Raw genomic sequence first — 47,228 nt, forward strand, 5'->3', positions numbered from 1 at the left:
GCGCGTGGTCGGGCAGCAGACCGTCGGCCAGGGCCTGCGCGAGCGTCGGTGCGGCGGTGTCCTTGTCCGAGAGCACCGGCTCGATCCCGGACGGCCACGGCAGGGCCAGCTCCGGGTCCAGCGGGGTGATCCCGTGCTCGGCCGCGGGGTTGTAGGGCGTCGAGCAGAGATAGGCGACGACCGTGTCGTCGGCCAGCGCCATGAACGCGTGCCCGAGGCCCTCGGACAGGTACACCGCGCGCATCGAGCCGCCGTCGAGCTCGACGGCCTCGGAGCGCCCGAACGTCGGCGACCCCACCCGCAGGTCGGTGACCACGTCGAGGATCGAACCGCTCGCGCAGTAGAGGTACTTGGCCTGCCCCGGCGGGGTGTCGGCGAAGTGCACGCCGCGGATCACCCCGCGGGCGGACACGCTGTGGTTGGTCTGGGCGACGGTGAGGTCGAACCCGAGTGCGTCGCGGAACGGCGCCCCCTGGAACGGCGCCACGAACACCCCACGCGGGTCCGGGAACACGGCCGGCTCGAACAGCCACGCCCCGGCGATCGAGAGCTCGGTCGCCCTCACCGGCCGGCTCCGGCCCGCGCCTTGAGCGGCTCCCACCACGCCCGGTGCTCGCGGTACCAGTCCACGGTGGCCGCCAGCCCGTCGTCGAACGAGGTGGCGGGGGCGTAGCCCAGCTCGTCGCGGATCTTCGTCCAGTCCACCGCGTAGCGGCGGTCGTGCCCGAGCCGGTCCGGCACCCGCTCGATCATCGACGCGGCGTCCGCGCCGACGGCGGCGAGCAGCCGGTGGGTCAGGTCGACGTTGGTCAGCTCGGTCCCGCCGCCGATGTTGTAGACCTCCCCCGCGCGCCCACCCGCGGCGACCAGCGCGATCGCGCGGCAGTGGTCGTCGACGTGCAGCCAGTCCCGGACGTTGAGCCCGTCGCCGTAGAGCGGGACCGACTTCCCGTCGAGCAGGTTGGTCACGAACAGCGGGACGACCTTCTCCGGGAACTGGTGCGGCCCGTAGTTGTTCGAGCACCGGGTGACGCAGACGTGCATGCCGTACGTGCGGTGGTAGGAGCGCGCCAGCAGGTCCGACCCGGCCTTGGACGCCGAGTAGGGCGAGTTCGGCTCGAGGACGTGGTCCTCGGTCCAGGACCCCTCGGCGATCGAGCCGTAGACCTCGTCGGTGGACACGTGCACGAACCGCGCGACGCCTGCGTCCAGCGCGGCCTGCAGCAGGACCTGGGTGCCCCCGACGTTGGTGGAGACGAAGTCCGCGGCACCGGTGATCGAGCGGTCCACGTGCGACTCGGCGGCGAAGTGCACGACCAGGTCCACCCCGGACATCACCCCGGCCACCCGGTGCGGGTCGCGGATGTCCCCGCGCTCGACGACGAGACGTTCCGACCCCGCCACCGGCTCCAGGTTGGTCATGGTGCCCGCATAGGTGAAGGCGTCCAGCACGACTACGTCCGCGCCGGCCAGCGACGGGTAGGCGTCGCCCACCACCGAGCGCACGAAGTGCGAACCGATGAACCCGGCTCCGCCGGTCACGAGTACCCGCATCGTCCTCCCTCTGCAGTGCACAGCGCCCTCGGAGCCCCTGGCTGACCGGCCCGGCGACCAGCGTGTCAGAGTCCGCCCGAGCCATGACGGCGCGGGCCGTCGCCGGCACGGAGCCGGCGGTCACGAGAGGAGCGGGTGTGCGAGCGATCGTTCTCGGTGCGGGTGGGCAGCTCGGACGGGCCCTCGTCGCCGCCCTGCCCGGTGCCCTCGCCGTCACCCGGGGGCAGCTCGACATCGGCGACGCGGCCGCGGTCGACGCGTTCGACTGGACCCGGTTCGACACCGTGTTCAACGCCGCCGCCTACACCGCCGTCGACCGGGCCGAGACCGACCGCGCGGCCGCGTGGAGGGCCAACGCGACCGGCCCGGCGAACCTCTCGCGCGCCGCCGTGCGGCACGGGCTGGCCCTCGTGCAGGTCTCCACCGAGTACGTCTTCGACGGCACCACCGCCGGCCCGATCCCGGAGGACACCCCGGTGTCCCCGGCCGGCGTCTACGGCGCGTCGAAGGCGGCGGGCGAGGTCGCGGTGGCCGCGGTCCCGCGCCACGTCGTGGCCCGCACCAGCTGGCTCGTCGGCGACGGGCACAACTTCGTCGCCACGATGCTCGGGCTGGCCGGGCGCGGGGTGTCCCCGGCCGTCGTCGACGACCAGATAGGGCGCCCGACGTTCACCGCCGACCTCGCGTCCGCGCTGGTCGCCCTGGCCGGCGCCGAGCCGGGCGTCTACCACGTGACCGGCGACGGCGAGCCGGTGAGCTGGGCCGGTCTCGCCCGGGAGGTGTTCGCCCACGCCGGGCGCGATCCCGGCGACGTCCGCCCGGTGAGCACCGCCGAGTACACCGCCGACCGCCCGGGAACCGCACCCCGACCGGCGAACAGCGTGCTCGACCTGAGCCGCCTGACCCGCGCCGGGATCACCGTCCCGGCCTGGCGCGACTCGCTCGCGGCCCACCTGGGCGGAGCGCAGCGGTGACCAAGGGGATCATCCTGGCCGGCGGCACCGGGAGCCGGCTGCACCCGCTCACCCGCGCGGTGTCCAAGCAGCTGCTCCCGGTCTACGACAAGCCGATGATCTACCACCCGCTGAGCACGCTGATGCTCGCCGGGATCCGGGAGATCCTGCTCATCTCCACCCCGCACGACCTCCCCGGCTTCCAGCGCCTGCTCGGCGACGGCCACGAGATCGGCCTCGAGATCACCTACGCCGAGCAGCCGCAGCCCAACGGCCTGGCCGAGGCGTTCCTGATCGGCGCCGAGCACGTCGCCGGCGGGCCGTCGGTACTGGTGCTGGGGGACAACATCTTCCACGGCCCGTCGTTCTCCGCGCGACTCAAGACCGCCGTCGACGACGTCGGGTCCGGCCGCAGCGGTTGCGTGCTGTTCGGCTACCCGGTCCGTGACCCGCGGCGCTACGGCGTCGGCGAGGCGGACGCGGACGGGCGGCTGATCTCGATCGAGGAGAAGCCGGAGCACCCGCGCTCGGACCGCGCGATCACCGGCCTCTACGTCTACGACGCCGGAGTCGTCGACATCGCCCGCTCGATCTCCCCGTCCGCGCGCGGCGAGCTGGAGATCACCGACGTCAACCGGGTGTACCTGGAGCAGGGCCGCGCGCGGCTGACCGACCTGGGCCGCGGCTTCGCCTGGCTCGATACCGGCACGCACGAGTCGCTGATCGAGGCCGGGCAGTACGTGCGCGTGCTGGAGAACCGGCAGGGCGTGCGGATCGCCTGCATCGAGGAGGTCGCGCTGCGGATGGAGTTCATCGACGCGCAGCAGTGCATGGCCCTGGGGCTGGCCCAGTCCGGTTCGGGCTACGGCGAGTACGTCGTCGAGGTGGCGCGGTCGTTCGGGGCCAGCGGCTGAGCGGTGTCCGGAAGGACGGAGACTGCCCTACCGTCCCGCCGCATGGGGGCCGACCTCGACGACGTCCACCAGCCGATCGATCCCGACGAAGTCCCCGACGTTCACGGTGAGCAGCGGGATACGGGCCGCCGCAGCCGTCGCCGCGATCTGAAGATCCAGACGGCGGGGGCGCGGATTCCGGCCGGCAGCCCGCACGAGGGTGGCCAGCACCCCGTAGAGCTTGGCCTCCTCCACACCGAAGGGAATGACCTCGTAGTTCTGCACGACATCCTGAAGACGCGCGGCACGCGCTTCCTGCTCTGCGGGATCGCCGGTGTCCAGCCCGTAGGCCATTTCGGCGACCGTCACGGCGCTGACCGCGAGCTGCTCGTCCTCCTCGATCAGACCGTGCTCGAACCGCTCGATGTCGATGATGACGCAGGTGTCGAGGAGAACTGTCATTCGTCGATGTCATCCGATCCGAAGATCAGATCGGCTGCTGCCCTGTCGCGGTACCATTGATCGACATCAATGGGCGGAAGGCGGGCGGCGCGTTCACGGGCCTCCCGCAACGTGGTCACCTTCCTACGCGCAGGGGCATGCGGCAGGAGGTCGGCGACCGGACGCCCGTTGCGAGTCACCACGAAGCTCTCTCCCGCCTCGACCCGGCGCATGATGTCCGCGTTGTCGTTGCGCAGCTGCCGCTGCCCGATGGTTTCCGCCACCTCGACAGCATAGCCTGCTGTAGCACAATTGCGCTACAGCTCGCTCGCGCCCGTCGTGCGCTACGCGCTCATTCGACCGTCACCGACTTGGCGAGGTTGCGTGGCCGGTCGACGTCGTGTCCGAGGTGGCGGGTCGTCTCGCGGGCGAAATGCTGCAGGGCGATGACGGACTCGAGGGGGCCCCACGGGGGTTCGTGGTCGGCGGCGGCGACCGGCACGTCGGCGTCCTCGCCAGGCCCGATGATGATCAGCCGGGCGCCGCGGGCGGCCATCTCGCGGCCGTTGACGGCCAGCCGATCGAGGGGGCGGGCCTGCACCAGGATCACCGGCGTGCCGGCCTGGATCAGCGCGAGGGGGCCGTGCTTGAGTTCGCCGGCAGGCAGTGCCTCCACCCATCGGTAGGCGAGTTCCTTGAGCTTGAGCGCGCCCTCGAAGGCATACGGCACCCCGGCGCCGCGAGAGGTGTAGATGAACGCCGGGTGCATCGCGAGGCGCCGGGCCAGGTCCCGGGCCGGGCCGGCCGAGAGCCGGTGAGTGGCTGCCATGCGGGCCGGGACCTGGGCGAGCTGGTCCTCGAACCCGACGAGCTCCCCCACGCTCAGGCGCCCGAGCGCCGAGGCCAGGCTCAGCGCCAGGGCGGATCCGGCCAGCACCTGGTTGGTGAACGACTTGGTCGCGGCGACCCCGAACTCCGGGCCGCACCCGAGCCCGAGCACGGCGTCGGAGCGCCGCGCCAGGGTGGACTGCGGGTTGTTGGTGACGGCGAGCAGCGGGTCGTGCCAGTGATCGAGTGCGGCCAGGACGTCGGCGGTCTCGCCGGACTGGGAGAACGCGATGGTGAGCGTGTCGGGTTCGGCAGCGTCGGCGGTGGCTTCGCTGGCGATCACGACCGTGGCGGGGATGCCGGCGACGGTGGCGAGCACGCGGGCGGTGACCCGGGCGGCATAGGCCGAGCTGCCGCATGCAACCAGCCGGATCCGCTCACCGGTGGGGAGGCCGAGATCGTGGAGCAGTGCGCCGCGCGCGAGGCGTCCGGCCACGGTCGCGATGAGGTGCTCGGCGGCGGCGGGCTGGTCGTCGATCTCCTTGGCGGTGAAGTCGTCGGCTCCGCCACGGTCGGCGGGCGCCGCCGGCGGCTCGGCCGGCCGGCCGGGGCGCGGGGTGGTGACCGCGCGGCCCGTGTGGTCGAACCAGCCGTGCCGGTCGCCGAGGACCACGATGTCGCCCTCGGCGAGTTCACGCACGGTGTGCACCTCGGTGGCGAACCCGAGCTGGTCCGAGGAGGCCATCGTGAAATCGTCCCCCTCGCCGACCAGCAACGGGCTGCGGTGGCGTGCGAGCACCACGGCGTCGAGCCCCCGCACGGTCACTGCCAGCGCCCACGAGCCCCGCAGCCGGGCCGTGGCGGCTCCGACCGCCGCGACGACGGCCGCCGCGGTCGGCCCGGCGCCGGTGGTGATCGGCGAGAGGTGGCTCTCGACCAGGTGGGCGACGAGTTCGGTGTCGACATCCGATGACAGCAGGTGGCCGGCGGCGGTCAGCTCGGCGGCGAGTTCGGCGGCGTCGTCGAGAGTCCCGTTGTGGACGACCGCCACAGTCCCGGTGCAGTCGACGTGCGGGTGGGCGTTGGCCACCGTCGGTGCCCCGTGGGTGGCCCAGCGGGTGTGGGCGATGCCGGTGCAGCTGACCTGCCCGGCCGCGGGCAGGACCGCGGCGAGCTCGGGGAGTCGTCCGGCCGCGCGGTAGACCTCGACCGGGTGGCCGTCGCCCGGATTGAGCGCGACCCCGGTCGAGTCGTAGCCGCGATACTCGAGCCGGGACAGGCCCTGCAGCAGGGCCGGCAGGGCCGGGCGCAGCCCTCGGTAGGCCACGATTCCACACATGAGGCGCTCCACTTCGATCGAACGGGTGGGACGACACCCACGCAGGTGGCGGGATGCCGAGGGACACCTCACCCGAGGTGGCGCACCTCGGAGTTGCCGTACCGGGGCCCCTCGGCGGGTGGGAACACGCCTGCCCGCACGGCCGCGACGACGGCGTTGAGCGACTCCTTCACCGTGTGCTCGGGTGCGAACCGCAACCGGTCGGCGATCTTGTCGAAGCAGACGCGGTAGTTGCGGGGATCGGTGTCGCCGGCGCGGTACTCGACGGCGGCCTCGGGCAGCTGCGCCCGGAGCTCCTCGACGATCATCCGTTTGGTGAACTGTTGGGAGTTGCCCCCCACGTTGAACACCTCCCCGTCGACGTCCTGGCGCGGCGCGAGGAGCACCTGCATGATCGCTCGGGAGATGTCGCGGACATGGCAGTACGGGCGCCAGGTGTCGGCGTCGTAGACCAGCAGCGACTCGTCGGAGGCCAGCGCCCGGGCGAACTGTGACACGGTGAGGTCGAAGCGCATCCGGGGCGACATCCCGTACGCCGTCGCCAGCCGCAGTACGGTGCCGGCCACGTCGCCGGTGCCGGCGAGCACGTGCTCCTCCACGTCGATCTTCGTTCGGGCGTAGAGCGACTGCGGGTTGAGCACGCTGTTCTCGGTGGCGGGTGTGTCCGGATCGTGGACGCCGTAGTTGCTGCACGTGGACGTGAACACGAACCGGGCGACCCCCAGCGGCCCGAGGCTGTCGATGGCCCGGATCGTCGCGTCTCTGTTCACCTGAGCGGCGAGCTCCCGGTACGCCCGGCACACCGGGTCACCGACGAGCGAGGCCAGCAGCACGACGTCGTCGGCGCCGGCGGCGGTCCGGCCGAGTTCCTCGGTGTCGCGCAGGTCGCCGCGCACCACCGTGAGCCGGTCGTGGTCGAGCAGGTGGTGCAGCGCGAAGCCGTTGTCGTAGACGAGCTGGTCGAACACGGTGACGTGCGCGCCGGCATCGAGCAGCCGGCCGACGAGGACCGAACCGATGTATCCCGCGCCGCCCACCACCACGACGCGGTGGCCGGTCATGTCGGACGTTGTCATGAAGCGACCTCTCGGCTCGGTCGTCCGGTGGTGCGGCCGAGCGCCTCGGCCAGCGTCGCGACGACTCGGCTCACGTCCGCTTCGGTGAGCCGTGGGTGCAGGGGCAGGGTCAGCTCACCGTCGGCGAACCGCTCGGTGCGCGGGAGCGACAGCGCCCCGAACCGGCGCCGGTAGAAGTCGAACCGGTGGATGGGTGCGTAATGGACACTGGTCTGCACCCTGCTCCCGGTCATGGCCGCGACCACCGACCGGCGGTCCGCGCCGGGCGGCAGCAGGACCGGGAAGAGGTGCGCCACGGTGGGGTCGGGCCGGTCGAAGGGCACGAGCACCTCCGGGAGCATCTCGGCGAGCAGCTCCCGATAACGGGTGCTCAGCCCGCGACGGCACTCGTTCCACTCCGGCAGCCGCTGCAGCTGCACCAGACCCAGCGCTCCGCGCAGCTCGTCCATCCGGCAGTTGGTGCCGCACTCCACGACGTCGTAGGCGGTGGTGCGACCGTGGACCCTGTCGAGCGTCCCGGTCGTCATCCCGTGCGCGCGCATCAGCCGCATCCGTGCGCGCGGTGCGTCCCCACGAACGAGGACCATCCCACCCTCGCCCGTGGTGAGGTTCTTGTTCGCGAAGAAGCTGAAGGCCGCCGCGTCGCTGTACACACCGACCGCGCCGGTCGCCCCGGCCGCGTGGGCCGCGTCCTCGAACAGGAACAGCCCGTACTCGTCCGCCAACCGGCGCCACGCCGGAACATCCATCGTGTAGCCGGCGTAGTGCATGATCAGGATCGCGCGCGTGCTCGAGGTGATCCGGGCGCGTGCCTCCTCGATCGACATGTGCGGCCGCTCGGGGGCCTCGATGTCGACGAAGACCGGCGTCGCGCCGGCCGCCACGACGACGTTGGCGGTGGCCACGAAGCTCAGCGACGGTACGAGCACCTCGTCACCGGGACCGATCCCGAACGTCGCCAGCACGACCTGCAGGGCGGCGGTCGCCGAACTCACGGCCACGGCGTCCTCGACGCCGTGCATCCGGGCGAATGCCTGCTCGAACGAACGGACCCGCTCCCCCATGGCCAGCCACCCGCTGTCCACCACCTCGGCGAGCGCCCGCTTCTCCGGCTCACCCAGCACCGGTGCGCCGAGCTCGATCAGCGGGGGTGTCGCGAGCGTCGTCACTGCGGGCCCGGGAGCGCGCTCGCCGCCTGCTCCTGCGCCCGTCGCAGGTCCTCGATCCGGCCGATGTCGATCCAGGTGCCCTCGTGCTCGTACACGTTCACCGGGGTGCCGGTGCCGAGCATCGCGAACATCAGCTGGTCGAAACCGAACGGGCCGGAATCCGGAACATGGTCGAGGACCTCCGGTTCCATGAGATAGATGCCGGTGCTGACCGAGTACTCCTGGGTCGGCTTCTCCCGGAACGTGCTCACCCGGCCTCCGGCGTGCTCGAGCACGCCGTAGGCGATGCTCACCCGCTGCCGGGTCACGACCACGGTCATCGGGGCCGGGTGTTCCCCATGGGAGTCCACGACGTGCTGCAGCGACAGGTCGATGAACACGTCGGAGTTGGACACGAAGAACGGCCCGTCCAGCCGGTCGCGCATCCGGCTCAGCGGCCCGATGGTGCCCAGCGGCTCGGACTCCTCGACGTACTCGATGTCGAGCCCCCACCGCCTGCCGTCGGCGCAGTAGCTCCTGATCAACGGGCCGAACTTGCTGACCGTGATCATCACTCGCTTGACCCCGACGTCGCTGAACTGCCGGAGCAGATTGTCGATCACGGTGTCCTCGCCCACCGGCATGAGCGCCTTGGGCAGGACGGTGGAATAGGGCGCCAGCCGGGTTCCTTGCCCACCGGCTTGGATCACAGCTTTGAGATCGTCCATCGCCGAACCTCCGGAGCGTCGAACTGCTAAGCGTGACGGTCGTCATGCCCAGTAGTTCCGTTACACCGGGCACAGCAGACTTCGGGGAACCGCTTTACGTATCCGACCGGCAAGACCCGCACCCGGTAGCCATTACGACGCGCACGAGGCGACGAATCTCGTGGTCACGCGGCGGCCGGACAGTCGAATCGATCATCCTCCCACCCGCCGTGATCCATAACTCGTCGATTCCGGCGCGCTCGGGTAACGAAGTTCCGCGATCACACGAGTAGGCCGTCACATCGACGTCGCTGTGAGGTCTCAATGGAACGAGGCGCGGATCTCGCGCAAGGGTTCATTCGTATCGATCAACGCCGGTCCGACCACTCGGGGAACTCCGACGAAGCCACGTTCCCGGTTCCCGAGATCAAGCCCCCCGGGCGCCGACAGGACACCCGTCGGCCCAGGGCCGGCTGGCTCATGGCCGCGGACGTCGCCGCGTGGGCCTGTGCCGTCACGGTCGCCGTCATCCTCCGGCTCGAGCTCGACGTCAGCCGGATCGAGCCTGGCGCCCTGGTCCGGATCGGGCTCGTCGCCGCCGCGGCCCAGCTCGTCGTCGGCGGCGTGTCGTCGGTCTACAACGGGCGGTTCGTCACCGGCTCCTTCGAGGACACGACCCGCGTCGCGGGGTCGGCCGTCGTCGCCGGGCTGATCACCTTCGCGCTCAACACCCTGGCCGATCCGCAACTGATCTTCCTGTCGGTGCCGCTCGGAGCCCTTCCCGTCGGGCTCGCGCTCACCGTCGGTGGGCGGGTGGCGCTGCGGGTCCACCGGGAGCGGCGCGCCCGGTGCACCCGTGCCGGGACACGACGGGTCATCGTGTTCGGCTCCGGTCACGACGGTCGGCACCTGGTCCGCGCCATGCTCGACGACCCCTCGGCCGGATGTGTGCCGGTCGCGCTGCTCGACGACGACGTCCGGCTGGGCGGGACGCGGATCCACGGAGTGCCCGTCCGCGGCACCCGATGGGACATGTGGACCGCGGGGCAGGTGCTCGACGCCGACCTGCTCGTCGTCACCGGCCGTCCGGCGGACGGGTCGGCGGCGACGCAGCTCAGCCGCCTCGCGGCCGAGGCCGGGATGGCTGTGGCGGTGGTACCGCCCCTGGTCGAGCTGGTCCGGCTCCGGTCCGCCGTCGCACCCGTCGATGCAGCTGTACAGCCCGGTCCGACCGACGGGGAGCCGGCCGGCAGCGGGACATCGAGATCGAGGGGGCCCGGACGGGCCAAGAGGCTGCTCGACGTCCTGGTCTGCTCTGTCCTGCTCCTGGCCGCGGTCCCGGTGATGGCCGTGATCGCCCTGGTCCTGCGCGTGACCGGGGACGGCCAGGTCCTGTACCGGGCGTCGCGGGTGGGGCGGAACATGCGCCCGTTCACGATGTACAAGTTCTCCGGCATGGTGCCCGGCGACGACGGGCCACGGGTGACGACGTCCGACGACATCCGGATCACGCCGGTCGGCCGCCGGCTGCGGGCGAGCAAGCTCGACGAGCTCCCCCAGCTGTTCAACGTGCTGCGCGGCGACATGAGCCTGGTCGGGCCCCGTCCGGAGGATCCCCGCTACGTCTCCCACTACACGCCCGAGCAGCAGCGCGTGCTGACCGTCCGCCCGGGCATGACCGGCCTGGCGTTCCTCCGCTTCGGGCACGAGCAGCTGTTCATCGCGCGGGCGAAACCGGCCGACGTCGAGCGGTACTACGTCTGCGAGATCCTGCCGCGCAAGCTCCGGATCGAGCTCGAGTACCTCGAGAACTGGAGCTTCGTCGGCGACCTGCGGATCCTCGCCCGGACCCTGATCGGAATCGTCACATGAGCGGCGACACGCTGCCGGCCGTTCGGATCTCGACGTCGGCCGACGTCTCGGACTCGGCGGAGATCGGCCCGGGGACGATGATCTGGGAGCTCGCCCAGGTCCGCGAGCACGCCGTGATCGGGCGTGCCTGCGTCCTCGGCCGGGGTGCCTACGTCGGTCCGGGCGTCGCGGTCGGGGACCACACGAAAATCCAGAACCAGGCGCTCGTGTACGAGCCGGCGCGCCTGGGCACCGGGGTGTTCGTCGGTCCGGCCGCGGTCCTGACCAACGACCAGTACCCGCGCTCGACCGACCCGGACGGGCGGCCGAAGTCCGCCGCCGACTGGACCCCGGTGGCGGTGCACGTCGGGGACGGCGCCTCACTCGGCGCCCGCTGTGTCTGCGTCGCACCCGTGACCATCGGCCGCTGGGCGATGGTCGCCGCGGGCGCCGTCGTGGTCGCTGACGTCGCGGACTTCGCCCTCGTCGCCGGTGTGCCAGCGCGGCGGATCGGGTGGGTGGGGCCGGCCGGGACGCCGCTCGTCGAAGGGCCCGAGGGCACCTGGTCCTGCACACGAACCGGGCAACGATTTCGCGAAGAGGAGGGACGCCTGCATGAGCTCCACACTTGATCGGGCCGAGATCGAGGCGATACCGAGGACCGGACTGGCGATCGGGCCGGAGGAGCGCGCCGCCGTGCTGCGCGTCATGGCCTCCGGGATGATCGCCCAGGGCCCAGAGGTCGCGGCGTTCGAGACCGAGTTCGCGTCCACCGTGGACGGACGTCCCTCGGTCGCGGTGAACTCCGGGACGAGCGCCCTGCTGCTGGGGCTGCTCGCCCTGGGTATCGGGCCCGGGGACGAGGTCGTCGTTCCGTCGTTCACGTTCGCGGCGACCGCCAACGCCGTGGTCCTCACCGGAGCCGAACCGGTGTTCGTCGACATCGAGCCGCAGCACTTCGGCGTCGCCCCCGACGCGGTGTCCGCGGCCATCGGCAGTCGCACGGCGGCCATCGTGGCCGTACACCTCTACGGGCACCCGGTCGCCGACGAGCTCGCGCGGATCGCCGGCGCGCACGGCCTGGCGTTCGTCGAGGACGCCGCACAGGCTCACCTGGCCACGGCAGGAGGGCGTCCGGTCGGGACGTTCGGGGACCTCGCGGCGTTCAGCTTCTACCCCACCAAGAACATGACCAGCGGGGAGGGCGGCATGGTCGTGTGCGCGGACGAGGCGACGGCGCGACGTGTCCGGTTGCTGCGCAACCAGGGCATGGAGCAGCGGTACGCGAACGAGATCGTCGGCTACAACGCCCGGATGACCGACCTGCACGCCGCGATCGGCCGGGTGCAGCTCCGGCGGCTGCCCGGCTGGACCGCGGAACGGCGCCGCAACGCGAAGTACCTGACCGACACGCTCGCCTGCCTCACCACGCCCGACGAGCTGGGGCTGCCCCGCGTCGCCGACGGCGTCGCGCCTGCCTGGCACCAGTACACGGTGCGCGTCCCGGGCCGGGACGGTGTCCTCCGGTCCCTCGACGAACGTGGCGTTCCGACAGGTGTCTACTACCCGACGCCCTGCCATCGGCTACCCGCCTACGACCTGCACCTCGACCTGCCCGAGACCGCCGCAGCCGCGGCACAGGTGCTGTCGGTGCCGGTGCATCAGGCGCTGACCGGCTCGCAGCTCGAACGGGTCGCGCTCGGACTCGCCGGGGCGGTGCGGGCATGACCAGGACACTTCGGGCCGGCCTGATCGGGCTCGGCGCCATGGGCCGTAACCACGCGCGGGTCCTCCAGTCGCTGCCCGACATCGAGTTCGTGGGTGCGGTGGACCCGCTCGATCCGCCGCAGCCGCGTGCCCTGCGGGTCGAGGTCCTGTCCGGCATCCGCGAGCTCGTGGAACGCGGCACCGACCTGTGCGTCGTGGCCACGCCGACGCACACCCACGAGGCCATCGCCCTGGAGCTGGCCGAGGTCGGCATCGCCACGCTCGTGGAGAAGCCGGTCGCGCACGACGAGAAGGCGGCGCAGCGGATGGTCGACGCCTTCGACGCCGCCGGCGTGGTCGGCTGTGTCGGGCACATCGAACGCTACAACCCCGCCCTGCAGGACATGCGTCGCAGGCTGGCGCGCAACGAGCTCGGCGAGGTCTTCCAGGTCGTCACCCGGCGGCAGGGCCCGTTCCCGGCACGCATCGCGGACGCCGGCGTCATCCTCGATCTGGCCACGCACGACATCGACCTCACCGCGTGGGTCACCGGCTCGCCCTACCGGTCGGTCTCCGCCCGGGTGGCGCACCGCAGTGGACGCATCCATGAGGACCTGGTCAGCACGGTCGGCGAGCTGGCCGACGGCACGGTGGTGACCCACCTGGTCAACTGGCTCTCCCCGCTCAAGGAGCGCGTCACGACGGTCACCGGTGAGTACGGCTGCTTCGTCGCCGACACCCTGACGGCGGACCTGACGTTCTTCCAGAACGGCTCGGAGTCCACCGAGTGGGAGCGCGTCGCCGTGTTCCGGGGGGTCTCCGAGGGCAACGTGACCCGCTTCGCGATCCCGAAACCGGAGCCGCTGGTCACGGAGCTGTCGAACTTCGCCGACGCGGTCCGGGGCGAGCCCGCCGACGTCGTCACGATGGCCGACGGCCTCTGCACCGTCCAGGTGGCCGAGGCGTTGCGCTCCTCGGCCATGACCGGGAGGACGACGGAGGTGATCCGATGAAGGTCACCGTGGTCGGCCTCGGAAAGATCGGGCTCCCGCTCGCGGTGCAGTTCGCGCTCGGTGGCCATCATGTCGTCGGCGCCGACGTCGACGACGGCGTGGTCTCCACCGTGCGGGCCGCCCGCCCGCCGTTCCCGGGGGAGGCCGAGCTGGTCGAGCGGCTCGGGCAGGTCGTCGGTGAGGGCCGGCTGGAGGCCACCGCCGACACCACCTCGGCGGTGGCGGTGAGCGACGTGGTGGTGACCGTCGTCCCGCTCTACGTCGACGCCGACGGGCGACCCGACTTCCGCGCGCTGGACGCGGCGACCGCGAGCATCGGCGCCGGCTTGCGGCCCGGGACGCTGGTCAGCTTCGAGACCACCCTTCCGGTGGGCACCACGCGGGACCGCCTGGCACCGCTGCTCGAACGCACCAGCGGGCTCACCGCGGGCGCGGACTTCTTCCTCGCCTTCAGTCCCGAGCGGGTGTCGTCCGGACGGGTCTTCGCCGACCTCGCGCGCTACCCGAAGCTGGTCGGCGGGGTGGACCCGGAGAGCGGGCAGCGTGCCACCGCGTTCTACGCCGACGCGCTGACCTTTGACGAGCGGCCGGACCTCGCCCGTCCGAACGGCGTGTGGGATCTGGGATCCGCCGAGGCCGCGGAACTGGCCAAGCTCGCGGAGACGACCTACCGCGACGTCAACATCGGGTTGGCCAACCAGTTCGCGTCCTATGCGGACTCGATCGGGGTCGACTTCGGCGCCGTGGCGCGGGCCTGCAACTCGCAGCCGTTCAGCCATCTCCACCAGCCGGGTATCGCCGTCGGCGGTCACTGCATCCCGGTCTATCCGTGGTTCTACCTGGCCGGGGACCCGGACGCGACGATCGTCCGGGCCGCCAGGGCCGCGAACGCCGACATGCCGGACCGCTGCGTCGACCGCCTCGCGAAGGCCTGTGGCGGCCTGGGCGGATCGCCGATCGCGGTGCTCGGGGCGTGCTACCGGGGCGGCGTGCGGGAGACGGCGTTCTCCGGCGTGTACCCGGTCGTGCGCGCGCTCGAGCGCCACGGCGCCGAGGCGCTGGTCCACGATCCCCTGTACACGCCCCTGGAGCTCGACGGGCTCGGCCTGCGCGCGTACCGCCGGGGCGACCCGGTCGTGGCGGCGGTGCTGCAGGCCGACCACCGGGAGTACCGGTCCTGGACCCCGGCCGACCTGCCGGGCGTCCGGGTGGTCCTGGACGGCAGGCACGCGCTCGATCCGGCGCGATGGCCCGGGGTCGAGATGCTCTCGCTCGGCGGTGGCCCGATGTAGCCGCCGGCATCACGATCGCGGGCAGGCGGCCGGGCCCTCGTCCCGCGATCACGGGGCTCGCTCGTAGACCCCGATGTCGAACCCGGCGCCCTGAGGTCGCGGCGCTTCCTCGACATCCTCGGCCGGGGCGCCCACCGACGTTCCGGTGTCGACGTTCGGACTGTCCGCGCGCAGGTGGTAGTCCCCCGCGCCGTCGATCCGGAAGTCCCGGAAGCCGGGCTCCGCGGTGACGGTGCCCGTCTCCGCGCCCGCCCGGAGGGAGAAGCCGCCCTCGGCGTTGGCGTGCACGTTGTTGTGCAGGTACCTGTTCGACGCGGCGGTGGCCCCACTCTCCCGGATCCCGTACGCCCCGTTGAACACCGCGATGTTGTTCGACACCACCATGTCCCCGGCCGCCACGTCGCCGTAGTTCGGACCATCACCCTGCCCGATCAGGATCCCGCCCTCATCGTTGTCGAACACCAGGTTGTTCGCGATCACCAGACTGTTGCAGTTGTGCCAGCAATGGATACCGAACCCGGCATTGCCGTAGGAGATGTTGTTCAGGACCCGCCCACCGGGATGACCCGGGTAGATCCCATGATCGAGCGACGAGTCACCACACCCGTGCACGACATTGCCGATGACGTCGATGTCACGCAGCGCGTAATCGACCTTGTACGTGGACAGACACGTCCCCGCCCGAAACCCGTGGACGTGGTTACCCACCATCCGGACGAACGAACCGGTGTCGAGCAACCCGTCGACGTTGGTACCCGAGATGTCGAAACCCCTGATATCGACGTGGTCACCGTCATTGCGCCAGACCTGCTCGTCCTCGCCGTCACCGACCAGCTTCGCCCCCCATCTCACCTCCGACACGTAGGTGACCCGGGCGTCCGGGCGGCCGCTCCTGCCCGTACGGAACGAACCGGCATAAGTACCGGGAGCCACGACGACCGTCGTACCGGGCACTGCGGCCTCGGCCGCCGCCTCGATCGTCCGCAACGGCGCGGCGCTCGTACCGGGGCCGTCGTCGTCGCCGGTCGGGGAGACCGTCAACACGGGTAGGGCGGCCCCCGGATACGGGGGCGGGTTCGCGACCGACGACGCCGCCGCCCGATACGGAGGGTCGACGGGGCCGCTGACCTGCAGCGCGGACAACGCGGCCACCGAGACGATGATCGCCGGCGCCAGCAGGGAACGTCCCCGGCCCGACGCCCGTGGCGTCATCGGCAACCCACCGCGCACGAGACGCCCCCACAGGTCCACTCCGGTTCGGTGAGAGGCACAGTAGGTAGGCGGGACGTGGTCGCCGATGGTTCGTACCCGACCCGGCGACACCCGATCGGGGACGCTCGTCAGGGGCGCTCGTACACGCCGATGTCGTAGTTGCCGCGCTGCGGTCGGGGTGTCCCTGCGATGTCCCTCCCCGGCGCTCCGTCCCGGGTTCCGGCGTCGAGGTTGGGGCTGGAGTCGGCCAGGCGATAGTCACCGGAGCCGTCCCGTTCGAAGTCCAGGAACTCGGGGTCCCTGGCGATCGTGTCGATCTCGGTGCCCGTCTGCAGGTCGAGGGCGCCCTCGGCGTTGCCGTACACGTTGTTGTGCAGGTACCTGTTCGACGCGGCGGTGGCCCCACTCTCCCGGATCCCGTACGCCCCGTTGAACACCGCGATGTTGTTCGACACCACCATGTCCCCGGCCGCCACGTCGCCGTAGTTCGGACCATCACCCTGCCCGATCAGGATCCCGCCCTCATCGTTGTCGAACACCAGGTTGTTCGCGATCACCAGACTGTTGCAGTTGTGCCAGCAATGGATACCGAACCCGGCATTGCCGTAGGAGATGTTGTTCAGGACCCGCCCACCGGGATGACCCGGGTAGATCCCATGATCGAGCGACGAGTCACCACACCCGTGCACGACATTGCCGATGACGTCGATGTCACGCAGCGCGTAATCGACCTTGTACGTGGACAGACACGTCCCCGCCCGAAACCCGTGGACGTGGTTACCCACCATCCGGACGAACGAACCGGTGTCGAGCAACCCGTCGACGTTGGTACCCGAGATGTCGAAACCCCTGATATCGACGTGGTCACCGTCATTGCGCCAGACCTGCTCGTCCTCGCCGTCACCGACCAGCTTCGCCCCCCATCTCACCTCCGACACGTAGGTGACCCGGGCGTCCGGGCGGCCACTCCTGCCCGTACGGAACGAACCCGGGTACGTACCCGGGGAGACGATCACGGTGGTGCCCGGACCGGCCAGCGACGCGGCCCGCTCGATCGTGCGCAACGGGGCCCCCCGGGTCCCGGGGTTACTGTCGTCGCCACCCGGCGAGACGATCAGGCTCGGCCCTGCGGAGGGCCGGTAGGGGGGCGAGCTCGGCACCGTCGGGAACCCGGTCGGTGGTTGCGTCGATACCGGGGCGGACGAACATCCGGCGGCGACGAGCACGACCGCGGCAACCGAGGCCAGGATCGGGCGTAGGCGACCTGCGGAACGGGGTCCGGCCACCCCGCGCCGACCCCGCGGTCCCTCTTTCGCGGCTACCACCTCGCGCACCGTCCCAGAATTGTCAGCGATCGGATTCGCGAGGAACGTGCCCAGCATAGAAGCGATCGGCTGTAGGTTTCCTGTGAGTTCTGGACGTCGCCCACCTCTGCGATGCGACGAACAGGCGGTCGTCCTCTCGTCCTATGAGGCGGCACCCGACGGGTGGACGGCGAGGCGCCGGACCCGGTCCGATGCCCGGGCGGCGCTCATGGACAGGACGTAGAGCAGGGCGTAGCTGATCACGTGGGCGACCGCCAGGACCGTGACGGCGACGGCGATCGACGCCCCGGAGGCCGCCGCGACGGCCGGGCCGCCCACGGTCAGGACGAGCCGCGCCGCGTCCCAGATCAGCTGGCGTCCCTGCAGTTCGAGGAGGAACAGCGTCTGCGAGATCGGGGTGACCGCGAACTCGGCGAGGTAGGCGACGGCCAGCAGCTGTGCCAGGTGTCCGGACTCGACCCACTCCGGCCCGAACACCACGCCGAACACGGCCGGGCTGAACGCCACGAGCAACACCGCGGGACCCACACCGACCGCGAGGAGCCGCAGTACGGATCGTCGGACGAACGCTGCCAGATCGCCCTGCGGACCGCGGAACCGAGCGCTGGCCTCGCCGGTGAACACCTGGTAGACGGCCTGGCCGATGACGCCTGCGGGCCCGCCCACGACGCGCACCGCCAGGCCGAGCAGCCCCGCCCGGGCGTCGCCGTACGCGGCGGCGATCACCAGGAAGGGCACCTGCAGACCCGCCGTGTTCAGCAGCTTCGACCACGACGCGACGAGCGGGAACCGTCGGTACCTGCTGACGGCCGCCACCACCTCGCGCAGCCGCGGCCTGCGCTGCCGGACCAGGCCCCCGCGGGATGCCAGGCCGCCGGTCCCCATGAGCCGGCCGACGGCGAGTCCGAGCAGCAGCCCCAGCGGTCGCACTCCGGCGAGCCCCAGCCCGACCTGGGTCACCACCTGCCCGATGCCCTGGAAGAGGTTCCGCCGGCTCAGTGCCCCGTACGTCCGGCCCCGGATCATCCACTCGGACAGCACGAGATAGCAGCCGATGACCAGCACGGTGAGCGCCACGAGCCACCAGTACGCGGCCAGCGCTGGTGCCCCGAGGAGACCCGCGAGCGAGGGGCCGAGGAACCAGGCCGCCACGGCGGTGGCGGCTGCGGTGACGAGGACCGACACGAGGCTCGCGAACGCCACCGCCGCCGCCTCCTCCTCGGTCTTCGGAATGAGGACGGCCGGCTCCAGTGACGCGGTGGAGAGGACACCGATCATGCTCACCACCGAGGTGAAGACGACCAGCAGCCCGAACTCGGCCGGGTCGTACAACCGCGACAGGAGCGGGTAGGACAGCAGCACGAGGCCCTGCCCCGCGGCACTCCCGGCGAGGATCTTGCTCAGGCCGCTGCGGATCCACCGGGAGCGCCGTAGTGATCCGAGCAGCCCCCGCACGTCAGCCGCCCGCGCTCTCGGGCCGGCACCGGAGAGCCCGGCCCGCGTGGTGCGCCGCGCCGCTCCAGAAACCGGCGCCGTAGGCGATGTGCAGGCAGCCCACCGCCGCAGGCACCCGTACCCGGACGGCGCGCGGGTGCTCCCGCTCGCGCCATGCTGCCACCGCGAGCACGCCCGCCCAGGCCACCACCCCTACCGCCCAGGTGCCGGCGACCGGGCGCATCCGCCCGCCGGCGGCGAGGGCCACCGGCCCCGCCGCGAGACCGGCGACCAGCGCCGCGGGTGCCAGATGCCGCACGGATGCGACGCGCCGGTGTTTGACCGCCGTGGCGGCCCGCCACCTGCCGTAGCCGTGGTACTGGCGCCACAGCCGCCGCAGCGTCGGTCGGGGCCGGTAGTCCGAGCGCAGCCGCGGCTCGAACCACATCCGATGGCCGGCGAGCCGCGCGCGCAGATGGAGGTCGTCGTCCTGGTTGCGCACGAGCGACTCGTCGAAGCCCCCGATCTCGTCGAAGAGGTCGCGCTTGTAGGCCCCCGGGAAAGCGGTGTCCACCCAGCCGGGACGGTCGCTGTAGTGGAACCGGGCGGGTCCGAGCCCGAGCGGCGACGACGTCGCGCGCACGATCGCCTGCGCCATCGGCGTCGCGCCCGCCTCGGCGACGGCGTCCATCCGACCGCCGACGAGTGCGGCACCGGACTCTTCGAACGCCTCGGCCAGGAGGACGGCGTAGGCCGGGTCGGTGACGCTGTGCGCACTGACCAGGCTGACCACGTCGCCGCTGGTCGAGGCGATGCCGATGTTGAAGGCGCTCGCGGCGATCCGGCGCGGGTTGTGCAGGAGCCGCACCCGTCCGTCGGCGGCGGCCAGCGCGGACACGATCTCGGTCGTGCGGTCGGTCGAACCGCCGTCGGCGACCGCCACCTCGATCCGGTCAGCCGGATAGCGTTGCTGGAGCAGGCTCCGGACGCACGCCTCTATCCCGGGCTCCTCGTCCAGAGTGGCGACGACGAAGGCGATGCTGGGCAGCTCGGTCATGGCCTGTCGGCTCCTTCCCATCCGCTTCGGGGTACGAGTGCGCAGACCACGATCGCGGCGACGAGTCCGTGGGTCAGCATCGTGGTGAAGATGCCCGAGTCGGCCAGCGCGAGCACCGGCATGACCAGGATCAGCGAGCTGACCCGGATCGAGATTCCGCGGCAGGCGTCGTCGATGAGCCAGAGGAGCACCAGCAGCACGAGGCACTCGAGGGCCATTCCGGGGTATCCGAAGTTCGCGTAGCCGTCGGCGAACAGGTTCGCGTTGGCGTGCGTGTCGGGGTTGCCGAAGAAGAGCGTGCCGACGAGCTGGGGCGGGTCCTTCCCGTAGGGGTAGGTCGAGAAGCTCGACAGGAACGAGTGCGAGAGCGCCACCTTCTCCAGATCGCCGAAGACGTGCACGTAGGCGGCCGTGAGAAGGCCCGGGGTGATCAGGAACCGCCGCACCATGATCGACGTGTAGTCCGTGGTCGAGGTCAGGTGGTCCATCAGCCACATCGCCGCGGCGAGGGCGGTGGTGCCGATCAGCGCCAGCGCGGCCGCCGGCCGCGGGCTACACCGGAACAGGAGGTAGACCACGAGCAACGCCGCCGGGGACAGCGCCGCGACCTTGTAGCCGGTGAAGGAGTAGATGAACACCTGACCGATCACGCCGCCTGCCAGCCACACCCACCGCCGACCGACCAGCCCCCGGGCCATGGCGAGCGGGTTCAGCACGTTGGCCGCAACCGGGACGACGTAGTTCAGAGCCGCGTGCGAGGTGCCCGTCTCGGCGAACTGCGCGCGCACCCCGTACACGTCCCCCAGAGAGGGCAGATCCCACCGCAGCCCGACGACGGCGATGAGGTAGGCGTAGATCGCCGCGGAGACGGCGACGAACCCGGTCCAGAACGCGGTGCCGGGCAGCCGCAGGCCCGGCAGCATGCCACGCACTGCCCGGCGTGTCCCGAACAGCGCCACCGGGAGGTAGGTGGCCGCAACCCAGCAGGCGACCTCCAGCGCCTCCCCGCGGTCGAGCACGCTCGCGTACTGCGGCACCACGATGCTCGGGGCGACGGCGACCAGGAACAGCGTCCAGGCGAAGAACTGCGAGGGGCGCGCGATCCGGCTCGGCAGGACCAGCGCAAGACCGACGACCAACGCGAGCGCGAACGTGTAGTCGAACGGGTCGGGAACGCGGTAGTCGTACCGCAGGTAGGTGAACGTCGGGACGATCGCGTGCAGGTAGACCAGGTGCAGCACACCGACGTAGGCGAGGGTCGCGGCGGCGAGCGGGAGCCTTCCGGCGAGAAGGTCGCCCACGGAGCGTGTCCCGGCGCCGACGGCGACGTCCGCCGGGTACGGCCCGCGGCGCGGACGGGTGAGGCTCATGCGGGCCGGCCCACCCGGTCGCCGAGGACCCGCGAGTACGCGGCCAGCAGTCCGCGCTCCTCGACACCCCAGTTGAAGCGGCGCGCCACCTCCGCCCGTCCCCGCTCGCCCATCTCCTGCGCCCGTTCGGGGTGGCGGGCCAGCTCCGCGACCGCCTCGCCGATGGCGCGCGGGTCCGTCGGGTCCACGACGAACCCGCACCCCGCGCTCTGCACGACGTCACGGCACTGCGGGTAGTCGGCGGCCACCACGGGGACCCCGACGGCCATGTACTCGAAGAGCTTGGTGGGCAGCACGTCGACGTACTGTCCGATCGGCTGCAGGAGGGCCAGCCCGATCCGGGCGGTGCCGATCAGGCGGCGGGCCTCCGCGGCGGAGACGGACCCACGGTGGTCGACCCGGTCCCAGCCGCTGCGGATCCGCAGCCGGTCGATCAGGTCGTCCGGGCTGTGCGGGCCCACGAGCAGCAGCCGCCAGTCCGGGGGAAGCTCGGCGTGCGGCAGCGCGTCGACCATCTGCTCGACGCCGCGGGCCCTGGTCAGCCCGCCGGCGTAGACGACGACAGGGTCGCGGTGGCGGTACTCCGGCACCTGCCGCCCTTCCGGGATGTCCTCGGGGTAGTTCCGGACCACGGTGCAGGTCGTCGCCCGGAACTGATCGGCGACCTTCGGCGATGCGGCCAGGACGTGGCTGGAGGTCCTGTCCGCGAACCGGCAGAGGAAGCGCGCGACGGCCGCGACCGCGGGCTTGACCGCCCGCGGGAGGTACTCCTTCTCCAGGACCTGCAGCGGCAGGTCCTCGTGGGCGTCGTAGATCACCTCGGCCCCACGCAGGCGCAGCAGCGGGACCAGCGGGATCAGTTCCGGGTCGTGCAGGTGGTAGAGCGCGGCCCGCATGGACCACGCGCGGACCGCGACCCGGGGGACGTCCACGAGCAGCCTGGCCAGCCGGCCGCGGCCGGACCCGACCGGCACGACCCGGACGTCCCCGACCGTCGTCTCGGCGTCGGCGACGGCCAGCAGGACCACGTCGTAGCCGTGCCGCGCCAGGGACAGACACATCCGGCGGAAGATGCGGGAGTCGTCCCAGAAGTGCACGGTCGACACGTGGACGACGATCGGGCGGATGCCGGGCATGGATCCCTCTCTCGCGTCTCGGGCGGCCGGTCAGCGCCGCGCGGCGGTCGCCGGGAGGGCACCGGCCGCGGCCCAGCGCGCGCGGGTTGCGACAGCGACCTCCGTGGCCGTGGTCCACCGGTCGCCGGCGTCGAGCACGGCCCAGTAGGCCTCGGCGAAGCCGCGACCCAGCGTCGTGCCGGGGACCGCGACGTCGTGCCAGAGGACGGCCGTCCCGCCCCAGCCGTCCGCGCCGGCCCCGCGCAGGACGTCGACGGCGATCCCCGGCCACTCCTCCGGTACGTCGCTCACGCGGCCGAGGGCGCGCTCCATGACCACGAGCGGGATCTCCACGAGCCGGCGCGGACGCTCCCGCTCCAGGTCGTAGGGCAGGAACGGGAACGCAGCACCGTGGCGGTAGCCGACCACGTCGGGATGGCCGCGCGTGGAGTCCCATTCCGCGCCGATCCCCTCGAGCGCGGTGAACAGCTCCGCGCCCCGGTGCCGCAGCCAGTGCTGGCGGCACCCGGTCGCCGGGTGGCCGGCCGCGGCGAGCAGGGCGAACTCATGGGCCAGCTGCCCTGGCCGTTCGAGGCTGCGGTAGCTGCCGTGCACCGCGAGCTCGTGGCCGTCCTCGGCGATGCGACGCAGGGTCTGCCGCACCAGCGGCTCGTCCAGCCGGTAGCCGGGGTCGCGGCGGTGGGTGCTCTCGGCGACGACGGTGTAGGTGGCGCGCACGTTCCGCGCCGCCTCCCCGGCCAGCAGGTCGTCTACCCCGTTGACAACCGGCCGACGGCGTCGGATCCGGTGCGCGGCGGCACCCACGATCTGCAGCCCGGTGCGCGGGCGCCGCTCCTGGACGAGCGCGATGCCGACGTTGCGCGCCACCCGGCGGGTGTTCACCAGACGGTCCGCGGAGAGGTGGTCCATGTCGTGCGAGGCCACGAACGTGCGCCCCGGCCCGAACGGCGACGGTGGCGTGGGCGGGAGCCGGGGCAGCGCGGCGCGCACCGCCGCGTGCAGCCGGGCGAGCCACCGGTTGGCCCACGGGATCGTCCGGTCGATGTCGTGGCTGCCGGCCAGGGTGTGCTCGGGCGGCACGCGCCCCACGTCGTCCAGGGCCGTGCACGCCTGCTCGTGCGGGGCGGCCAGCCACTCGAAGACCTCACCGAGGACGTCCGGTTCCCCGGTCGGGGCGAGATGGAAGCACGGCATGCCGTCCTGCCACGACGGCGCGGGGGCCGGCTGCGACTCCGGCCGGGGCCGGTACCCGGCAGGGAGTACGACGTCCGCGTGCTCGTCGACGTCGCCGTGGGCCACGCACACGTCGGCCGGGTGGTCGTCGACGACGCGGATGCCGTACAGGGCCGCGTACGCGCTGAACGCGTACCGCACCCGGGCATCGGTCCGCGGGTCACCGGGTGCGACGACGAGCCGGGCGGTCGGCGTGGCGGTCATCGGCAGCTCCCTCGCCCTCGGCCGGCCTCCGCGTGTCGCGCCGGATCGGGACGGGCACGAACGCAGGCCGGTGACGCCTTCGACCTCGCCCGCGGTTCGCCGCGCGTTACCGCCGTCCACCGGCGCGGCGCCCCAGCGCGGTCGCCGTGTCGACCATCCGGCGGGCCGGGGACCCCACGTCCGCGTCGTCCGCGCCGGCCGCCCGCCGGGACCGCATCTGCCGCGCGGCCCAGACCGGCCGAAGCCGGGCACTCGTCCGGGTGACCATGAAGTAGGTCTCCTGCCGGCCGCCGAAGTTGCGGAAGTAGCGCTCGACCCCGGGGAGCATGGACCCCTCGAAGTCGAAGCGGTCGACGTGCTTGGCGGCGTCGCGGATCAGCTCCCACATCAGCAGGCTGCCGGCCCCGCTCGAGCGCAGCTCCGGGTCACCGCCGCCGCCCAGGTACCAGGCGCGCCGGTCGTCACGGGCACACAGCAGCGAGGCATGGACCCGGCCGTCGGAGTCCACGGCGGTGAGCACCGTGCCGCGCTCACGGGCGAGCGTCGCGGCGACCACGCGGTCGAGTGCCGCGGGGTCGTAGGGGACGTCGAGCCGCTGCCGGCGGAACGTCGCACCGACCATGGGCCGTAACCGCTCGGCCGACTCGTCCCGCTCGATCGTGAGCTGCTGCCCGGCGCTCTTGATGACGCGCCGGGTACGGCCGGAGAAGCCGCGCCACACGTCGTCCAGGTCGGCCAGCCCGTCGATGACGTAGGAGACCTGCGGCTCGACCTCGAAGCCGCGCCGGTGGAAGGGCAGCCAGCTCTGCAGGTCCGGGTGCAGGGACTGGCGGACGAGGTCGGCCGGGGGCAGCTGGTCGAGCAGCCCGTCGACGAGATGGTCGAACCGACGTAGCCGTGTCTCGGTACGCCCGTCGGCGATCTCGACGAGCGGGCCGAGCCGCGTCGAGAGCGGCGGCGGGAGCAGCAGCCGCAGCCCGTAGCGACGACGGTCGACGTAGGGCAGCCGCGCGACGGCGTGACCGTTCTCCTCGATCCGGGCCTCCGACCAGCCGCTCGGCGCGACCGCGTCCAGCCACCAGGGTTCATGGAACAACGAGGGCATCACGCGGAGAAGGGTGACACAGCTCACCGTCCCCGGTCGCCGATCGACACCGCTCCACCGTCTAGACCGAGCTCATCCGTTCGACGAGTGCGGCGTACCAGCGCTGCTCCCGGACAGTGCGCAGGTGCGAGTCGTTGTGCCAGAGAATGCCCAGCGTGCCGCGGTAGCGGCGGCACTCGTCGGCGATCCGCGAGACCGCGGCGAACGCGGCGTCGGGAGACAACGACATGTAGCCGAAGAGGGTCACGTCCATGACCTGGAGCGGCCGCTCGCGCAGTGTCGAGGGGCGGCGCCCGGCGAGATCGAAGACCGGGAACTCGCGGGAGGTCCCGGTCCGGAAGCCGACGGCATCCGCGTAGGCCACGGTGCTGTCGTACGCGAGGCCGGCGGCCTCCCAGTTCCGCCATGTGGACAGCGTCCACTGAAGATAGTGCTGACGGCCTCCCCACCGGTCCTGGTGGACGCCCTGCCGCTCGGCCACCTCGCGCAGCCCCGCGAACTCCGTGGCGGTCCGTTCCGGGTCGCGGTAGGTGCCGAACCCCGCGTGGTAGCCCACCTCGTGGCCGCGTTCGTGCACGCGCCCGATCAGCTCCCGGATCCACGGATGCCCGAGGGTGTAGAGCGCGCCGGAGGCGACGTCGGTCCGGGTGTGGGACTGGAAGTAGAACGCCGCTCGGAGCCCGTGGCGCTCACTGGTCCGCATCAGGAGGTCGAACGTGTTGTGCGGGTCCCTGCGGTGGTCGGCGCGTCGCGCGAGCAGCGAGTGCGCCCGCCGGCCGGCCAGCCCGGGGCTCCGCCGGAGCACGAGGTCGGCGGCGAACTGGCGCGCGACGTCGGCCGGGCGACGCCCGAGGACGGCAAGTGGGTCGTCGACATCGTGACTCAGCAGCACCTCGTAGGAGCGGTCACGACGGCGCAGCCGGGGCCAGAGCCGCTCGAAGGCGAGCCACAGCACCTCGACGTAGGCGTCCGCGACGGGCGTGACGATCAGGTCGGCGCTCCCCGTCGTCGACGCCGCCGCCGGAAACCGCCCGTAGCGGTCCCGGTCGACGAGCACTGCCTCCTCGTATCTGCTGAGCAGGAAGAACACGCCACCGAAGACGTCGACCCCGAGCGTCATCCCGTCCGGGTCCGGCGTCACGAGCGCCCGCGCCGGCGGCGTCGCGCCGTAGAGCACCGGGATCGGCTGACCCGGCCGCAGGGCCGTGGACCCGGGGTCGTCGACCGCCAGACGGGCGATCGGCGCCGCGGGAAGCGACGCGGGCGCGAGCCAGTCCTCGACGCGGGTGCCGAACAGGGACTCCGGCACGACGACCCGTCGGGCGTTCTCGTCGCCATCGAGCCGGATCCGGACATCGGAGCGGTCGGCCTGCTCCAACCGCCACTCCAGGCCGAGCCAGTCGCCGAGCACGACGTCGAGGACGTAGCGACGCTCGGCGCCGTACCCGCTCGGCGTCTCCACGACCAGCGTCATCGCAGCTCGTCCGGCAGGCCCGGATGAGCCGTCGGATCGGCGGGTCCGTGCATGGCGCGGACCTTATCCCGGGTAACGATCGTGTGCGGCGGTCCGAGTGCGAGGGGCATACGGGCGACGACCTGTTGGAGGGACGCCAGATGTTGCCTGACCGCATGACCATCCTCGTGATCGCTCCGCACACGGACGACGGGGAGCTCGGTGCCGGTGGTTCGATCGCCCGGTGGGTCGAGGAGGGGCACGAGGTCCACTACGTCGCCCTGTCCGCATGCGAGTCCTCGGTCCCGGACCACCTGCCCTCGGACGTACTGCGCACCGAGGTCGCACTGGCCACGAAGGAGCTCGGGATCCAGCCGGGCCGGGTCCGGGTGCTCGACTTCGAGGTACGCCGGTTCCCGCGCGACCGCCAGGAGGTCCTGCAGGTGATGGTCGACCTCAACCGTGATCTCCGCCCCGGCCTGGTGCTGCTGCCGGGCGCCGACGATCTGCACCAGGACCACCAGGTCGTGGGCGCCGAGGGCCTCCGCGCGTTCAAGCACACGTCGGTGCTCGGCTACGAGATCGCGTGGAACAACACGGCCTTCCGCACCGCCTCCTTCGTCGCGCTCGAGGAGCGCCACGTGGAGGCGAAGATCGCCGCGCTCGGCTGCTACGGGTCGCAGGCGCACCGCCCGTACGCCTCCGCCGACTTCCTCCGCTCCCAGGTGCGCTTCCACGGTGTCCGGGCCGGCACGACCTTTGCCGAGACGTTCGAGGTGCACCGATGGATCCTGTGATCACGTCAATCCCGATCAGACGGAGTCGTCGATGACACCGCAGCAGTACCTCGAGCTCTTCCGGGAGCGTTGGATGGTCGTCGTCGCCGGGCTCCTGCTGGGCATCCTGGTGGCACTCGGCGTGGTGGTGGCCGGCCCGACCGTGTACCCCTCGTCGGTGACGATGGTCGTGTCGAGCCGCTCGTCGCCCGACCTGGCCACCGCGATCGAGGGCGACCAGCTCTCGACCCAGCGGATGCAGACCTACATCCAGCTGCTCACCAGCACACGCCTCCTGGGTGAGGTGGCATCGGACCTCCAGCTCGGCGTGACCGGCGACGAGCTCGCCGAGCGCGTGACCGCCTCGGCCGAACCGGAGACGATCCTGCTGACCGCGACCGTCACCGATCCGGCACCCGCCCGGGCTGCGGAGATCGCCAACGCCCTGGCGGCCCGGTTCGTGCAGGACGTCGCTGAGGTGGAACAGCCCGCCGATCCCACTCTGGACCCGCTCGTCACCGTCAAGGTGTACGAGCCCGCCGTGCCCTCGACCGACCCGGCCTCCCCCCGTCCCGCGCTCACCGTGGCACTGGGCGCCGTCATCGGGCTGATCGTCGGCGTCGGGGCGGCGGCCACACGGCAGTGGTTCGACACCCGGGTGCGCACCCGCCGCCGGCTCGGCGAGGTACTGCGGGCGCCGGTCCTGGGGGAGCTCTCCGTCGCCCGCGCTGCCGAGTCCGAACCGTTGCTCATGCTGGCCGACTCGCGGGGGCCCCGCGCAGAGGAGTTCCGACGGCTGCGCACCAACCTGCAGCACGTCGTCCTCGACCGCGGCCACAAGGTCATCATGGTCACGAGCCCGTCGATCGGTGACGGGAAGACCACCGTGGCGTGCAACCTGGCCTGCGCGCTGGCCGGTGCGGGCCGGCGCGTGCTCGTCGTCGAGACGGACCTTCGGTGCCCGCACGCCGCCGACCTCTTCCGGGTCGAGGCGGGGGTCGGCCTGACCGACGTGCTCGCCGGCCGCGCACGGCTGGGCGGCGTCGTTCGGCGCTGGTCGGAGGGCGTCGACGGGGTGGCGAGCGGTCCGCTGCCCACGCATCCCGGCGAGATGCTCGGCTCCCCCAGCCTGCGTCGGATGCTCGCCGATGCCCGCGCCCGCTACGACGTCGTGCTCGTGGATGCCTCACCGATGCTGGCGGTGGCCGACGCCGCGGTCGTGGCCGCCCACGTCGACGGCGTCCTCCTGGTGGTCCGCCACGGCACGGCGGCGCGGTCGGTCGAGGAGACGAAGGATTCCCTGGACATCGTCTCCGGCAGGCTGCTGGGAACGGTCCTGACGATGAGCCCGGCACGCCGTGGGCACGCCGGCGACACCGGCGTCATGCCGGAGCGCGAGCCGTCTCCACGTCCGGCCGGTCCGGCTCGCCCGACGGCCGAACCGGCACCCGTACCGGTACCGGCGCCCCGGCCGGCGGTCGTGGCCATGCCTGCCCGGCAGGAACCTGGGTCCCCCGGCGAGGCCTCGCCCCCGGAGGCTCCGCGAGAGACGGCATCTCCGGACGAGCCCGATGACGGCCCCCACGATGCGGCTCCCCGCACCACGGTCCCCGAGCGCGGAACCGCCGATATGTAGCAGCAGTCCTATCCCGCGCCGGTGCGCCGGTCGCGCAGCAGGCCCAGGGCATCCACCGCCAGTGCCGAGCCCAGTACCGCGACGACCGCGGCGCAGAAGCCGCCGATCGCATCGGTCGGGTAGTGGACGTCTCCGGCGACGAGGAGGAAGGCCATGCTGCCGCCGAGGAGCACGGCCCCGGCGGCGACGAGCAGACCGGCGGCAGCGGGACCGGGCCGCATCACGCTCACCACCACCAGGGCCGCGACCAGGCCGAGCGCGGTGGCGCCGCCGGCGTGGCCGCTCGGATAGGCGAAGTCGCCGTCGAGAGTCCGCCCGATCAGGGGTTTCGACACCGTCGTGAGCAATCCGGCCAGGCCCGGGCCGACGACGGCGACCACGGCGAGCCTGCGCAGCCGCAGCGCCACACAGATCCCGGCCAGCAACAGGGACAGCACGACGACCGACCAGGCGTCGCCCACACCCATCAGCAGGTCCCCGCCTCGGGTGTCCCCCGGGCCGATCGAGTCGATCAGTGACTGTGATCGGTTGTCGAGCCGTCCCGGTGTCGAGTTCCCGGCATAACGCCAGGCCAGCAGGACGAACACGACCCCGGACAACGCCACCGCGACGGCCGCCTGGCGACGCAGGGCGTGGGGCAGGGCGGACGGCGAGGATTGCAGAGTGCCCATACCGTCAGAGTACCGACCGAACGCCTTTCCCTCGCGCACGATTCAGCACGAATCCCGGGAAGATCTACTCCTCCCGAATTCGTGATCCATAAGGATCGGGCGATTCATGCGCCACAGGAATCCGTCAATTCTGATGAACCGATCGGTCCGGTCTGCGCGGATACTCACGATCAGCCGCGACGATTCCGACGAGGGACGGGCCATGCCGACATTGCACACTCACGTGGAGGCCACCTCAGCGCGACGTCGGCGCCGGTCCACCTCTCCCGAGTGGGGCGTCCCCGCCCCGCACGGCTCGACCCGCCGGCGGTCGCCGCGGAAGCGGGCCGGGGAGGAGCCGACGGGCAGGCGGGGGGACCCACCGGCACGCCGCTGCCGGTGCGGACACGGCAGGGACAACCACCTGCACTACCGCCACGGCGACGAGTGCGGCATCTGTGGCGCGACGGTGTGCTCGCGGTACCGCCCGTGCAGGGACTGGCTCCGTGTCCTCAGATGGTTCGGCCGTCTCTACGGTTAGTGGCGACCCGCCGCCACCGACCGCGGAGCCAGTGAACTGCTGTCAGAACGAACCCAACGGATTTCGGACTCTGGCGATCGTGATCGCATCCGGTTCGGACGATGACGTTCTGATCCGCGGGCCTGCCGCGCTCGCCCGGCTCGAACGGCGTCCCGAGTGCGGCTGGCGGCCCGTCGGGTCAGCTGCCGCCCCGCGGCGCCAGCGGCCCGTCCACGGGCGGCTCGCCGGGAAGTGTCCGGCGCCCCTTAGCCGCCAGGCCGTCGAGCATCACGGTCAAGCTGCGCCGCCAGTGCGCCGGAGTACCCATGATCCCCAGCACGTCCACCGGGGACGCGGCGGCCTGGACGAGCACGAGGACGTCGCGCCACGTGACGTCCTCGCGGATCGACCCGACGCGCTGTGCGCGCGCCGTCAGCTCGGCCAGGGCGTCGCGAATCTTTGTCACATGCGGCACGAACACGTCCGAGTGGTACACGTCGGAGCCGGCGATGAACTCCGCAAGCCCGCGGTTCGACACCCACTGCTCGACGAGCGCAGCCAGGAACTCCTCCAGGTCGCGCACCGGCTCCGTGCCGGCAAGAGCCCGGTCCGCCGCGGCGTTCGACTCCAACATCACGTCCAGCAACGTCGCTTCGAGCAACGCTTCCTTCGATCCGAAGCGCCGGTACAGCGTGCCGACACCGACCTCCGCCCGAGCGGCGAGTTCAGCGCTGCTGATATCCAGGCCTTGCTCGGCCACCATCACCTTCGCCGCCGCCAGCAACCGGCGGCGCTTCCGTCGCGAATCGGCGCGCTCGACGACGGCGGGCTCGGACTGCTCGGGACGACCGTTGGGCACGGCCCCAGCATAAGCGATCGGACGACGGTCGTCCGCGCACTTGCGTCGCCCGGACCGATCGCGGCGACCGCCTCGAACGTGCGTGGTGTCACGGTGTCCCCGGCGCCAAGGGTGCCGAACCTCCACGGCCAGGCGCCGAGCCGGACCGGCATCTCCGGCGGACCCGGCGTCGGCGTCTTTGTCGGGAGTGCCCGCGCGCCCGAGAACGGACGACTTGATTTCGTACGGAACGAGCACGTCCGTTTGGGCTAGAGTACGTCCATGGCCGACAACGACGTCATCGAACTCGGTGCGCTGCCCCCGGACACGAGCCACGAGGAGATGCGCCGGATCCTCGGTCTCCCTGGCGCTCGGTGCGAGTACCACATCGAGACCGACCTGGAGACGCCCACCCGCGACGGACACACGTTGCGAGCGGACCACTACGTCCCCGACGTGGACGGGCCCTCGGCGACCGTCCTGGTGCGCTCGCCCTACGGGCGGACCTTCCCGCAGACCCATCTGTTGGCAGCGATCTACGCGGCGAGCGGCTACCACGTGCTGTTCCAGAGCTGCCGGGGGACCGCCGGATCGTCGGATTTGTTCCAGCCGATGGTCCGCGAGACCGAGGACGCCCAGGACACCGTCGCATGGCTGCGCGAGCAGCCTTGGTTCGACGGCAACCTCGCCACGGCCGGCGCCTCCTACCTCGCGTTCACCCAGTTCGCGCTGCTGCAGGACCCGCCGCCGGAACTGCGGGCCAGCGTGCTCGTGATGGGTCCGTACGACTTCGCCCGCGTCGCGATGGAGAACGGAATCTTCCAGCTCGAGACTTGGCTCGGCTGGAGCACGCTCATGGCCGACCTGCGGGAGGCCATCGCCGCGGGAGGTGTCGAGCAGGCATTCGGGCACAAGCAGCTCGACTATCTGAGCCTGCCCCTCGGCGACGCCGCCGACACCGTCATGCACGGCGACGCCCCCTGGTACCGGGACTGGCTGCGACACCCCGACCTGACAAAAGAGTTCTGGGACGGCTACCGGGCCACCGAGGCCCTGCAGCGCGTGCGGACGCCGGTGCTGCTCGTCGGCGGCTGGCAAGACGTGTTCGTCGACCAGACGGTCGAGGCCTTCCGGGTGCTGCGGGAGCGCGGGGTGGACGCCGCCCTGACCGTCGGCCCCTGGAAGCACCTGGAGCTCACGAGCGCCGCCGCACCGACCGTCGCCCAGGAGTCGTTGGCGTGGCTGGACCGCCATCTGTACGACAAGGGGCCCAGTCGCCCGCCATTGCGGCTCTACGTCACCGGGGCCGACGAATGGTCCGAGCCTGCCGAGTTCCCGACCGCGACGAGCACCTGGCGCGTCGTGTTCCCGGCGACGATCGGCGCCGTCCGGGAGGGCCCCGGCGACGACGGGGCCAGCCGGTTCACCTTCGACCCCGCCGACCCCACACCGGTGTACGGCGGGCGTCGCAACGACGTCGCAGCCGGCAGCGTCGACAACACCGAGCTCGAGAAGCGCGAGGACGTCCTGGTCTTCACCGGCGACCGGCACGACACGGACCTGGAGATCGTCGGCGTGCCGGTGGCGGAGGTCCGTCTCACGAGCGACAACCCCCACGGCGATCTTTTCGTGCGGCTCTGCGACGTGGACGAGCACGGCGGCTCGACGAACTTCACCGACGGTATCGCGCGGCTGGATCCGACGGTTCCGGCCGGCACGGCGCAGACAGTACGCGTCACGCTGGACCCCTGTGCCCACCGGATCCGCCCCGGGCACCGGCTCCGCATGCAGATCTCGGGCGGGGCGCACCCGCGGTTCGCGCGCAACCTCGGGACGGGCGAGCCGATCGAGACGGCGACCGCGCTGCGGCCGTCGACCCGGACCGTGCACCACGCGGGGACGGCGGTCACACTACCTGTCCACGGCGGGGAGTGAGCCTTTGCCAACCTGATCAAGCGTTGGCGGTCATGAGGGTCTGAACTGCGGCGATGAGCTTGTCCGCGGTGTTCGGGCTGGAGCGGATCTTCCGCAGGACTCGCCAGTTCTTGAGCTCGGCGTTGGCCCGCTCACCGGGTCCGCGGCGGCGGGCGTGGGCGGTGTTCCCCGTGGGCCTTGTGCTTCCCGGAGTAGAACGCCCGGTCGTACCCCGATGCCATCCCGACCCGGTCGATGCGCAGCAACGTGCCGTCGAGGATCACGAACGCCTTGCGCTTGGCGACCTCGATCGCCTGCTCGAGAGTCGGCGCCTTCGCCGCGAGTAGGTCGAGACCCCCGCGGATGTAGCGGTACGCCGTCGAGGTGCCGACCCTGAACCCGCAGGCAGCTCGGCGTAGGTGTCGTTCTTGCGCAGGTGCGCGACCACGAGCAGGGCCTGACGGCTGGCGGCTGGCGGGAAGCTTCCGCCACCGGGTCCCGCGCTCGTTGCGGCGGCCGCGCAGCAGGTCCGCGAGCAGGTTGAGCGCGCGGCTGGACATGGTCATCCCGGACGGGTAGGACAGCACCTGAAGCTCCTGGTTGGACGTTCTGGTCTCAGCAACCGCCCGTCTACCAGGAGCTTCACCCATTTGTGGCTACGCCACGCCGCGCACGCCCTGACCTGCCCGTCCAGCAGGTTGGCAAAGGCTCAGTACGTCCATCAGCGACCGCACGGCCTCGAACGTCAGTTGCGTGGCACGGCGGAAGTCCTCCGGCGAGCCGCCCATCGGGTCCGGGATGCGGTCGTCGTCCGGGGCGGCCGACGTCCCGCGCAGGCTGGACGTCGCCCCGAGCAGCCGCGGAGCCTACTGAGAGGCGACGGCGGGCGATGCCGGGCCTCTGTTCGGGGGCATCAGCTCGCGTGCAGCTCGTCGGCGATCACCCAGCGGCCGCCGTCGGCCTCGATCTCCGGCAGAGCGCGGCGCACCTCGGGCAGGAGGTCGGCGACGAACAGCAGCACGGTGTCCGGTCTCGCGGCGACCATCTCGTCCGGCGCGGTGATCGGGACACCGCTACCCGGCATCCGTCGACCGTGCTTGGCGCCTCCCCCGTCGGCGATCGACGGCAGCAGCTCCGGTCCCACACCGGCCCGGCAGAGAAGTGCCACCGCGCGGGATGCGGCGCTGTAGCCCCACACCGTGCGGCCGGCCGCACGCTCGGACTCGATGAACTGCCGCAGGCCGTCGGACATGTCGTCGGCGGCGCGTTGCAGGCCGCGCACGATGTCGGCCTTCAGCATCCCGGCCGCATCCTCCGAGGCGATCAGGTCGGACAAGGCCTGGTCGCGCACACCCTCGCGGCGGGCGGCGAGCAGGACGCTGCCGCCGTAGAGCGGGAACCACCAGGCCGTGGTCGGCGTCCAGCCTGCGGATTCCAGCATCCCGGCCAGGGCGGGCGTCGAGTAGTAGGCGAAGTGGCCGTGGCGCAGTGCGTTCCACTGCCCGCCGGCGACGATCGAGGCCAGCGTGTGGAACTGGAACAGCACCACGCCGTCCGGCTTGAGCAGCGACGTCCGGCGTTCCAGCGCGGCGGCCTGGTCGGCGTCGTGCATATAACCGAGGTTGTCCACCACGACGTCGGCGAGCTCGCCCGGTTCCGGCGCCCGCGCGCCGTAGCGGGCGAGGATGTCCCACCAGGACCCGCCGTGCGGGCTGCCGAACTCCACCAGCACCGTGCCCTCGCCGACGATCCCGGCGGCGGCCATCCTCGCGACCGCGTCCTCGGCCTGCTGCACCAGAGCGTCCGGCTCGAGGCCGGGCTCCTCCTCGGTGGTGTCCGGGTCCTCGACCAGCTGGGCGAGGTGGCAGCGCCCGCACATCCACATGCGCAGCGGGTGCAGCGGGTCCTCGGCGGGGTCGCCGGCTTTCGGGAAGACCTTGGCGGTGGGCTGGCGCCCGGCGTCGAGCACGATCTCACCGTGGCCAGATCCGCAGAACCGGCAGCGGATGTCGGTGATCAGGTCGTCGTCGGGCATGGCGCTCCTGGAGAGGTGGGCGGTCAGCGTCGGGCGGGGCCGATGTCGAGCGAGTGGAGGAACTCCGCCCAGCTCGGGGCGTTGCGGTCGCGGTCGCTCAGCTCGGACGGCGGCATCGGCCAGGTGATGCCCAGGTCCGGGTCGTCGTGGCGGACGGCGAGGCCTTCCTCGGCGACGTGCGGGCGGTCGATCGAATAGCACATGTCGGCGACCTCGCCGGTCACCTGGAACCCGACCAGCATCCGGCGCGGCACGTACACCGAGACCATGTCCTCGTCGTCGAGGGTCAGGCTCACGTGCCGGCCCAGCGTCGGCGACTCCGGCCGTGCGTCCACGATCGCCACGAACGCCGAGCCGTGCGCGCAACGGACGATCTTGGCCTCACCACCGCTGGAGCGACCGTGCAGGCCGCGCAGCACGCCGTGGCGGCTACGGGACTGGCTGTCCTGCACGAAGTCGGCCCGCACGATGCCCCAGCGCTCGGCCACGGTGTCGTCGTAGGTGCGACTGAAGAATCCGCGGTCGTCGCGGTGCGGTGCGGGCCGGAACATCAGTACGCCCGTGAGGTCTGTCTCGAGAACGTCCACTGACGGGGTTCGTCCTTTCTCGGTGGATAGTTCGCTACAGCACCTGCGGCCGGGGTACCGGCACGATGAGGCGTCCGCCGGCCTCGGTCCAGGCCTGCTGCCGGCGCCCGATCCCCTCGGCGAAGTTCCAGGCCGGCAGCAGCACGTTGTCGCCGCCGATCCAGCATGGCCTGAGGGTCCATGATGGGTACCCGCGCCCCCGGCATCAACTCGTCCCGCCCGTGGACGTTTCGACCCATCACGAAGCCGGCGCTGTTCGCTCGATCCCGGACCAGTTCAGCGGCGTCGCCGCACGTCTGCGGCAAGGCGGTCGTCACGCCCGCTCAGGAAGGGGTGTCGGCGAGGGACTGCGACGGGTTCGCGTCGACGTACTGCGCCACGCTGCCGTTGCGGATCGATCCCCACAGGCCCTTCGCCTTGTCCTCGTCGAGGTAGACCACCGGCTGCTCGCCCTCCCGCCCCAGGCCCGCGACCGGGCTGGTCACGAAGCTGATCCCGGACGAGCGCAGGTCGCGGTACTGCACGGCCAGGCTCGCCAGGCCGGTGTTGCTCAGGGTGTCGTCGATGCTGACCGTGTTCCCGACACTCTGCGAGAGGTCGTAGAGCGCGAGCGGGTTCGACGACGCCTGCTCCTGAACCCTGCTCAGCAGCGCGCGCAGTGCGTTCTGCTGGCGTTTCGCGCGGTCGATGTCGCCGTTCGGGAGGTCGTAGCGCTGGCGGACGTAGGCCAGCGCCCGGGCACCGTCGAGATGGTTGGGGCCGGCCGCGAAGTCGACGCCGGCGTTGCTGGTCGCCTCGGCGAGGTTCACGTCGATGCCGCCGACGGAGTCCACCAGGGTCTGGAAGCCGGCGAAGTCGATGACGCCGAAGTGGTCCACCCGCACGCCGGTCAGGCCCTCGACGGTCCGGATCAGCAGGCTCGGGCCACCGAACGCATACGCGGCGTTGATCTTGTTCATGCCGCGGCCGGGAACGTCGACCCAGCTGTCACGCGGGATGGAGACGACCGAGCCGGTGGTGCCGTCCGGCTGCACGGTGGCCAGCATGATCACGTCGCTGCGCTGCGAGCCCGCGTCCGCGGGGGCGCCCGAGCCGGTGGTCGCCCCGGTGGCGCGGGTGTCGGTGCCGACGAGCAGGAACGTGCTCCCGCCGAACGTCGCCGGTCGGTTCGCGTCCTGCAGGTCGCGGAACGCGTCCGGGATCCGGGAGATGTCGTTGCCGATGCTCTGGGTCAGGGCGAAGATCGCACCGGCCGCGGCCAGGACGAGGACCAGGACGGCGACGAGCAGCCCGATCAGCACGCGGCGGCCGCGGCGCGGTGCCGTGCGTCCGGACATGCCGGGGCCGTGATCGTCCGAGCGGTCGCGCATTCGGGCACCTCCACGCTGTGGGCCCTTTCGGCCCTCGTCACGCTGTGTTTCTCCGGCCCGGCCGACGGCGTTACGTGACGGGTGCGTGGTCGTCACGGGGACGATCCGGCCGCGACCGGACTTATCCGTCTATTCCCGCGACGAGAAGCGATCATCAATTTTGGGGACCACTTCATGGTCACAACGGGTCACGTGATCTCGACCCGGCAATCGTGAAGATCGAATGAAATCTGCGGCCCACCGCGGTCATTCACTTCCCGTCACGCTCAGTTCCACTCCCGGTCCACACCCGACTCCCCTGCGCCGCATCGCCGCTGGTCGCGAGGATCTGACCGCGTCGACACGCACGGTGACGTGATCACAGCACGCAGTCGGCCGCGAGCCCCCGATTGAGCCGGCAATTCCGAGATCGGGACGAGTACACGTTCTCAGCGTCACCCGAAAGTGTTATCGTCAGCGGCGTTCGGCCACGGAGAGCCACATCTTCGAAGCCCAGGCCGGCCTCCATCTCTCGAGTCGTCGTACGCCGCTGTCGGCGTGGGGCTCAGGTGGTGTGTCCCACGAGAAGGGTCATCGGGGTGCACGAGGCAGACAGCACGGCCTTCCCTGTCGACACGGTCACGGTTCCCGAGTTCCCCGTCCCCTCACTGGTGACGCCTCCGCCCCCGCCGACCGAGCCGACCGGGACACCGGCCCGGCCCTCGATCCGGCTGTTGCGCAGGCTCGACGAGCGCTTCAGCGGGCTGACGGTCCTGCTCGTGCTCGCCGACCTCGCCGCCCTGTCCGCCGCGCTGCTCCTGGTCGGCGCGAACCCGGTGAGCCCGGCCGTCGCCGTGGCCGCGGGCCTGCTGCTGTGCTGCCGGGCGTCGGCGCGGATCTACCGGTCGCGGTTGCGGCTGTCCTGGTTCGACGACCTGCCGCGCGAGCTCGTCGCCGTCACCGCGGCCGTGGGGCTGTTCGTGATGGGTGGCCTGGTCCTCGACCTCGGACGCGGGATGGTCCCCGCACTGCCGGGGGTGCTCGTCGCCGCGCTGCTCGGGCTGCTGCTGCGCGCCGGGGTGTTCCAGATCGCCCGGATCGCGCGCCGCAGCTTCGGCCACGGCGACCGCACCGTGGTGATCGGCACCGGGCGGCTGGCCACCGACCTCACCCAGGCGATGCTCGAGCACCCCGAGTTCGGGCTGCGCCCGGTCGGGCTGGTGCGCACCGGGCGGGGCGACGACCCCGCCGACGTCGACCTGCCGGTGATCACCGAGCCGCTGGTGCCGGCCGTCGTCCGGACCCGCGCCGCGAGCGTGGTGTTCGCCTGCCCGGACGTACCGGACGAGGACACCCTCGACGCCGCGATCCAGGTGCGCCGCGTCGGCGCCACCGTGCTGATCGTGCCCCGGATGTTCGAGCTCTACCACGACGGCGCCGGTGTCGAGCGGCTGCGCAGCTTCCCCCTCGTCCGGCTGGCCTCGGACCCGACCCGGCGTCCGACGTGGTGGATCAAGCGCGGCCTGGACGCGGCAGCCGCGCTGCTCGGCCTCGCACTGGTCTCGCCGCTGCTGCTCGCCGCCGCGGTCGCGATCCTGGTCGAGAGCGGGCGTCCGGTCTTCTTCTCGCAGCTGCGGGTGGGCCTCGACGGCGAGCCGTTCACCCTGTTCAAGCTGCGCAGCCTGCGCCCGGCCGACGACTCCGAGCAGCAGACACTGTGGTCGGTGGCGCGCGACCCGCGGGTCGGGCCGGTCGGTCGGTTCCTGCGCCGCACCTCGCTCGACGAGCTGCCGCAGCTGTGGAACATCGTGCGCGGTGACATGAGCCTGGTCGGGCCGCGCCCGGAGCGCCCGTCGTTCGTGGCGCAGTTCTCCGAGACCCACGACCGCTACGCCGCGCGGCACCGCGTACCCGCGGGACTGACCGGCTTGTCGCAGGTCAACGGCCTGCGCGGGGACACCTCGATCGCCGACCGGGTGCGGCACGACAACTACTACATCGCGAACTGGTCGCTGTGGCTCGACGCCCGCATCCTGCTGCTCACCGCGCGCGAGGTGCTGCGCCGCGGGCAGCACTGAGCCCACAGCACGTGTCAGCCCGTCAACCGCCGCTTCACCGGGCCCAGCACCCGCCGCAGCGGGGCGATGTGCGGCCAGAGCCGGTCCAGCAGGCGCCGGCGGGGGACGTCGACGAACGCCCGGTCGCGGTCGTGCGCGCGCAGCGCCGCGGCCGCGACCCGCTCCGGGGTCTGCCAGCGATCCGCCGGGACGTCGTCGACGGGGGCGCCGTGGCGGTCGTGGAACGGGGTGCGGACGTAGCCGGGCCGCACGCACGTCACGACGACGCCGTGCGGGCCGGCCTCGGCGCGCAGCGTGCGGGTCAGGTGCTCCACGGCGGCCTTCGTCGCGGCGTAGACCGGGTGCTGCGGCGCCGGGTAGTCGACGGCCGAGCTGGAGACCGTGACGATCCCGCCGCTCCCGCGGGCGAGCATGCCGGGCAGCGCCGAGCGCAGCAGGCAGGCCACCGCCGTCAGGTTCACCTCGACGGTCTCGCGCAGGTCCGGCTCACCCACGTCGACCAGGGAGCCGATCGCGCCGGTACCGGCGTTGGCGACCAGCAGCGCGACCGGGGTGCCCGGGTCGGTCAGGAATGCCTGCACCGCGGAGAGGCCCGCCGGGTCGGACAGGTCGGCGGCCAGCGTGCGCGACGACGGCACCCGCGCGGCGACGGCGTCGAGCCGGCCCTGGTCGCGGCCGACCAGCAGCACCTGGTGACCACGGCGTCCCAGCTCGACGGCGAACGCCGCGCCGATCCCGCTCGACGCCCCCGTCACCACGGCCCAGCCCCTACCGTCCGGCACAGCGGCTCCTCCCCGAGCGCCGTCCCCGACACCGCGGCACGAATCTCGACATGATCGGACGTATGGACTCTAGGCGGCGTTCCTCCGTGCTTCGACCCCATGGCCGGATCGTCGTCGCGCTGTCACTCGCGGCGTTCGTGCTGGCCGGGTGCGCAGCGGGCGTCCCGACGAGGCACACCGAGCCGACCGGGCGCGTACCGCAGCCGGACCCGGCCGTGTGCGGGCTGTGGAACGCGATCGGCGCCGTCCCGACCGAGGCCCAGCTCGTCGACGCGGCGCAGCGCTACCAGGTCGTCATCCTCAACGCCTGGGAGGTGGCCGCCCAGAAACGGCTCAAGGCGCTGAACCCCGCGGTCACCGTGCTCGTCTACAAGGACCTGTCCTCGACCCGCAGCTACGAGACGGCCACCGCGCACGGCGGGCTGCTGCCGACCGGCGTCGACTTCACCGCGACCGGGCGCGACCATCCCGAGTGGTTCGCGACCGACACCGCGGGCGCCCGCATCGAGTGGGCGCCCTACCCGCAGCACTGGCAGATGGCCGTCTGGAACCCCGACTACCAGCGGGAATGGGCGTCGTCGGTGACCGCGGAGGCCGTCCGCGACGGGTGGGACGGCGTGTTCGCCGACAACGACTTCGCCAGCCTGGGCTTCTACTCCGACGCCGTGCTGGCCGGGACGTCCTCGCGTGCGGAGACCGACCGGCTGATCCGGGACGGGCTGGACCGGATGATCGGCGTCGCCGGCTCGGCGCTGGCCGGGAGCGGGAAGCTGCTGATCCCGAACCTGTCCGAGGCCCGGCTGCACCCCGGCCGCTGGACCGAGCACGCGCGCTTCGGCGGGGCGATGGAGGAGAACTTCGCGCAGTACGCCGGGGACGAGCTGCTCACCTGGCAGGGACCGCAGTGGGACGAGATGATGCGCACCTCCTCCGACGGTAGGCACCTGACCCTGCTGGTCACGAAGACCGCGGGCGTGCAGGAGTCGTCGGGTGGCGCGGCGGAGCGGGCCGGGTTCGCCGGAGCGGCGCTGCTGGCCGGGGACCGGACGTGCTGGACCGGCCCGGAGGCCGGCGACTACTCCCGTCCGGCGTTCTCGGGGTACCAGTCGCTGGCTCTCGGCGAGCCCCGCGGACCGGCCGAGCAGCAGAGCTCCGGGGTGTGGACGCGGGAGTTCACCGGGGGCTGGGTCGCGCTGAACCCGGGTGCCGAGGATGCGACCGTCACCCCGCCGGCCGGGCTGAGCACCACCGACGGCACCCCGATCACCGGCGACCTGACCGTCTTCGCCTCCGACGGCGAGGTCCTGGTGCGACGCTGACCGGCCTCGGCCGCCGTCGCACGGCCATGAGGCCCGCGCAGGCACCGAACCGCACATGATCAGCAGTTCGGTACCGATTCCGGCCACCGGTGGCCACGATCGGTACCGAAGCACCGATCATCGGCGTCTCGGACCGCGGCGGCACCGGCCGGCCGATGGTCCCCAGGATCCCCGGGCGAGGCCGTCAGCCCACCCGAAGGTGGCGCAGGTCGCGGACCAGGTCGCGGTTGGTCAGGGCCATCACGGCCAGGAACGCGGTCGCGAGCAGGAGCCCGTCCACGATCAGTCCGACGACCGAGGCCGGGTCGGACAGCGGCCCCAGGTGGTCGGTCCCCCACCGCACCAGGAGGCAGGCCCCGGCCGCGAGCACGAGACCGCCGACGGTGCGGAGCACCGGCCCGGCCTGCGGCAGGGCGCCGGCGCGGTGCAGCACCAGCAGCGCCGGCGGCACCACGACCCAGACGGCGACGAGCTGCGCCAGTGCCGCCCCGAGCACGCCGTACGGGGTGAGCACGACCAGCCCGACCACGAGCAGCACCAGGTGCGCGACCTGCAACAGCAGGTAGGCGCCCGGGCGGTCCACCGCGCGCACGACCTCCTGCAGCATGTACTGCAGCGCGAAGCCGATCCCGTACCCGCACAGCACGACCAGCACCGGTGCCGCGGGCGCCCACCGCGCGTCCAGGACGACGACCCGGTCGGCCATCACCGCCGCGATCACGTACGGCGCCCCGGCCAGCACCAGCAGGGCCCGCACGAACCGGCTCACCGCGCCGCGCATCTCCGCGCCCTCGCGGCGCAGCCGGGCGTAGACCGGAAACGACACCGCGCCGAGCACCAGCGCCACCATCACGTACGGCGCCCACGCGATCCGGAACGCCAGCGAGTAGACGCCGACCGCGTCCGGGCCGAGGATCCGGGCCACCGCCGGGTAGTCGACGTTGATCAGCAGGATCGCGATCACCGCGCCGGGCCCGACCACGCGGGTCCAGCGCAGCGCCTCGCCGGCCGCACCGGCGTCCCAGAGGGGCCGGACCCGGGCGCCGGCCACCACGCACAGCAGCGGTTGCAGCACCGCCCCGCAGAGCAGGCCGATCGCCAGCGAGGCCGCGCCGTGCCCGGTCGCGGCCAGCGCCACGGTGACGACCGTGACCACCAGCGCGCTACCGCCGTCGGGCAGCAGCCTGCGGCGGAAGTCGAGGTTGCGGTGCATCAGGCCCATCTGGACACCGGCCGCGGCGGTGAACGGCAGGCTCAGCGCCGCGATCCGGATCAGCGGCGCCGAGCCGGGCGTCCCCAGCACCGTCGCGATCGGCTCGGCCAGCAGCACCGCGGTGGCGGCGAGCACGGTGCCGATGCCGACGCTGATCGTCATCATCGTGCCGGCCATCCGGGCCGGGTCGCGGGCGGTGCGCGAGACGATGTCGAACACGCCCATGGACTGCACGACCTGGCCGACGTTGACCAGCGCGACCGCGACCGTCACCAGGCCCAGCTCGCCCTCGGTGAGGAACCCGGCCAGGACCACGGTGAGCGCGACCTGGCTGCCCTTGGCCAGCAGGTTGACCAGGCCCAGCCACAGCGAGCCGCGGGCGGCGCGGGTGCCGAGGCTGTCGCTCCCCGGCGGCGCGCTCCCGGGCGCAGCGCTCCCGGGAACGGGGGTGGCGTCAGACAAGGACGACCGCGAGCACCGGTTCGGACGGCGGCAGCGCGTCGATCGCGCCGCGGACGTCGTCGCCGCGCACGGCGGCCCGGTCCACCACCACCAGCACCGACGGGGCGACGGCCCCGTCCCCGTCCCGCGACCCGTTCCCGGCCCGCGGCGCGGCGCCGCTCTCGGCGAGGTCGCTGCACAGGCCGCGCACGGCGCCGTCGACACCGGGGCCCGCGGCGATGACGCGCAGCGGGCGGTCGGCGGCGCGCACGAGCACGCCGACACGGTCGAGCAGGGCGGGGTCGTCGACGTCGAACACCGCGACCGGGCCGCGGCCGGTGGAGGTGACGGCCTCGAGGGCGGCGCGTCCGGCGGGGACGCGGGCGCGGAACGGGCGCATCGCGAGCGCGGCGGCCAGGGCCGCGACCAGGCCGGCGATCAGCGCCAGGCCGGTGGCCAGCGTCCAGTCCGGGCTGACCTGCGTGACCGACGCCCGGGCGTCCAGGGTGCGCAGCGTGCCGGCCGGGGCGAGCAGGTCGGCTCGGATCACCTGCTGGGCGACGGCCTCGGCGAGGCGGCCCGCGAGCTCCGGGGAGTCGGCGGTGGCCGAGATCCGGGCGACGCCGGAGCCGGCGAGCAGCTCGACGCCGATCCGGGAGCCGAGCTCGTCGGGCGGCGGCGAGCCGGGGACCTGCGCGGCGACCGCGTCGAGCAGCGTCGGCGACGTCACCAGGTCGCTGATCGAGGGCATCGCGAGGCCGACGACCTCGCCGTAGCCGGTGGAGACGCCGGACCGGTTGAGCAGCGTCGAGCCGCTGGACTCGGTGGGCAGTGCGAGCAGCCCGGCCCGGCCGGAGAACGACGGGGTGAGCAGCGCGGTCACGCCGAGCACGAGCGCGGCGACGACGATCCCGGAAACGACCGCGACGGCGGTGATGCGCGGCCAGCGGCGACGGGGACGGCGGGAGGCGGTGTCCGCCGGTCCGGGCGGCGGCGTGCCCCGCGCGGGGGGCGCGGACGGTTCGCCGTCGGGCGTGCCCGGGAGGCGGGCGGCGTCGCGCTCGAGGGGCACTGCACCATCCTGCCCTGCAGTGGACCGGCCGTCACGGCGTCTCGGCGGTGCGGTCACCGCCCGCTTGCGTGTGCCGTTCCTGCTGCTCATCGCACTTCCTCGCGCCTGTTCGTCGGATGTCCGCCGGTCGCGGCGCGTGTCAGCTGCAGCACCATCTCCGCCACCGCGTCCGCGCTGCGCCTGCGGTCGAAGAGCTCCAGGGCCCGCTCCCGGCCGGCCGCGCCCTCGGCGGCGCCAGGTCCGGACGGGTCCAGCCGCGCCGCCAACGCTGCGGCCAGTGCCGCGGTGTCGCCCGCCGGCACGACCGCACCGGCGTCGCCGACGGCCTCGCGCACGCCGGTCACGTCGAAGCCGACGACCGGGCGTCCCGACGCCAGTGCTTCCAGCGCCACCAGCGGCATGCCCTCCCAGCGCGACGGCAGCGCCAGCACGTCGGCGGCGGCGTACCAGGGCGCCGGGTCGTCGACGGCGCCGCGCCAGAGCACCGACGGGTCCGGGTGCTCGCCGCGCCGACGCGGGCCCTCGGGGCCGTCGCCGAGCAGCACCAGCGTCGCGTCCGGGACGGCGGCGCGGACCGACGGCCAGGCCTCGAGCAGCAGGTCCTGGCCCTTCTGCCGGGTCAGGCGCCCGGCGCAGAGCACGACCGGGCCCCCGCCCAGCCCGAGCGCGGCGCGGGCCGCGGCGGACGGGGCCGGGGTGAAGCGGTCGGTGTCGACGCCGTTCGGGACGACGAGCGCGTCGCCGCCGATCCCCGCGGCGCGGCCCGCGGAACGTTCGGCGTCGCTGACGCAGAGCAGGCGGTGGGTCCAGCGAGCACCGAGGCGTTCCCACCCGCGCGCCGCGGCCGCGACCGGGCCGCCGACGGCGTCGAAGGACCAGGCGTGCGGCTGGAACACCGTCGGGCGGCGCCCGCGGACCGCGAGGCGCCCGGCGAGGCCGGCCTTGGAGCTGTGCAGGTGCACGACGTCGGGATCCTCCGCGCGCACGATCCGGGCCAGCGCGCGGGCCTCGGCGAGCACCGTCGGGCCGGGGCCGCGGGAGGCGTCCCAGGTGCGGACGCGGATGCCGGACGCGGTGACCCGGTCGGCCAGCGGGCCGGGCGGGCAGGCGAGCGCGACGTCCCAGCCGCGGTCGCGCTGGTCGGTGCACAGCGCCCCGGCCACGGCCGCGACCCCGGCGTCGACCGGCTGGCTGACGTGCAGGATCCGCACTGTCGCGCCTCCGTCCCCCGACCGGTCCGTCCACCTGAGCCGTCGACACGCCGACGTCGTTCGTTACCACTGCTCACAGCCGGTGTGACCGGCGCCTCAGCCAAGATCACCGACAGTGTCGGTCAGTGCACGGAGGCGAACACCACGACGTTGTCCTCGTAGGAGCGCACGTCCCGGTCGAACGCGCCGCCGCAGGTGATCAGGCGCAGCTGGGCGTTCGCGGTCGGGCCGTAGACCTCGTCCGAGGCGAACGCGTCCTTCGGGTAGCTGCGCACCGAGTCGACGACGAACCGGGTCTTCCAGCCGTCGGTGCGGGTCACGACGATCTCCTGGCCGACCTTCATCTCGCGCAGCCGGAAGAACACCGCGGGCCCGCGGAACGAGTCGACGTGCCCGACGATCACGGCCGGGCCCGCCTCGCCGGGTTTCGGGCCCTGGGCGTACCAGCCGGTCCGGTCGTAGTCGACGGGCGCGGTGAGCCGGCCCGCCGGGTCGAGGCCGAGCCGTTCCGGAGCGCCGGTGTTCAGCCCGATCGCGGGCACCGACAGCCCGGCCGGGGCCGCGACCGGTTTGCCGGGGCGCCCGGCCGTCGGCACCACGTCGGCGCGGACGGCGGCCGGCGCGGCGGCGACGGCGGGTTCGGGCGCGACCGTCTGCGCGGGGGTGGTCGCAGGCCCGCCGGAGTTCGAGAGGCCGAGACCGGCCGCGCCCAGCGGCACCGCCAACACCGCGACCGCGATCACGGCCCGGCCGGTCGGGCCGAGCCGGACCGCGTCGGAGCGGCCCCGGCTCATCAGCACGGTCTCAGCCGCTCGACCGGCGCCGCGCCGCGCTCATCGACGACATCGAGAACACCAGCAGCGGGGCCCCGGCCAGGGCCAGCAGGATCGGCAGGACGCCGGGCCCGCCCCCGGCCGTCGCGCCGGCACCCGCGGGGACGCCGCCGATCGGGATCTGCTGCTGCGGGGCGGGCTTGGCCGCGGGCGGCTTCGGGGCTGCCGGGGCCGCCGGCGCGGCGGCCTCCGGGGCGCCCGAGGGCTGCTGCACCGACGGCGTCGGGTTGGCGGGGATCCCGACCGGCAGCCCCGCCACGTCGGCCAGGGGCTTGACGGCCAGCTTGCCGGCGGTGTCCCGGGTCACCACGACGGTGTTCACCGAGCCACCGCCGACCGGGAGCTGCCCGGCCAGGGTCTGCCCGCCGGCGCTGAGCCGCACGTCCCAGGTCTTCGCGGCGACCGTCGCGTAGTCGGTCACGGTGCCGTAGGCGAGGTCGGTGGCCAGCTTCGGGCCGTCGACGGCGAGGGCCTGCAGCGGCGGGAGGCCGTCGGCGCCCTGCACGAGCCGGACCTTGCCGTCGGCCGCGGTGGGGACGGACAGGTCGTCGTTGACGAGCTCGCCGCGCACCGAGCCGCCGGAGCCGTTGTCGAAGAACAGCAACGACTGCGCGGTGCCGGCCGCGACCTGCAGGCCGGCCGCCAGCGGGGCCTCGGCGTTCGGGTCACTGCCGGCGGGGCGCATCGAGATCGTGTACCGGCCCGGGACCAGCTTCAGGTACCCGGTGACGGCGCCGTACGCGGCCCCGCTCGCGATCCGCTGGTCCACCGAGGACGGTCCCTCGGGACCGGAGAGCGTGATGTCGACGCCCGGCGTCGTCGGGGACAGGTGCCCGAGCCGGATCTGGCCGGTCGGCTCCTGCGCCCCGGCGATCGGGGCCGTCGCCAGGGTCGCCGCGCCGACCAGCAGCGCCATGCCCAGTAGCCCGAGCAGCCGGTCACGCCTCTGGTGCCGCAGTCGATGGCGTCGCATCGATCTCCCTCTGCCGGGTCGACGGCGGACCGTCACGCTCTGGGCCCGGCCGGCCGCACAGTGTGGACACCGACAGTCACGATCTTGGCCGGACGGGGTCATCATAGATCCCGAGAGGGTGTTCCGTATCTCGTCGGGGTCACGGTTCGGTCGACTCCGCGTGGTCGCCGGCACCCGCGCCGGCCCCGTTCGTGCGCGGCAGCAGCAACGGCGTGCACGCCAGCACGAGGACCGCCACCAAGCCGGCGCCGCCGAGCGCCCACGCGCCGAACAGCACGATGCCGGAGAGCTCGGTACCGAAGGAGGCCACCGACGTCACCGTGGCCCGGGAGCGGCCGCGGATCCGGTCCTGCAGCCGGGACTCCACGTACACCCGGACCGCCTGGTAGAGACCCCAGAAGACCGTGACGCCGACCAGCCCGACCGGGTGCGTGGTGAGTCCGCCCGCGCCGAGGGCCGCGGCGGAGGCCACGAGCAGCACAGCACCGGCCCGTCCGCGGATCCGCCCGCCCACGGCCGACCCGAGCGCCCCGGCGACCGGGACGACGAGCAGCACCAGCGGGACCGCGGCCGTCGCGATGCCGGCATCGGAGGCGATGAGCGGGAAGTACTCCTCGACCGCGTCGACACCGCCGAGCACGGCCACCGCGAGCACCGCCACCGCGACGGC

Annotated in this window: 41 protein-coding genes and 2 pseudogenes; 12 read left to right on the top strand and 31 right to left on the bottom strand. The window is 72.6% G+C overall.

Going from position 1 to position 47,228, the window contains the following annotated elements:
- Both I4I78_RS03760 and rfbB read right to left on the bottom strand, forming a co-directional pair.
- Positions 1 to 565 (bottom strand): dTDP-4-dehydrorhamnose 3,5-epimerase family protein (locus I4I78_RS03760; protein ID WP_218609763.1); only part of this gene is annotated, 565 nt, incomplete at its 3' end.
- The gene (rfbB, locus tag I4I78_RS03765; RefSeq protein WP_218609764.1) at positions 562 to 1,554 is read right to left on the bottom strand and encodes a dTDP-glucose 4,6-dehydratase; all 993 of its coding nucleotides are present in this window, start codon (positions 1,552 to 1,554) and stop codon (positions 562 to 564) included. The genes I4I78_RS03760 and rfbB, both read right to left, overlap by 4 nt.
- Before the next feature lie 137 nt (positions 1,555 to 1,691).
- On the opposite strand from rfbB, the gene rfbD reads away from it, so the two are divergent.
- The gene (gene rfbD / locus I4I78_RS03770; RefSeq protein ID WP_308251881.1) at positions 1,692 to 2,528 is read left to right on the top strand and encodes a dTDP-4-dehydrorhamnose reductase; all 837 of its coding nucleotides are present in this window, start codon (positions 1,692 to 1,694) and stop codon (positions 2,526 to 2,528) included.
- Positions 2,525 to 3,421 (top strand): glucose-1-phosphate thymidylyltransferase RfbA, encoded by an 897-nt coding sequence (gene rfbA, locus I4I78_RS03775; RefSeq protein ID WP_218609765.1) that lies wholly within the window; start codon positions 2,525 to 2,527, stop codon positions 3,419 to 3,421. The genes rfbD and rfbA overlap by 4 nt, the downstream gene beginning before the upstream one ends.
- A gap of 27 nt (positions 3,422 to 3,448) precedes the next feature.
- Here the strand turns inward: rfbA and I4I78_RS03780 are convergent, their stop codons facing one another.
- From I4I78_RS03780 to I4I78_RS03805, 6 genes are all read right to left on the bottom strand, one after another.
- On the bottom strand, positions 3,449 to 3,862 hold the full coding sequence (locus I4I78_RS03780) for a PIN domain-containing protein (protein ID WP_218609766.1): 414 nt from the start codon (positions 3,860 to 3,862) through the stop codon (positions 3,449 to 3,451).
- Positions 3,859 to 4,125 (bottom strand): type II toxin-antitoxin system Phd/YefM family antitoxin, encoded by a 267-nt coding sequence (locus tag I4I78_RS03785; protein WP_218609767.1) that lies wholly within the window; start codon positions 4,123 to 4,125, stop codon positions 3,859 to 3,861. Before I4I78_RS03785 ends, I4I78_RS03780 begins: the two co-directional genes overlap by 4 nt.
- Before the next feature lie 68 nt (positions 4,126 to 4,193).
- Complete coding sequence (glmS, locus tag I4I78_RS03790) at positions 4,194 to 6,008, bottom strand: glutamine--fructose-6-phosphate transaminase (isomerizing) (protein ID WP_218609768.1); 1,815 nt, start codon at positions 6,006 to 6,008, stop codon at positions 4,194 to 4,196.
- 68 nt (positions 6,009 to 6,076) lie between these two features.
- A complete protein-coding gene (locus I4I78_RS03795; RefSeq protein ID WP_218609769.1) occupies positions 6,077 to 7,084 on the bottom strand; it encodes an NAD(P)-dependent oxidoreductase in 1,008 nt (335 codons plus the stop codon).
- The gene (locus tag I4I78_RS03800; RefSeq protein ID WP_218609770.1) at positions 7,081 to 8,253 is read right to left on the bottom strand and encodes a DegT/DnrJ/EryC1/StrS aminotransferase family protein; all 1,173 of its coding nucleotides are present in this window, start codon (positions 8,251 to 8,253) and stop codon (positions 7,081 to 7,083) included. The genes I4I78_RS03795 and I4I78_RS03800 overlap by 4 nt, the downstream gene beginning before the upstream one ends.
- Positions 8,250 to 8,960: a sugar phosphate nucleotidyltransferase gene (locus tag I4I78_RS03805; protein WP_218609771.1), complete on the bottom strand. Its 711-nt coding sequence runs from the start codon at positions 8,958 to 8,960 to the stop codon at positions 8,250 to 8,252. The genes I4I78_RS03800 and I4I78_RS03805 overlap by 4 nt, the downstream gene beginning before the upstream one ends.
- Before the next feature lie 459 nt (positions 8,961 to 9,419).
- On the opposite strand from I4I78_RS03805, the gene I4I78_RS03810 reads away from it, so the two are divergent.
- The 5 genes from I4I78_RS03810 to I4I78_RS03830 are packed head-to-tail and all read left to right on the top strand — an operon-like array spanning position 9,420 to position 14,802.
- Complete coding sequence (locus tag I4I78_RS03810; protein WP_218609772.1) at positions 9,420 to 10,811, top strand: sugar transferase; 1,392 nt, start codon at positions 9,420 to 9,422, stop codon at positions 10,809 to 10,811.
- Complete coding sequence (locus I4I78_RS03815; RefSeq protein ID WP_218609773.1) at positions 10,808 to 11,422, top strand: DapH/DapD/GlmU-related protein; 615 nt, start codon at positions 10,808 to 10,810, stop codon at positions 11,420 to 11,422. The genes I4I78_RS03810 and I4I78_RS03815 overlap by 4 nt, the downstream gene beginning before the upstream one ends.
- Entirely contained in the window at positions 11,406 to 12,518 is a 1,113-nt protein-coding gene (locus I4I78_RS03820) for a DegT/DnrJ/EryC1/StrS aminotransferase family protein (protein WP_218609774.1), read from the top strand. Before I4I78_RS03815 ends, I4I78_RS03820 begins: the two co-directional genes overlap by 17 nt.
- A complete protein-coding gene (locus tag I4I78_RS03825) occupies positions 12,515 to 13,510 on the top strand; it encodes a Gfo/Idh/MocA family protein (protein ID WP_218609775.1) in 996 nt (331 codons plus the stop codon). Before I4I78_RS03820 ends, I4I78_RS03825 begins: the two co-directional genes overlap by 4 nt.
- Positions 13,507 to 14,802, top strand: a complete 1,296-nt coding sequence (locus I4I78_RS03830) for a nucleotide sugar dehydrogenase (RefSeq protein ID WP_218609776.1) — start codon at positions 13,507 to 13,509, stop codon at positions 14,800 to 14,802. The genes I4I78_RS03825 and I4I78_RS03830 overlap by 4 nt, the downstream gene beginning before the upstream one ends.
- A 48-nt stretch (positions 14,803 to 14,850) precedes the next feature.
- On the opposite strand, the gene I4I78_RS03835 is transcribed toward I4I78_RS03830, so the two are convergent.
- From I4I78_RS03835 to I4I78_RS03875, 9 genes are all read right to left on the bottom strand, one after another.
- Positions 14,851 to 16,014, bottom strand: a complete 1,164-nt coding sequence (locus I4I78_RS03835; RefSeq protein ID WP_218609777.1) for a right-handed parallel beta-helix repeat-containing protein — start codon at positions 16,012 to 16,014, stop codon at positions 14,851 to 14,853.
- Between the two features lie 128 nt (positions 16,015 to 16,142).
- Positions 16,143 to 17,396 (bottom strand): right-handed parallel beta-helix repeat-containing protein, encoded by a 1,254-nt coding sequence (locus tag I4I78_RS03840; protein ID WP_226379039.1) that lies wholly within the window; start codon positions 17,394 to 17,396, stop codon positions 16,143 to 16,145.
- Positions 17,397 to 17,480: 84 nt separating this feature from the next.
- Complete coding sequence (locus I4I78_RS03845; protein ID WP_218609778.1) at positions 17,481 to 18,794, bottom strand: lipopolysaccharide biosynthesis protein; 1,314 nt, start codon at positions 18,792 to 18,794, stop codon at positions 17,481 to 17,483.
- Position 18,795: 1 nt separating this feature from the next.
- Positions 18,796 to 19,830, bottom strand: a complete 1,035-nt coding sequence (locus tag I4I78_RS03850) for a glycosyltransferase family 2 protein (protein ID WP_218609779.1) — start codon at positions 19,828 to 19,830, stop codon at positions 18,796 to 18,798.
- The gene (locus tag I4I78_RS03855; RefSeq protein ID WP_218609780.1) at positions 19,827 to 21,200 is read right to left on the bottom strand and encodes a hypothetical protein; all 1,374 of its coding nucleotides are present in this window, start codon (positions 21,198 to 21,200) and stop codon (positions 19,827 to 19,829) included. Before I4I78_RS03855 ends, I4I78_RS03850 begins: the two co-directional genes overlap by 4 nt.
- Complete coding sequence (locus tag I4I78_RS03860; protein ID WP_218609781.1) at positions 21,197 to 22,336, bottom strand: glycosyltransferase family 4 protein; 1,140 nt, start codon at positions 22,334 to 22,336, stop codon at positions 21,197 to 21,199. Before I4I78_RS03860 ends, I4I78_RS03855 begins: the two co-directional genes overlap by 4 nt.
- Before the next feature lie 30 nt (positions 22,337 to 22,366).
- Positions 22,367 to 23,773 (bottom strand): hypothetical protein, encoded by a 1,407-nt coding sequence (locus I4I78_RS03865; protein ID WP_218609782.1) that lies wholly within the window; start codon positions 23,771 to 23,773, stop codon positions 22,367 to 22,369.
- Positions 23,774 to 23,879: 106 nt separating this feature from the next.
- On the bottom strand, positions 23,880 to 24,878 hold the full coding sequence (locus I4I78_RS03870; protein ID WP_226379047.1) for a GNAT family N-acetyltransferase: 999 nt from the start codon (positions 24,876 to 24,878) through the stop codon (positions 23,880 to 23,882).
- Between the two features lie 61 nt (positions 24,879 to 24,939).
- Positions 24,940 to 26,352 (bottom strand): polysaccharide deacetylase family protein, encoded by a 1,413-nt coding sequence (locus I4I78_RS03875; protein WP_218609784.1) that lies wholly within the window; start codon positions 26,350 to 26,352, stop codon positions 24,940 to 24,942.
- A 155-nt stretch (positions 26,353 to 26,507) separates the two neighbouring features.
- On the opposite strand from I4I78_RS03875, the gene I4I78_RS03880 reads away from it, so the two are divergent.
- Together I4I78_RS03880 and I4I78_RS03885 are read left to right on the top strand one after the other, a co-directional pair.
- Complete coding sequence (locus I4I78_RS03880) at positions 26,508 to 27,128, top strand: PIG-L deacetylase family protein (RefSeq protein WP_218609785.1); 621 nt, start codon at positions 26,508 to 26,510, stop codon at positions 27,126 to 27,128.
- A 31-nt stretch (positions 27,129 to 27,159) separates the two neighbouring features.
- Positions 27,160 to 28,743 carry a polysaccharide biosynthesis tyrosine autokinase gene (locus I4I78_RS03885; RefSeq protein WP_218609786.1) on the top strand — a complete coding sequence of 528 codons (1,584 nt, stop codon included), beginning with the start codon at positions 27,160 to 27,162 and terminating at the stop codon, positions 28,741 to 28,743.
- 8 nt (positions 28,744 to 28,751) lie between these two features.
- Here I4I78_RS03885 and I4I78_RS03890 read toward each other — a convergent pair whose 3' ends face one another.
- Positions 28,752 to 29,414, bottom strand: coding sequence for a hypothetical protein (locus I4I78_RS03890; RefSeq protein WP_218609787.1), 663 nt, complete (start codon positions 29,412 to 29,414; stop codon positions 28,752 to 28,754).
- 698 nt (positions 29,415 to 30,112) lie between these two features.
- Complete coding sequence (locus I4I78_RS03895) at positions 30,113 to 30,772, bottom strand: TetR/AcrR family transcriptional regulator (protein WP_218609788.1); 660 nt, start codon at positions 30,770 to 30,772, stop codon at positions 30,113 to 30,115.
- A gap of 261 nt (positions 30,773 to 31,033) precedes the next feature.
- Between I4I78_RS03895 and I4I78_RS03900 the strand changes: the two genes are divergently transcribed.
- On the top strand, positions 31,034 to 32,686 hold the full coding sequence (locus tag I4I78_RS03900) for a CocE/NonD family hydrolase (protein ID WP_218609789.1): 1,653 nt from the start codon (positions 31,034 to 31,036) through the stop codon (positions 32,684 to 32,686).
- A 167-nt stretch (positions 32,687 to 32,853) separates the two neighbouring features.
- Here I4I78_RS03900 and I4I78_RS03905 read toward each other — a convergent pair.
- The 5 genes and pseudogenes from I4I78_RS03905 to I4I78_RS03925 form a co-directional block, all read right to left on the bottom strand.
- A pseudogene (locus tag I4I78_RS03905) lies at positions 32,854 to 33,252 on the bottom strand (transposase family protein); the annotation flags it as partial.
- A 326-nt stretch (positions 33,253 to 33,578) separates the two neighbouring features.
- Positions 33,579 to 34,700, bottom strand: coding sequence for a class I SAM-dependent methyltransferase (locus tag I4I78_RS03910; protein WP_218609790.1), 1,122 nt, complete (start codon positions 34,698 to 34,700; stop codon positions 33,579 to 33,581).
- A 23-nt stretch (positions 34,701 to 34,723) separates the two neighbouring features.
- Positions 34,724 to 35,287, bottom strand: a complete 564-nt coding sequence (locus I4I78_RS03915; protein WP_218609791.1) for a dTDP-4-dehydrorhamnose 3,5-epimerase family protein — start codon at positions 35,285 to 35,287, stop codon at positions 34,724 to 34,726.
- A 34-nt stretch (positions 35,288 to 35,321) separates the two neighbouring features.
- Entirely contained in the window at positions 35,322 to 35,432 is a 111-nt protein-coding gene (locus I4I78_RS03920; RefSeq protein ID WP_218609792.1) for a hypothetical protein, read from the bottom strand.
- Positions 35,433 to 35,610: 178 nt separating this feature from the next.
- Positions 35,611 to 36,624, bottom strand: coding sequence for an LCP family protein (locus tag I4I78_RS03925; RefSeq protein WP_218609793.1), 1,014 nt, complete (start codon positions 36,622 to 36,624; stop codon positions 35,611 to 35,613).
- 683 nt (positions 36,625 to 37,307) lie between these two features.
- On the opposite strand from I4I78_RS03925, the gene I4I78_RS03930 reads away from it, so the two are divergent.
- Positions 37,308 to 38,714 (top strand): exopolysaccharide biosynthesis polyprenyl glycosylphosphotransferase, encoded by a 1,407-nt coding sequence (locus tag I4I78_RS03930; protein ID WP_218609794.1) that lies wholly within the window; start codon positions 37,308 to 37,310, stop codon positions 38,712 to 38,714.
- A 14-nt stretch (positions 38,715 to 38,728) separates the two neighbouring features.
- Here I4I78_RS03930 and I4I78_RS03935 read toward each other — a convergent pair whose 3' ends face one another.
- Positions 38,729 to 39,496 carry an SDR family oxidoreductase gene (locus I4I78_RS03935; protein WP_218609795.1) on the bottom strand — a complete coding sequence of 256 codons (768 nt, stop codon included), beginning with the start codon at positions 39,494 to 39,496 and terminating at the stop codon, positions 38,729 to 38,731.
- An 86-nt stretch (positions 39,497 to 39,582) separates the two neighbouring features.
- On the opposite strand from I4I78_RS03935, the gene I4I78_RS03940 reads away from it, so the two are divergent.
- Entirely contained in the window at positions 39,583 to 40,815 is a 1,233-nt protein-coding gene (locus tag I4I78_RS03940; protein WP_218609796.1) for a putative glycoside hydrolase family 15 protein, read from the top strand.
- 184 nt (positions 40,816 to 40,999) lie between these two features.
- Here I4I78_RS03940 and I4I78_RS03945 read toward each other — a convergent pair whose 3' ends face one another.
- The 6 genes and pseudogenes from I4I78_RS03945 to I4I78_RS03970 all read right to left on the bottom strand — a co-directional run.
- On the bottom strand, positions 41,000 to 42,490 hold the full coding sequence (locus I4I78_RS03945; RefSeq protein WP_218609797.1) for an oligosaccharide flippase family protein: 1,491 nt from the start codon (positions 42,488 to 42,490) through the stop codon (positions 41,000 to 41,002).
- Positions 42,483 to 43,541 (bottom strand): hypothetical protein, encoded by a 1,059-nt coding sequence (locus tag I4I78_RS03950; protein ID WP_218609798.1) that lies wholly within the window; start codon positions 43,539 to 43,541, stop codon positions 42,483 to 42,485. Before I4I78_RS03950 ends, I4I78_RS03945 begins: the two co-directional genes overlap by 8 nt.
- A gap of 86 nt (positions 43,542 to 43,627) precedes the next feature.
- On the bottom strand, positions 43,628 to 44,752 hold the full coding sequence (locus tag I4I78_RS03955) for a glycosyltransferase (RefSeq protein ID WP_218609799.1): 1,125 nt from the start codon (positions 44,750 to 44,752) through the stop codon (positions 43,628 to 43,630).
- A gap of 122 nt (positions 44,753 to 44,874) precedes the next feature.
- Complete coding sequence (locus I4I78_RS03960; RefSeq protein WP_218609800.1) at positions 44,875 to 45,546, bottom strand: class F sortase; 672 nt, start codon at positions 45,544 to 45,546, stop codon at positions 44,875 to 44,877.
- Between the two features lie 10 nt (positions 45,547 to 45,556).
- Complete coding sequence (locus I4I78_RS03965; protein ID WP_218609801.1) at positions 45,557 to 46,558, bottom strand: DUF4397 domain-containing protein; 1,002 nt, start codon at positions 46,556 to 46,558, stop codon at positions 45,557 to 45,559.
- Between the two features lie 139 nt (positions 46,559 to 46,697).
- Positions 46,698 to 47,228, bottom strand: a pseudogene (locus I4I78_RS03970) (MFS transporter); the annotation flags it as partial.

Source organism: Pseudonocardia sp. KRD291, assembly GCF_019263595.1.
Lineage (GTDB): Bacteria > Actinomycetota > Actinomycetes > Mycobacteriales > Pseudonocardiaceae > Pseudonocardia.

Coding starts and splice junctions, on each gene's coding strand:
- rfbB (WP_218609764.1), bottom strand. CDS start 1,554: ATGCGGGTACTCGTGACCGGCGGAGCCGGGTTCATCGGTTCGCACTTC.
- I4I78_RS03780 (WP_218609766.1), bottom strand. CDS start 3,862: ATGACAGTTCTCCTCGACACCTGCGTCATCATCGACATCGAGCGGTTC.
- glmS (WP_218609768.1), bottom strand. CDS start 6,008: ATGTGTGGAATCGTGGCCTACCGAGGGCTGCGCCCGGCCCTGCCGGCC.
- I4I78_RS03795 (WP_218609769.1), bottom strand. CDS start 7,084: ATGACAACGTCCGACATGACCGGCCACCGCGTCGTGGTGGTGGGCGGC.
- I4I78_RS03805 (WP_218609771.1), bottom strand. CDS start 8,960: ATGGACGATCTCAAAGCTGTGATCCAAGCCGGTGGGCAAGGAACCCGG.
- I4I78_RS03810 (WP_218609772.1), top strand. CDS start 9,420: ATGGCCGCGGACGTCGCCGCGTGGGCCTGTGCCGTCACGGTCGCCGTC.
- I4I78_RS03815 (WP_218609773.1), top strand. CDS start 10,808: ATGAGCGGCGACACGCTGCCGGCCGTTCGGATCTCGACGTCGGCCGAC.
- I4I78_RS03820 (WP_218609774.1), top strand. CDS start 11,406: ATGAGCTCCACACTTGATCGGGCCGAGATCGAGGCGATACCGAGGACC.
- I4I78_RS03825 (WP_218609775.1), top strand. CDS start 12,515: ATGACCAGGACACTTCGGGCCGGCCTGATCGGGCTCGGCGCCATGGGC.
- I4I78_RS03830 (WP_218609776.1), top strand. CDS start 13,507: ATGAAGGTCACCGTGGTCGGCCTCGGAAAGATCGGGCTCCCGCTCGCG.
- I4I78_RS03835 (WP_218609777.1), bottom strand. CDS start 16,014: ATGACGCCACGGGCGTCGGGCCGGGGACGTTCCCTGCTGGCGCCGGCG.
- I4I78_RS03840 (WP_226379039.1), bottom strand. CDS start 17,396: ATGCTGGGCACGTTCCTCGCGAATCCGATCGCTGACAATTCTGGGACG.
- I4I78_RS03850 (WP_218609779.1), bottom strand. CDS start 19,830: ATGACCGAGCTGCCCAGCATCGCCTTCGTCGTCGCCACTCTGGACGAG.
- I4I78_RS03855 (WP_218609780.1), bottom strand. CDS start 21,200: ATGAGCCTCACCCGTCCGCGCCGCGGGCCGTACCCGGCGGACGTCGCC.
- I4I78_RS03860 (WP_218609781.1), bottom strand. CDS start 22,336: ATGCCCGGCATCCGCCCGATCGTCGTCCACGTGTCGACCGTGCACTTC.
- I4I78_RS03865 (WP_218609782.1), bottom strand. CDS start 23,773: ATGACCGCCACGCCGACCGCCCGGCTCGTCGTCGCACCCGGTGACCCG.
- I4I78_RS03870 (WP_226379047.1), bottom strand. CDS start 24,878: ATGCCCTCGTTGTTCCATGAACCCTGGTGGCTGGACGCGGTCGCGCCG.
- I4I78_RS03875 (WP_218609784.1), bottom strand. CDS start 26,352: ATGACGCTGGTCGTGGAGACGCCGAGCGGGTACGGCGCCGAGCGTCGC.
- I4I78_RS03880 (WP_218609785.1), top strand. CDS start 26,508: ATGACCATCCTCGTGATCGCTCCGCACACGGACGACGGGGAGCTCGGT.
- I4I78_RS03885 (WP_218609786.1), top strand. CDS start 27,160: ATGACACCGCAGCAGTACCTCGAGCTCTTCCGGGAGCGTTGGATGGTC.
- I4I78_RS03890 (WP_218609787.1), bottom strand. CDS start 29,414: ATGGGCACTCTGCAATCCTCGCCGTCCGCCCTGCCCCACGCCCTGCGT.
- I4I78_RS03900 (WP_218609789.1), top strand. CDS start 31,034: ATGGCCGACAACGACGTCATCGAACTCGGTGCGCTGCCCCCGGACACG.
- I4I78_RS03910 (WP_218609790.1), bottom strand. CDS start 34,700: ATGCCCGACGACGACCTGATCACCGACATCCGCTGCCGGTTCTGCGGA.
- I4I78_RS03925 (WP_218609793.1), bottom strand. CDS start 36,624: ATGTCCGGACGCACGGCACCGCGCCGCGGCCGCCGCGTGCTGATCGGG.
- I4I78_RS03960 (WP_218609800.1), bottom strand. CDS start 45,546: ATGAGCCGGGGCCGCTCCGACGCGGTCCGGCTCGGCCCGACCGGCCGG.
- I4I78_RS03965 (WP_218609801.1), bottom strand. CDS start 46,558: ATGCGACGCCATCGACTGCGGCACCAGAGGCGTGACCGGCTGCTCGGG.